Raw genomic sequence first — 57,671 nt, forward strand, 5'->3', positions numbered from 1 at the left:
ACGGGGGTAACCTCTCGTTCCCCCCTTTTCACCCATTCCATAACCTAAAGAGAAACCCATGGTCTAAGTTTGACCATGGGTTTCTCGACAATCTGGGCGCCCAATAGGGCGCTATTATTTTTGTTCCGACCGGAATGGACCTGGGGCGAAAAATTAACCCATAGACGTATTAGCTTGCGGGCGCTACACTAGGGAAGTCGACAGAGAAATAAACATGGTAGGAGCTTGTAAAACGTGACCTTATCAGATCGTATTCCATCCTGGAAAAAACTTAGCCTTTTTGCCGTGACATGGCCCATTTTCATTGATTCCGTACTTCGGATGATGCTGGGTACGGTGGACGTATTTATGTTAAGCCGCATATCCGACAAGGCGACAGGGGCGGTAGGTTTAGCCAATGAAATTATTTATTTCTGTATTCTGATGTTTGGCTTTGTGGGAATTGGCACCAGCGTTGCGGTTTCCCAGTATATCGGCGCCGGGCGGGAGAAAGAGGCGAGCCGCATCTCGGCGCTGGCGATTACGATGAACCTGATTTTCGGGATTCTCGTTAGCATTGTCCTTTTTCTTTGCGGCGAGCCTCTCCTGCGGCTCATGAACCTGGATCCCGAACAAATCGGGATTGCAAGCCATTATTTAAAGATCATCGGCGGTTTTATATGGATTGAAGCACTCTCTTACGCGGTTTCGTCGGTAATCCGTGCGAGCGGACAAACGAAAAGCGTGATGTATGTAACTCTAGGTGTCAATATCATCCACGTAACGGGAAATTATTTGCTTATTTTCGGAAACTGGGGCTTTCCGGAATGGGGCGTTACGGGAGCGGCGATATCCACGGTCGTCAGCCGTTTGCTTGGCATCGTGGTTCTTTTCTTGATTTTATATCGTCGGGTTCCCTCACCGATTCGTGGAAGGGATTTCGTGACATGGAAGGGCTCTTATGCCAAACAGATTATGAGTGTGGGCTTGCCTGCTGCAGGCGAGCATCTCGCTTGGCAGTCGCAGTACCTCATGATCATGAGCTTTGTCAATATGATTAGCATCACGGCGTTAAACACCCATGTATACGTTATGAATGTATCAAACTATTTTATGGCGCTTGCCATGGCGATCGGGGCCGGTACGGAAATCATCGTCGGACAAATGGTCGGTGCGGGGGAAATGAAAGCGGCGTACCAAAGACTCATGAAGAGTGTGAGGATCAGCTTCGTGTTGACGTTAGCCATTGTCGGTACGGCAGTGATATTCCGGCATGAGCTGATCGGCATGTTCACGAAGGACCCTACTATTATTGCACTCGGAGCGAGTATTTTCTTGCTTTCCATTGTGCTTGAGCCCGGTCGGACCTTCAATATCGTCATTATTAATTCGCTGCGCGCCGCCGGGGATGCACGTTTTCCCGTCTTGATGGGCGTACTCTCGATGTGGGGCGTCTCGGTGCCGCTGGCTTATACGCTGGGCGTTCATTTCGGGATGGGGCTGCTTGGCGTATGGATCGCTTTTACGGTGGACGAATGGCTGCGCGGGGTCATTATGCTGCTTCGCTGGAGAAGCCGGGCCTGGGAGAAGAAAGCGCTCGTGAAGCCTGTTTCCATTTCGGAAAACGGCATGGGAGCGCAAGCTTAAACAGGTATATTTCATCAGAATGTTTTCGCAAGAAGCCACTTCTCTCAAGAGGAGTGGCTTCTTGTTATGCCTTCAGTCTGGAGTTCACGACATACCGATGATTTTATGGCGGTTAAATCGTCTATATTAATGAATCGAATATTATCTAAACCCAAGGAGGTACAATTTATGACTGTAAAACTCACCCCTTATATTACTTTGGAGGGAAAAACAAGGGAAGCTATTCAGTTTTATGAACAAGCCATCGGTGCCAAAGTTCTCTCGATCATTACTTACGGAGAAATGCCGGAAATGCCAAATACTTTTAATGACGATCTAAAGAACCTTGTAGCACACGCAAAGTTACAAGTGGGTGAAGCGGAACTCATGTTTTCTGACGCTCCAGGGGGTTCACCTATTGGAAACGGAAAACGGGTAACCATTTGCATTACAACGAACGACGTGGAAAAATCAAAACGAATCTATGAAGCCCTTCGGCAAGACGGTCAAGTCAATTTGCCGTTTATGGAAGAACCCTTTAGCCCTGGATTTGGTGATGTAACTGACAAATTCGGAGTAACCTTTCAAATTTATACGGAAATTCAAAACTAAATTATGGATAAAGAGTTGCCCCAAATGATGGTGCGACTCTTTTTTTGCACAGTTTGGATCTAATCGTCGGAGCGGGAAATTATTACCCTTGAAGAAAAAGAGAGCTTTATCGTCTTTGGTCTTGGTACTGAGCTCAAGAGCGATTACACGGACTATGCTGGCATCAACAAGGAAAAGTCGAATTCGTTACGTTTTGAACTAACAGTCGGATTCCAAAAAAAACTTTAGTTTATCCTATATATCTTTAATAATGCAGATGGTTGGCAAATCCATTAATAAATATAATAGTAGCAAAAATAGTTATAGCCAGGAAAGGGAAGCTTAATATGATTCCGTTAGATGACGTAGACAAATGGTATCCATTAGTTAATGAGCGTGCACAACGTTTTTTGAGCGAGCAAGAACGGGAGCAATATCGCTCCCTCCCGCAAAACGAGGTTGAACACCAGCTTAAACTGTTGCTGGAGTGTCCGATTGCCCACTTTACCGTTGTAAATGAAGTTTACTTCAGAGCGCGCTGGGCGGAGGTTTTTGAAGCGCTGCAGCTGGGAGATGACCTGACATTATTGGAGGTGGCTTCCGGTGATGCAGATATGGTTCCCCAGGTCATGGCACGAACCCATCCGAACAGTACATACATAACGGCCAATATGAATAAAAGCCTCACCGCCAGTTTGCTGCAGAAAACGCTGGGCCTTCCCCTGCATATGAAAATCATAGAGGAAGATGCCGCTTATCTCGAAAAACATCTGCCTTCCGGGTCAGTGGATATTATCGTTTTTCAGCATGCGGTCAATGATATCATCCAGGCGATTCTGTGCGAACAGGCTGGAATCGACACCATCCATACGGATTGGATGGAAACTTTGCCGGCCATGATCAAACTTCTTCAGCAGGAGGTTGCCTCAGGTACACTCGAGGTTCATGCCAGGCAGCCTTTTATCGCCTTGATCCACACTTTATTGAAATCTCTGCGGACTGATGGCGTTATCGCTATGAATCATTATATGTTCCAACTGGATCTTGACTGGGGCTACCCGGCAGATTTGTTTGAGAATATCATCCCTTTGGCCAGACGCTGGCTGAACGGGATTCAGGGTTGCGAAGAGATTTTTATTCCCGGTTTTGACCGGCAATGGTGGATCTTTTTGCAAAAAAGATAAGGATGAGTCCGTTTGACAGTGTTCGAAAAGAAACCTGCGGAAAGCTATCTGGGACCAGAAGAAATCTACTATATTGGTAAAAAGAGAAAATTCCAGTAAACGAGACTAAAGAGGGATGCCAAGGCATCCCTCTTAGGTGTCACTTCCAATTTTGCGCATATTCTAAAATTAGGATTGAACCCTTCAAATTGTCGATTCTAAAGTTAAATGTAATCCAGTTTCATCTTTTAATCATTAATGAATATCCAGCCCAATTTACCCGGAACTATAGACTAGCAACGGTAGTATTTTGCAAATACTTGACTGGAGGGTAAATTTTGGTTATTATAATGTCAGTCACTACTGACAGACATTATGCCTATTCTACAGAAGGGGAGCTGATCATGCATCAAACTAAACAAGTGAGTGCGGAGAAATTGTTACGTGCTGCGATCGATCTGATTTCGGAAAAAGGCTATAACGGCGTCACGACGCAGGAAATCGCCACAGCCGCCGGATTAAGCGAAAAGACACTGTTTCGACATTTCGGGAGCAAACAAAATCTACTCGAATCCGCGCTTGAACGTTTTCAGTATGCCGAAGAGATGCAAATCCTCTTTAGCGAGAAGCTTGTATGGGAGTTAGAAAGTGACCTCCTATCCATAAGTAAAAAATACCATGAGATCATGAATCGTGACCGAAAGCTGATACAGATAGCCATAAAGGATGAAGTCCATATTCCGGGCTTTAAAGAGCGTCGGTTGCAACATCCTCGCCAACTATTGTCGTTTCTGACAGAATACTTTAACAAGATGGATGAAAAAGAAAAAATAGTTTGTTCAAATCCAACCATGCAGGCATTCACATTCATGATGGCGCAATATGGTGCGTTCATTAATGATTTGGATGCCGGAAACAACTATCCTGGTATCCGTCTGGATCAGTTCATACAAGAGAACGTGAATATCTTCGTAAGGTCTCTAACTCTTCCCAAAGTACAATGTGAAAAGGAGCTGCAAAAGAAATGATGAACGAGGAAGTTTCCGCATTTATCGAGAACCTTAGTCAACCATGGCAAATCGAGATCAGCAACCAACTGCGCCAGATGGTACATCAGGTGATTCCGGAAGCCGAAGAACGCATTCAATACAAAAAGCCCCATTTCCTGAAACATGGACATTATGCGGCGGTTATTTCCCCATCGAAAGATGCCATTGCATTCATGATCATGAATGCTTCCGGCCTTACGTTTCCGAAAGGATTTGAGGGGCCGGACGAGAGGAAATGGCTAAAAATCCGCAAAGAGGATACACCGGATTACGATCTCCTGGCCAATCTGCTGGTTCAGGCTTCAAGCACTCTGTAGCATGGATTGATTACGGAAGTATGGCCATCCCCCTCATGCAAGTTGCCAAATCGATGCTGGATATGGGAACCGGCGGTGGTGAGCTGTTGTCGATGTTGAGGCCGTGGCCGAAATCCGTTTGCGCCACCGAAGGCTATCGGCCGAATTTGTCCGTCGCCAAGGAACGATTTGAGCCGCCGGGTGTGACTGTCCTTTTTGTGGAGGATGACGAGCACCTTCCTTTTGAGACCAAATATGAACAAGGCCCTTCCGTTCCTTATTCGGGAAGGGAAGGGCTTGGCCGCATTAATGATTATGAGGGATGTGATTATTGGCAGACTGCCCGGATCCTTCCGGTTCATCTTTCATATCGGCAACTTTTATCACGGGGTATGTTTTAACCGCTCGGTCCAAAGTATGCTTCTCCATCAGTTTCCCATCCAAGATAACCGCGGAGATGCTTGTCGTGTTTCGAATGTCCTCCAGCGGGTTCTTGTCAAGCAGCACGAGATCGGCGATCTTTCCTTTTTCTACGGTGCCCAGTTCCTGCTCTCTCTCCAAAAACCGCGCCGGATTCAGCGTTGCCGTTTGCAGGGCCTGCAGCGGGGTGAGGCCGCTTTTAACTAGCAGTTCGAGTTCATCATGCAAGGATACACCGTATATAAAGTTAGACATTTCGAAACTGGAGTCGGTGCCTGCGAGCATAGGCACACCGGCATCGTTCAACTTTTTGACCATGCCTGGCGTTGTGGAATTGATGGCTGCCATTAACTCCATTTGTTCGGGAAGAGTGGCGCGAATCACTTCGGCCCATTGCTTCTGCACGGCAGTCGGCACGTATTTGGACCGTGGATCGATTTCGGTTTTGGCCGAATTCAAATAGGTAACAATGGTCGGTACGGGCCAGACTCCCTTTTCTTTGAATTTGCGGAACAGCTTGTTGGCCTTTACGGAGTCATAGGATTCGGAGGCCTTGATCTCTGCCAGCGAATAACCTAGCAAATCGCTCATGTCGGCATTCTTGAAAATATCGTCTTCGATGCTCGAAGTGGCAATAAACAAACCGTGCAGATGTTCTATGTTCTTGAATCCCAGTTGAGCGGCTTCGCTGGCCCGTACCTCAACCGGCAAATGACCGCCCACCGGCAAACCGTACTTTTGGGCCTCATCCATGACCGCCAGAAACAGGGGACGCGGCAACCAAGAGTATACCTTGATATGATCCGCTCCTTTTGCCGCATTGATACGGACGGCTTCGCGTGCTTGTTCCTCTGTTTTCAAGTAGAACATGTGGGGGGCCTCGTCTGCCGGACCTCCATCTAGGGTCGAACCTGCATAGACAAGACGTGGGGCCGGCAAACCGGCTTGAATACTTCTTTTCCACAGATCGATGTTTGTAAGCGCTGCCCCCATCTCCCTTACTCCGGTCACTCCGTTCGCCAGAAAGAGCGGGAAAGCATCTTTATAGTTATCTTCCAGATGGATGTGCATGTCCCACAGACCGGGAATGACGTATTGGCCCTTAGCATCCCGTACTTGCGCGTAATCGGGGATGGCCGTTTCTCTGCTGTTTCCAATGTGACTGATCTTATTATCCTTAATGATAATCGTCTGATCGTCGATTAACTTTCCGGAACTTACGTCCACGATCGTCGCATGCTGAAGCACCAGCGTCTGCCTAGTCGCAGGCTCGATGCTGGCATAACCGGTACCTGTACCTCCCGCTAACGCAATCAATAATGCTATGAACCCTAATAGGGACTTCCTGAAACTGCTCACTTTCCTCGTTAAACTCATCTTTGTCCTCCTCGTAGAAATGAATGCTATCAACCGATATAACTTGATTGTAGAGTGTGAATCCTGCTTTTTTATTAATCGTTCCTTACAAAAAGCTTACAGATGAAAAGGGTGGAAGGAAGCCGGGTTGTCACCGTTCGGAATCTATGAGTTAATAGATTCAAAACGTTCGCGGAGGGAATTCATGTCGGGGAATCATGTACTGCTTGTCGAGGATGATCGATCCATCAGTGGAATGGTGGGGCCTTATCTGGAAAAAGAGGGCTATCGCATCTCGTATGCATACGACGGTATGGAGGCAGAGCGCCTGTTCGCGGCGCAGCCTTCCCGGTACGATCTGGTCATTCTGGATCTCATGCTGCCGCGCAGAAGCGGCATGGAGGTGCTGCGGGAGATCCGGAGCGTTAGCTTGGTGCCCGTTCTTATCCTGTCGGCCAAGGACGGTGAGGTGAACAAGGCGCTGGGCCTCGAATTGGGCGCGGACGATTACGTAAGCAAGCCCTTCTCGCTAATCGAACTGACCGCCCGCGTGAGAGCGGCCATTCGCCGCTCCAATTATGCCGTGCCGCTCGGCCAGGCTGTGGATTCGCCGGAACAAGGCGAGGTCATTCGGGTCGGAGGTATCGTCATGAACTTGGAGACGTACGGCGTCGAGCGGGACGGCCAGCCCGTGAAGCTGACGTCCAAAGAGTTCGGCATCCTGAAGCTGCTCGCGGGGCATCCGGGCCGGGTATATACGAAGGCCCAGATCTACGCGTCTGTCTGGAACGATGCCTTTTACGGCGACGATAACATCATTAACGTACATATGCGTCGTTTGCGCGAGAAGCTGGAAGCGGATCCGTCCGACCCTCAATACATCAAGACGCTGTGGGGCCTCGGGTACAAGCTGGAGGCGGATCGGCCATGATCTGGTTCTTCGTGACTTCCACCGCGCTGCTCGGCATTGCCGTGATCGTGCTTTGGGCGCGTCAGCGCAAACGAAGCAGCCAGTTCGCCTATATTCACGGCAAGCTGAACTCTATCTTGGATAAAGGCACGAACGAGCGGCTGATGATATTCGACAGCGATGCTCAGGTAGAGCAACTCTTGATTGCCATGAACCGGTTGCTCGACCAAGCGCATCGGGCAGGAGCGCGCTACGCCAATCAGGAGATCGAGATTCGCCGCATGCTGTCCAACATCTCGCATGACCTGAAGACGCCGCTGACGGTGGTGCTGGGTTACAGCGAGATTCTTCTTCATGACCACCGCGGACTGGCTGAGCGCGAGCGGGAAGCGATGACGGTCAATATCCATGACAAGGCGCAGGAGGTGCTCCATCTCGTACATTCCTTCTTCGACCTGGCCAAGCTGGAGGCAGGCGATACCGAGATGGTGCTGACCCGCGTGAATGCCAGCGAGCTATGCCGCTTGAAGCTGTTGTCCTTTTACGACATGCTTGCGAGCCTGGGAATGGGGTTAGAGGTGTCCATGCCCGACGAAGACCTGTATGTCATGGCCGATGCGGAGGCGTTGGAGCGCGTGCTGGATAACTTAATCACGAATGCGATGAAGTATGGGGCCGATGGCAAACTGCTGGGATTGATGCTGGAGCGGTCGGACGAAGGGAAGGTTGCCATCCAGGTGTGGGACAAAGGCAAAGGCATCCCCGAGAATGAGCACCATCGAGTCTTCGAGCGAATGTATACCCTGGAGGATTCGCGCAATCGCCTCTACCAAGGCAGCGGACTCGGTCTGACCATTACGAAGCGGCTCGTTGAGCGCATGGGAGGCACCATCGGCTTGCACAGCGTGCCCCGCGAGCGGACCGTGTTCACGTTTTTCCTGAAGTCCGCCTAGCAAAGGAGAGCATGGAACGATGACATACATAGCGCGTACGATTGGAGTAACGAAGGCGTACGGGGGCACGGAGGTGGTGTCCGACGTCTGCATGAACATCAGGCAAGGCGAAATCTACGGATTTCTCGGGCACAACGGGGCAGGCAAAACGACGTTGATGAGGATGCTAACCAACCTGGTCAAACCGACCGCGGGCGAGATCGAACTGTTCGGGGAGAAGCTTACGCCCCATTCGTACGAAGTGCTGAAACGCATGGGCAGCGTGATCGAGTATCCGTTTTTCTATGACGGCCTGTCGGCCCGGGAGAATCTGGACCTGCACTGCGAATATATGGGATTCCCGGACAAAAAGGTCATTGGCGCCATGATGGAACAGGTGGGCCTGAAGGATACGGGCAGGAAGCCCGTCCGGGAATTTTCCCTCGGCATGAAGCAGCGGCTTGGCATAGCCCGCGCATTGATCACGACGCCGGAGTTGCTCATTTTGGATGAGCCGATCAACGGTCTGGACCCGGCAGGCATCAAGGAGCTGCGCGATCTTCTCAAGCGCCTTAGCGCCGAATACCGGATCACGCTGCTCGTTTCGAGCCACATTCTCGGCGAGATCGAGCAGATTGCCGATACGGTCGGCGTCATTCGCGGAGGGCGGCTGATCGAGGAAGTGTCGATGGAACGCATACGCGGACAACACAACGAATACATCGAGCTCCGGCCGACCGACGTCCGCAAGGCGGCATACGTCATGGAGCATCTGCTCGGACTAAGCAATTACAAGCTGGTGGGCGAGCATACGTTGAGGGTTTACGATCCGGGCGTGAGTCCTTCGGAGCTGAATGCGAGCCTCGTTCGCTACGACGTCGCGATCGAATCGATCTTCAAACGGGCGCACTCTCTGGAGGATTACTTCATGAACCTGATGAAGGGAGGGGGCGACGTTGCTTAAACTGATCTCGCTGGAACTCCGGAAGTACCGGTTTGCCCGTCATATCGGCTATGCCGCCTTGGCCGACCTGGCGATCCTTCTGTTCCTGACCTTGCTGGGCCTTACCGATTATGGAGCTGAGGATTACGCTTATGCCACTTATCCGGAGTCGTTCATGTTGATCGATACCTTTGTCAGGGCAACCTTCATGATATTCGCCGGAGCGCTGATCTCAAGAATGATTGTCGGGGAATACAGGAACAAAACGGTGAGCGTGCTCTTTACGTATCCGATCAAACGTCGTAAGCTGATCGCTGCCAAATTGGTCATCATCTTCGTTTTTACGTTCGGAATGATCCTGTTCACCGACGTGTTGATGGGTTTCGTTTTGGTCGCCGTGGATCGCTTCTATCCCTTCATTGCGGATTCGTTGACGATGGAACAGGTACGAGTGCTGCTGCTCGAGTACACCGTCAGTTCGCTGTCGGCTGCCGCGATGTCCCTGATTCCTTTGTTATTCGGCATGCGCAAGCATTCGGTAACGGCCACCATGGTCTCCTCCATCCTGCTGGTGCTCATCGTAGACTCCGGCTTTAGCAGACCTTTGGTATCCATTAACTCCATCATCGCGATCCACCTGTCGCTTGGAGCCGCCGGCTTGTGGATTGCCTGGCTATCGATGTTTCGTCTGGAGATGAAGGACGTGAACTAGGGCTGCGCAGAGAGAACCGTAGCTAGTTTTACTTTTGCGAGGAAAGAAGGTGCTCCCGATGGCGAAATGGGATAACATGCTGTCCATGCTTTGGATGCTGCGATCCGGAAGGAAGTTCACCGCCGCGCAGATCGCGGACAGTTTGGAGATCAGCGTCCGCACCGTGTACCGGTATATCGACGCGCTATGCGCCAGCGGCGTGCCGGTCGTCGCGGAATCGGGCCATGACGGCGGCATTCACATTCTGGAAAGCTTCAAGGAGACACCACTGTTCTTCAACTCCGTAGAGCTGAAGGCGCTTGTGGACGCGTTTAAATTTACGCAAGGCGCCGGCTACCCGTATACGGAAGAGCTGGAAAGCGCGTTGAAGAAGGTGGAGAACGGGCTGCACGATGAGCAGCGCCACGATCTGTCCCGTCAGACGAGCGGCCTGGATGTGATTTCTCCGGCGCGTCCGCCTTCCGTCGTTCCGCTGCTCAGGGACCTGGAGCAGGCGGAGAAGGACGGGCGGACGGTCCTCATTGCCTATCGCAAAGAAAATGCGGGGCAGGCCGACGACCGTGAAGTCGATCCGTACGGGTTGGCTTACGACCGGAACGAATGGTACGTAGTCGCGTTCTGCCATCGGTCGCAGGCGGTGCGGACGTTCCGTGTGGACCGTATCGCGCGCTTGGAGCCGACCGAAGCGCGGTTCGAAAAGCCGGAGCGTTTCTCCGCATCCGCGTATTTCCGCGATCAGTCCGAGCGGGAACGGGAGGCGGACGGACCGCTGACGGTCATCCGCATCGAGGGAGAGCAAGACGCCCTGAACGCAGTTTGCGGCCACTGGCATCTGCGCCACTATTTGAAGGAACGGACTGATCGGGAGGCGCGGTTTCTGCTCGACATCCCGACGGTGAACAAGTACCTTCCGACGTATCTGCTGATGTTCGGTACGGCCATTCGTATTCGCGAACCGCTGGAGCTGAAGATTCGGATCCGGGAAATGGCACACGGAATCGCAAAACATTACGAAGACGATCCCGATTGAACTTCGCTGACAACGGTTGTCAGCGAACCCGGTTTACGATAGAGACAAGGCTGCGGTAATGGCTATCAAAGGATGACGATAAAGGAAAGGTGAATTCATCATGCTTCAACACTCGCAATTGTACGAATATCATGTTTGGGCGAACGACCGGCTTTTCGCCCACCTGGAGCAGCTTCCGAAGGATGCGTTTCATGCGGAAGTGACAAGCGTATTCCCGTCCGTGTCGCAAACGTTAGGGCACATGTACTTGTTCGAACAGCTCTATATGTACGTGCTCGCGGAAGCTCCGAACGACGACATTTTTCCGAAGATTCCGGCCTGGACGGAGGAAACGCAGGGCAAAACCTTGGAAGAGATACGGCAGCTGTTCGCCGGCGTCGCTGAACAGTTTCGCGATTTGCTGCGGCGTACGCCCGATCCGGATAAGGCGATGACGATCGAGCATCCGAAGTACGGCCGTCTCGATACGCATTTCTCCGACATCCTGCGGCATGTGGTCAACCACGGGACGTATCACCGGGGCAATGTGACCGCAATGCTGAGGCAGCAAGGGTATGCCGGTGTCCCGACCGATTATATGTTCTATTTATTGGAACGGCAGGAAGGTCAGCGGTAAACGGGGGAAACGAATAGGATTAGGCATTGGAGGGGCGCCCAACGGGGGTGCCTTTTAATTTTGCTCAATAGTTGGTATGCTGCACGATCCTATTAGGCAAGAATAATCTTTCTGGAGGAATTCGTGGTAGGAAGGGGGATTAAAATCCGGTTAGCTATAGCTGATAACTATAACCAGCTATAACTCTTTGGTAGAACGTTATAGTCAATCGGATATGCTATATTAATTTTAAATTATTATACGAGGAGATTAAACTATGAGCATTCAAACCGAACCTAAAAAGCGAACTGTTACTCCATTCCGATATGATATCGTGGGCAGCTTTTTGCGTCCCCGCGCGTTGAAAGACGCCAGATTAAAATTCCAGAACGGCGAAATTACCGCTGAGCAGCTGAGGGAAGTGGAGAATGACGAAATCGTCAAGCTTGTGAAGAAACAAAAAGAGGTTGGCCTTCAAGCTGTAACCGACGGCGAATTCCGCCGCTCCTGGTGGCATCTGGACTTCTTTTGGGGATTTGAAGGTGTGGAACGGACCCTCATTGATCAAGGCTACCGATTTAACGGCGCCCAGTCCAGACCCGAAACGGCCCGCCTGACCGGCAAAATAAGTTGCAGCCGTCATCCTTTTGTTTCGCATTATGAATTTTTAAAAGTAGCTGCAGGCGAGGACGTCGTTGCGCGTCAATCGATTCCTGCGGCGGCGCAGTTCCTGTTCGAGCTCGACCGGGCGGAAAATCAGGATAGCACGAAGGAAATATACCCGAATCGGGAAGAACTTGTCTCGGATATTGCCAAAGCGTACAGAGCCTCGATTCTTGACTTCTATGATGCAGGCTGCCGCAGCATCCAAATTGACGATTGTACGTGGGGAGCGCTTTGCGACGAACAGTTTATGGCCTTCATGAAGCAGGCCGGCGTGAACGTAGCCGAATATGCGCGGGAATTTGCGAAATTGAACGAGGAAGTTGTATCCGGTCTGCCGGACGATCTCGTTGTAACGACCCATGTATGCCGCGGCAATTATGTTTCGACTTATGCCGGGGTAGGCGGAGGTTACGAGCCTATCGCGCAAACGCTCCTGAGCATCGATAACTATTCCGGCTACTATCTGGAGTTTGATACCGAACGGGCCGGCGATTTCAAGCCGCTTCGCTTCCTGAAGGACGATCAGCAGGTCGTGCTTGGCTTGTTTTCATCCAAAATTGGCGTGCTTGAAAGTAAGGAGGATATTCTGAAGCGCATCGAGGAAGCGAAGCAATACGTCGATCTGAATCGGATTTGCCTGAGTCCGCAATGCGGCTTTGCTTCCACGGAAGAGGGCAACCATCTGACAGAGGAGCAGCAATGGCGCAAGCTTGCTTTTATTAAAGAAATTGCCGAAGAGATCTGGAAGTAATCAGTAGGTCGAAGTGCGACACGGGCATCCGTGTAACGAAGAAGCATGCCGCGTAGCTTATCATTTTTTTTCTTTGTATTTAATTCCTCCACCGCTAAATACAGTCGTATTATCTGAATGCTTATTAAGGTCATTGAATCGGTTCATTTTGGCATCAAGACTAACCGCATTTAGTTTACCGATTAACATAGCTATACCAATCAAGAAGGGGATAAACAGCAGCAGGGGAAATTCTTCTATGCTGAAAATTTCAAAGATTATATAAACAATTAATGGATATCCAAGCAATAAAGAAACTAACACTATAAAATATTTTGAAGTAAAGAAAGATTCACTGCTTTTCTTTATTAATTTGTTAATCTTCTTTGTGCCACCTAATTTCTCTAGGGTAATGGCAAAAGCGTCAGAATAGGATATCCCTTGCTTAGTTAGCTCCTTAATCGAAGTCTGAAAATGATGCTCCAAATTCCTTTTTAGTCTAAGTGTTTTGCTATTTAAATTTTCGGGAAAAAGCACCTGAAGCAATCTTTCAAGTTCATTCATTATAGATCCCCTCATTTTCAACAGCGTAATTCCAGTGCATTTCAGTTAAATGTATACAGTAATTATACACAGAAACTCCTTCATTTGGGAGTTTTCCAACATATAAGTTCTAGTCGAATAATGTGGAAAAATGTTGAAATTTTTCTGACTTATACTGTATATTACTAGTGATAATGTGCAGCGCCTGTTGTGGTTGATATTTCCAAATAAAACTAATGTGGTTAGCGGGCCTTTCGAGGTTACACAAACTAGTTTTCCCGGAAATATTACAAACAAAGAGGTGCGATTAATGAAAAGTTATGAATTCCCGCAAAAGGCAAAAGAAGGACTTAACAGAATCACGGGTTTATTTAACGGCAAGTTGCGAAATAAAATTATTGTTTTGTTTCTAGTTGTGGCATTACTCCCGTTAGTTGCGATATCCGGTTACATCTTTAACCAGACTTCATCGGAACTTATCAATAAACAAAGGGAGAGTTACGAAAAGCTGGTTACCAGCACAAGCAACACCGTGGACCAGTATATCGGACAGCGGATGGCGGAAGTACAAATCCTGGCTTCTACATCGGATATAAAGTCGACGGATTTAGCGGCAAAGTCCAGATTTCTTAAAAACTTTACGGAAAGCACCCAGGTTTTTGACGGCAATACGTTTACCTCCACGGACGGCGTTGTTTCTGCGGATACGTATGAGAGCAATATCGGGGTGGATCTGAGCGAACGGGGCTACATTAAGGATGGTTTGCAAGGCAAGTCTTCCTATAGCGAAGTGGTGGTCGCGAAATCGACCGGTAGCCGTTCCATTATTGTAGCGACACCGGTAACGGGAGAAGACGGTAAAGTCATGGGTGTCCTTACCGGGTTGGTCAACTTCGAAGCATTTATGAATAAGTACACGGAAGAGCTGCATATCGATAACGGAGCGGGCTATCCTGTTGTTGTAGACTCGAAAGGCGTGATCCAGCTCCACCCGAGCAAAGAATTAATCGGGAAGGCCGTCAGCGAATCCGGAGTTGCGCCAGGCCTGGCGGATATTTTGCAATCCAGACAGACAAGCTCCGGTTCCGTTACGTATCAAGAGGGGGGGAAGACATTTGTCGTTGTCTACGCCCCGATTCAGCAGTCCGGATACGGACTGTATCTTCATCTCCCGCTGACGGCCATTACGAAGCAGGTGGATTCCGTTAAAACGGATGTTATGATCGTGGTCATATTGGTCATGCTGGTAGTCAGTATCATTGCTTATGTCATAGGCAGACAAATATCCAGACCGATCACGGAAGTTGCTTCCATCGCGGAGCGCATCTCCGCGGGGGATTTGACGGTGTCGCCGTTGAAAATACGTACTCGGGATGAGGCCGGTCAGTTATCCCGTTCCGTTAATGTGATGGTTGAGAATTTGCGCAGCTTCATTTCGAAGGTCCAGGTTACGGCGGATGAGGTTGCTACGTCTGCTGAAGAGCTTTCCACGAACGCCGAACAAACTAGCCAAGCAGCCCAGCAAATCGCCTCGACTATCGAGCAAATGGCTGAAGGCACGGACAAACAGCTTCATGATGTCGAAGCGAGCGTCAATTCTATCACAGAAGTTGCTGAGGGCGTACAGCAAGTTTCCGTTAATGCGCAGCAAGTGACGGATTCTGCAATACACACCTCCCGCACGGCCGGCGAAGGAAATCAGGAAATTCAGACCGTGATTGCGCAGATGCATTCCATTAAAGAGACCGTCACCCGGATGGCGGATATCATATCCAACCTGGGCGCAAGATCAACCGAAATCGATGAAATGACCAAAGTCATTTCCGATATGGCGAATCAGACGAATTTGCTGTCGCTCAACGCAGCCATTGAAGCCGCCCGTGCAGGGGAGCATGGTCGGGGCTTTGCCGTTGTAGCGAGCGAAATCCGTAAATTGGCGGAACATTCGGCTAATTCGGCAGGACAGATCGGGCTGCTCATCTCTACCATTCAAAGCGAGACTCATCATGCCGTCGAAGCGATGGGCAAGGGAACCAAGGAAGTGGACTTGGGTATGGAGGTTGTTCACAGAGCGGGTGAATCGTTTGAGATCATCCAGCAATCCATTAATCATGTAACGGCTCAGATTCAAGAGGTTACCGCGTATTCCCGGCAGATCCAATCCAGCACCGGGCAAGCCGTCGAGATCGTCAGCCAGATTTCCGAAGTGGCACAACATTCTGCGGACGGCACGAAGGATATTTCGGCCGCAGTGCAAGAACAGTTGGCGTCGATTGAGGAAGTCAACCTGTTCTCAGGCTCCTTGGCCAAAATGTCCGAAGACCTGCAAAACATCGTAAAAGAATTCAGACTGTAGAAAAGCAGCCAGTCGCCGATGCATCATCGGCGACTGGTTATTTAGTTTTGTTTGAGTATGATTTTAGCTGTCATTGATTTGCAATAGACCTTTTCAATCATTAGCTTGGCAGGAAACGACTTCCTGATACAAATCTTCTACTTCTTTTAGTAAATCAGGTATCCAATTCTCCGATCCGGGGATGATATCTGTCCCACCATAAGCAAGCCAGTGTAATGTCTTTATCAGCCAACATAGACCGCCTATTCGCAATTGCCAGTTCAGATGGTCAACTGGATAGTCAGTTCCCGCGGCGTATGCCGAAATCATCTCTTCTCTCGTTAGTTTGCTTCGGGCGCACACTTCCTTAATCAAGCAATATAAGTCGCCGAGATGAGGGCTTAAAAAGGCTGAGGACCAGTCAATCGGCATCATGCCGTTTTCTTCTTGAATCACAAGATTCTTGGCGTGATAATCATGATGTACTATCGAGACAGGTACCGTCTGATAGAGTCTTTCCAAATGATGAGGTAATACGGTTTTCACTTTCAATAAAACTTCTGTTTTCGCCGCTAATTGGTTCGAATTCAACAGATCGTCCAGGAACTCCAGGAAGTTTTCCTTTGAAACGGTGTAATGATCGACGATCTTCTTAGGGATCTTGTCCAGGTTGGCTGCTGCTCTCGCTCTTAGTCTGGCTAATTCTCGCGTTGCCTCAAGAAAAAGAGCAGGCTGCGGCCGCTGTTCCAAATCTTTGTTGCCCGCATCTTCCATAATTATTACTCCGCTGTTCTTCAGTTGGGCAAATTCAAAAATCCGTGGGGCTTTGATTTGTAGCGGATGCACTAAATTTCGGTAAATCTCGGCTTCTCCCGCCATCTCACTCCCGCCCCATTTAATTATGCGTGCCTCACCTGTTGCGAACTTTATTCTGTAGACTTCAGAGAGAGCCCATTTCCTTAACAGCGACCATTCGGTAACCTCATTCAACGAGGGGATCGTTGAGCAATAATCGGAAAAACATTCAGGAATCATTACGGCCGTCCCTCCCACACCATAGGCTTACGAAACACATTTTTACATATATGGGGAAAAAGATATAGACTTATAATTCTCCTTTAAGTATGATGTTGAATAGGGTCTTGAAAAATTTCAGGACTCTTTTTTATTTTTATATGGGCCAAGTAAAAGCTATCCCAAAAAGGATTGACGGGAGGAATTCAAATGAGCTATGATTTGATGGCTTTCGAGCCGTCCAAGGCGCCGAGGGAAAGGAAGGCGTTTATGGATTGGTACGATCAGAAAGTGAAATGGTCGGAAGACCATAACTATAATGATCCTTCGGTCTGCTCGGAGGCGCTGCAGCGATTTTATAGTGAGCTGTCTGAGCATTTTCCCAATATGAACGTAGATGATGAAATTTTTGAAGCTATGGAGGAAGCCGGAACCGATAACCGGTTGACCGACTACTCGCTCGGCTCCGCCGTCATCTATGCGGCTTTCGCTTATTCCGTGGCTGAGGAAGCTTATACGACCATGCGGGAATTGGCTTTAAAACATAAGGTTGGATTTTTTGACGTCAGCAGCAACGACGGCGAAATCATCTTTCCCTGAATTGAAATTTATGCTGACCGAAAGGCGGCCTCTTGGATTAAAAATAGATTCTTCGGGCCTTCTCGCCGAAGAATGGGGTCACGTTCTTAAGCCCAGGGGTTAGAGCGAATGTCGGAGAGAAAGTCCTGGGTTTAAATTCGTATAACGCATGATCTAACTGTAAAGGAGTTCCCCATGAATACGCAACAACGCAAGCTGGTTTTTTCCATAACCGTCCTGTATACGATGTTGATTCTGTATTTTATTTTCTTCGCTTTCGGCAGAACAGGTACCGTTGAGCACATGACCGGATACACTTTTATTTTTTTGCCGGACAATTTTTACAAGCTGCCAAGCGTTTCCGATCTTCTGCATCCTACGCTAATGGATTTCGTGGGGTTTGGAAATACCGTAGCTTTCATCCCTTTCGGCATCTTGATTCCGATGCTATATCGGACCCGCTTTATTCGATTTATTTCCTTGTTCTTCCTATCCATTCTCGTGGTTGAAACCATACAGGCCTTAACTTTGCTCGGCAGCTTTGATATGAACGATGCGATTCAGAATTCTTTGGGCGCGGCGGTCGGATTCGGGGCATATAAATTTGGAGTTCGTACAAACAACGTGTGGAGAAATATGATCACTATAGGCGTTTCCATGATCGTCCTTCTGGCGGGGTTATGGGTGGCCTGCGGGCTGGTAGACAAAGCGTTCACCAAACACGAAGGTCCCGTTGTAGCTCTAAATGAACTGAAAGATAGCTCCGGCGATACATCCACTGGAACCGATCTGTACAGTTTTAAAATTGGCGGACAAAACATAGAACCCCAACACAATGTCTTTAGCGCCGGCGGCAAAAAGGTGGAGACGTACACGTATGCGTTAGGCAAAAAGCAGCTTGTTCTTTCCGGGTACTATGGTATTCCCGATGATCCAAGCGGGGATTTTTCCGGGAGCATAAGCATTTCGGTGGATGGTCATGAACTACTTTCCAATTCTGAAGAATATCAACGCCGCGAGCCGGAAAAGTTTGAGATCCCCCTCGAATCGGCAGGCGAGCTGAGTATCACTCTAGAGGGAAATGAGCAGCTTTGGGATATCGGATTCAGGGAGATGAAGTATTTCTGGAACTGAGCCGGGTGCCTGGTCGCCGGAGAAGAGGTTTTTCGGCATAGCGACTTTTATCACTGATTAAATCATCACATCGCAAGTAAGATGTTAAAATATCAGAACGGCAACAGAACTTCATTAACTTCATAATTCGCAAGCTATGATTGCTATGGATCACACTATAGCAGGAGCAGCTTCTGGAGAGACTGCGGGATTTCCGCGGCGCCGAAGGGTTCACAATCTCAGGCAAAAGGACAGAAGAGTACTGAATATTTATTTGTCATGCTGATCGCTATCGCTATTAGCAGGGCAGATACTATTTAATATTCTTTATGAACCGGGAGATTGGATGACATCCGATCTCTTTTTTGTTTGTACCAAAGTAATGTATACATTAAGGGGGAATTAGGTATGGCACAACCGGAATTAAAGAGAGAGCTGGCCAATCGTCATGTTCAACTCATCGCCATCGGAGGCACTATTGGTACGGGATTATTTTTAGGTTCGGGCAAAGCGATCCAGCAGGCCGGTCCGTCCATCATGATTACATATCTGATCGTGGGGATCGCCGTATTCTTTGTGATGAGGGCGCTAGGGGAACTGCTGTTGTCCAAAGCGGGTTATCAATCGTTCACGGACATTGCCGAAGACTATCTCGGACCGCGGGCCGCATTCATTACCGGCTGGACCTATTGGTTTTGCTGGATCATGACGGCGATGGCGGACGTTATCGCGGTGGGCGTATACGTACAATATTGGTTCGATATCCCGCAGTGGGTACCGGCCATCATCTGCCTGATCATTTTATTGGGGCTCAATCTGTTAACCGTAAAAAATTTTGGAGAACTGGAATTTTGGTTTGCGTTAATCAAAGTCATCACGATACTCGCCTTAATCGGCATTGGGATCATTTTGCTGATCATGGGATTCAAGACGGATGCAGGATCGGTCACGGTAACAAACCTCTGGAAACACGGGGGCGTTTTTCCGAACGGTATTACAGGATTCCTATTTTCTTTTCAAATGGTGGTCTTCGCTTATGTCGGCGTGGAATTGGTGGGCGTATCGGCAGCGGAAACCTCCAATCCGGAAAAAAACATCCCATCGGCGATCAATAAAATACCGTTGCGGATTTTGTTTTTCTACGTTGGCGCTCTTTTCGTCTTGCTGTGCATCAACCCATGGACTCAACTCAATGCCTTCGAAAGTCCTTTTGTGAAAACCTTTAGTTTGGTAGGGATTCCGCTTGCCGCAGGCATTATTAACTTCGTCGTATTGACTTCGGCCGCTTCCGCCTGCAACAGCGGGATGTTCTCGACAAGCCGGATTCTTTATAATTTGAGCAAGAACCGGCAGGCCTCGCCTCACTTCGGAAAATTGAATAAAAATCATGTGCCGGGCAACTCGCTATTTATTTCCACGCTGGTCATCTCCGCGGGGGCTCTTTTGAGCAAGCTCATTCCGGAGCAAGCTTTTGGAATCGTGACTACCATAAGCGCCATTTGTTTCATCTGGGTTTGGGGCGTCGTTCTCGTATGCCATATCAAATATAAGAAAACCCGGCCGGATTTGCAGGCTAAGTCGAAATTCAAGGCGCCCTTCACGCCGGCCGTGAATTATGCCGTCTTGACGTTGTTTGCCGGGATTCTCATTATAATGCTAATCGCTACAGAAACGCGTCCGGCTTTATTGTTTACGCCTCTATGGTTTATTCTATTATTCATCTTGTATTCGATCGGAAGCAAAAAGGGAAAGAGCAGTCAGGATCAGAGCATGACCCATTCATGAGGTATGTCTATTGTTGTATGAAAACGGATAGGGAAAGGCACCCGAGAAGGGTGCTTTTCAAGTGACCTCGTTTATTCAAAAGTTACCTCTTCCTGTTGAAGAAAGCCAAAGAGCCCCGGCGAAAAGGGACTTTGGGGTCAAGCGTCGAAGAAAGAGATTATATAAACGAAGGGACGATAATAAATCATGAAAATCATGAACTTGACATCGGTGCCTGCCGAATATCTAAAGTCAGTTAATGAAGAGCTTCAAGGTACGGTTCAAGAGGTCTCCTATGAGGTAAACAACTATATTCATTTGTCGCGACAGCTTGTAACAGATCGGAACATCGATATCAGGTCAGCAGGAAGAGAAACCGTTGCGGGTGATGCCATATTGAAGAAATGCAACATATATTTGCCTGCGGGTTATGACCCGGATGACACTACTGTCAGATATAATACATTGTATTTGCTTCATGGAGTAGGCGGGGACCAAAATGATTGGTTAAGCGGCAACGGTAAGGTTGAAGGACGATTTATTGTTTGCAATATATTCGACAATCTCATCGCAAACGGCGATATCGATCCGCTGATCATCGTGTTTCCTAACGGAAGAAGCGCGCATGACTGGACGGATAGTTCCTTCAATTCCGAGGGAACCAATTTACTGGGATTTTATTACTTCGACTATGAGCTGAGGTATGATCTGGTTCCATTTATAGAGTCTAACTACAAAACCTACGCGGATATAACAGACAGATCACCTGAGGGAATCTTATATAACCGCACGCGCAGAGCTATCGCCGGGCTTTCGATGGGGGGAATGCAAGCCCTGAATCTGATTCTCGGCGGTTACAGATATGATTCGACGCGATTCACTGGAACCAAGAGTTCCTGGGACAACGGGCTGGATAAAACGGTGCTCGCGCCTGGAATGATAGATTTATTTACTTATGTCGGGGCTTTTTCAAACGCTCCCACGTCGAGTGACGGCAAGGTTCTTGGAACAAGTCTCGCATCATGCAATTATGAGCTCCACTTGCTGTATATGACCTGTGGAGATGCCGATGATGTCGCAATTGCCAGCTATGCAAATTCGATAGATGGCCTTTTAGACCAAGCAGGTAATCATCTCCATCATTATTATCAAATTCTGATTAAGGATGGTTTGCATGATTTTAATGTTTGGAATAATGGTGTCTACAATTATAGTCGATTGATATTCAGGAATGGCGATGAGGATCAAATGCCCGATGTTGTTCGGAAGACGCTTTAACCGCACGGAAAAAGCAGTCACGATAGGAGCAATTCCATACACAGTAAGGACGAGGAAAATTAGCACAGGATACTCTTTTCCATTTGGAAAAGGGTATCCTGTTTTTTTCTGGCAGCGGCTAGTATTAGTATTCTTATACCGATATTTTCCTTCTTATGGATCTGTGACAAATTTCTCAAATTGTGATTCAAATCCTGATTGAATTTTTCTTAGTGGGATAGGATGGGGTCAGTTAGTCAAACACAAAGAGCCAATAGGAGGGCGAGTGAAAGAGATGAATAAAATCGATATAGCCAAGGACATATACTGGGTAGGAAAAATAGACGATCGTGAGGTGCCGTTCCACCGTTTGATTCTCGCTAAAGGGACGACGTACAATGCTTATTTGCTCAAAACAGCCAAACCAACCGTGATCGATACGGTAGATATGGAATTTGGCCGGGAGTTTGTTGAGTATTTGAGTGAATTTATTGACCCGAATGACATTCAATATATCGTTATTAATCATACGGAGCCTGACCACTCCGGAGGTCTAGCGGCACTTGCAGGCAGAGCGCCTAATGCAACGATTGTGTGCACGGAATTAGCGGTTAACGAGTTAAAAGAAATGTATAAGCTTCATTCGAGAAACTTCCTGGTTGTAAAGGATGGCGACACGCTGGATATCGGCGGCAAAACCTTGAAATTCAAAGAAACCCCTTACCTGCATACGGAAGAAACGATGATTACGTATTGTATCGAGGATAAAATTTTGTTCCCTTGCGATATTTTCAGTACACATGTTGCGACAACAGGGTCTCTCTTTGCAGATGAAGCCGGTCATGATATTACGGAGGACTTTGTCGGCTACTATAATGCGATCATTCATCCGCATCGCAGATACGTGCGTACATTGATTCAGGCCCTGGAGGATCTGGATGTGCGAATGATCGCCCCTTCACACGGCTATATTTTGCGGACAGACATTCAGAAATATATAGACCTCTATGCCACTTTAAGCGCAAATACCGTTGATAACAAACGAGTAACTATCGTGTATACAACGATTAAGAACAATACGAAAAAAGTAGCGGAGCAGCTGAAGCATTTCTTTGAAGAGAACCAAATTCAGACTACGGTATTTAATTCGGATAAAACAGATAAAGCGGAGATTATCGCAAGTATTCAAGCCGCGGATGCCGTATGGATCGGAAGCTCAACCAAATATGCAGATATAATCGGGAACCTGGAAGAGTTGCTGATGGATCTGAAGGAACTGAATTTGGAGGGCAAGATTGCCGCAGCCTTTGGTTCTTATGGATGGAGCGGGGAAGCTATCGAAGTCATTCAGGACTATCTATTGCAGACGAATATGAATGTACAAACTACTTCCCAAGTCATCAAATCAACGGGGATGACGCATGTCGAGTTCCCGGTCCGCGTCCGGTTTGCCCCTAAAAATGAGCAGTCGAAAAAAATCGAGCACGCCGCGGCCTTTGTCACCGATTTGCTGCAAAGCGCAATCTAAATGGTTAAAACGAGGGAGGGTGAAATCATGACGAAGAACTATTGTATCATTGGAACGGGCGTCGCTGCGGTCAACGCGGCAAAAGCTATTCGGGATCAAGACCCGGAAGGGAATATCCTGATCTTCGGATCCGAAGATTCGCTACCTTATAACCGCATTAAATTGTCCAAGGATTTATACGGCGATTTGCGCAGTGAGAAAGTGTTGATCAAGAAAGAGGCGTGGTACCAGAAGCAACAAATCCGGACGTTCCCGAACACAGCCATCACGCAAATTGATGTGAAAGAACAAGTTTTAGTTACTTCTGCAGGCGAGCGTATCTCCTACGATAAGTTGCTTATATGCACCGGGGCGAAGAACCGGAAGCTGCCGCTTCCCGGTTTCGACAAGCAAGGGGTATATACGATCCGTGAAATGCATGAGGCAGAGGCGTTCAAGACCTATATTGAAGACAAATCAAGCATCGTGAATATCGGCGGAGGCATTCAAGGATTGGAGACCGCATGGTCGATCGTGAAAGCCGGCAAAAAAGTAACCATACTGGAAGCTGCCCCCCGGCTGATGGCCAGACAATTGGATGAACAAGCGAGTTCCATTCTAAAACAGAAGATGGAGGCGGCAGGCGTAGATGTCCTGTTGCGGGCGGCAGTTCAGCAGGTTGTAGGGGAAGAAGCCGTAGCAGGGATCCAAGTCAATGAATCAACGATACCTTGCGACAGTGTCATTTATTCCATCGGAGTTATTCCGAATTTAGACCTTGTTGCGAACACGCCAGTAACCACCAAACAAGGAATTGTCGTCAATGACTATATGGAGACGAATGTTCCTGATGTATATGCGGCAGGAGATGTTACCGAGTGGAATGGTGCGGTTGAAGGCTTATGGGACCGTGCGATGGATCAAGGGAAGGTAGCGGGCAAGAATATGGCCTTCCAAGGGACGGAAGTCTATCGGAAGACGATCCCGTTGACGGTGTTTAACGCATTCGATCTTGCCTTATTCTCTATGGGGGTTGTCGATGAGTCGCAGTGTGATACCACCTTGGTTGAAGAAGACGCTGCTGCCGGTAAATACACGAGATTGTTCTTCGCGAATGGAACCCTTGTCGGCGTTATTTCATTTGAAAGTGTCGTTGCGGCAGCGCCGTATAAATCAGCGATTGAAAATCAAGTATCTTTGGCTGGACTGGACCTGAAGACGTTGTCGATTCAAGACGTAATGACCGTGATCAAAGAGCGGCTTGCAACACCAATTACTGCGTAACGAATATAAAGGAGACGATGAACATGGAACCGATGAAAAAATACATCTGTATCCCTTGTGGATACATTTATGATCCCGCTGTAGGAGATCCGGACGAGGATGTTGAGCCAGGCACTGCATTTGTGGATTTGCCTGAAGATTGGGTCTGCCCTGTATGCGGGGAAGACAAGGATCAATTCGAAGAGGTTCCGGAGCAATAGGATCTATACGATGTGATGAATTACTCTTAGCCATAGACGCCTCCCGCCTATTTGTAGGATACAAATTCCAGGGAGGCGTTTTTGTGCAGTTTGTGCTTATAAACACAAAGTCACCCCCATTCCCATGGTATATTATTCTCGCTGATACTCATTATCATCGGGAGTGACTGGGATCTAAAAGAACGATGTACTATTTCGAATTAGGGTGGTGCCTATATGAAAGAACATTCCTGTAACCATGATCCAAACCGGAGGAAGGCTCCTTGCCCCAAGAAGGTTCCGATTTTTCAAGCTTTGTCTGATGAGGAGATCCTGAAGATTGCGCAAATGACCAGACATATTCAATATAGTAAAGGACAGATGCTGTTAAATGAAGGCGAGAAATCGGACAAATTGTTTATCGTCAACCACGGGCAAGTCAAGGTCTCCAAATTTACGATAGATGGTAAGGAACAAATTCTATATCTGCTGACCAGCGGGGAATTTTTCGGAGAGCTGCATTTATTTAACCCGGATGAAACCCATAATTTCAGTGTTTATGCGATTGAAGATACTGAAATATGCTTGTTAACAAAAGAATCGATGGACCGGATTATGGAGGATAACCCCGAAATTTCAATTAAGCTATTAACGGCGGTGACCCAAAGGCTGGCTCATACAGAGAATTTGGCGCAAAATCTGGCAACGAAGAATTCAGAGGTACGCGTAGCGCATATGATTCTGGAATTTTGTCAGAAATTCGGCAGAGATCGTAAAGAGGGAGTGTTGATCGAATTGCCGATTTCGCGTGAGGAAATGGCTAGTTATGTCGGGGTTACCCGGGAGACGATTAGCCGAAAACTCAGCAAATTCGAAAAATTAGGGTTCATATCCTTATCCGGTAATAAACAACTACTCGTCAAAAAACACAATGCTCTGCGCGAATATATTCAGTGACATAACAAGCATTTACATTGCGATTTATTAGGTTAGGATATCAGAACGGCAATAATCAATTCATGAGGCTTGGAAAGGCATCCTGTGGGGTGCCTTTTGATTTTGTTCTATGGATGATAGGCTGAATCGTATCAAAAGTGGCTCATGAGTGAGCCTTTTTGTTTTTCGATAATAGGGTGTTCGCCAAATGCCGGGCGAACACCAAAGTGTTACGCTATAATACAAGCATCAAGATGTTTGAAGCCAATCTTCATACGAAAAGAAAGGAGCGACCATATGTATCGGGTTGCCATATGTGATGATGATGGGCAGCAGAGGGAACGGGTCAGGCGAATGTTGCTCGCTTTATCGGTTAAAAGCGGGATCGAATTCGCTGTTGCTGAGTTCGAGTCGGGCGAACGATTGATTGAGCATTACGAGAATCAGGGGGATTCCTTTCATATTCTTATCCTTGATATCGAAATGGATGGATTGAACGGTATTCAGACCGCGCGGAGGCTGAGGGAGATGAAACGGCACCAGGAACAGATCGTCTTCCTGACGAGTTATGCCGAATATATGCTAGAAAGCTTTGATGTGGTCACTTTCCAATATCTGATTAAGCCGATCGAACCGGGAATCTTCGAGGCGAAGATGCTGAAATTATGTCTGTATTTTCAAGAGCGAGAGCAGGAAATTCTGATCATTAAATCGGTGTATGAGGAGATCGTGCTGCGGCAGGAAGATATTATCGCCATTGAAGCGGCCAAAAGTTTGACGGTGAAGAGCAAGCTCATTTTCACGACGGTCGATGCCATCCATGAAGGCAAGGGATTGATCTCAAGCTATGCCTCGGCACTGAAAGACAGCCGATTCCTGCAGATTCACCGCTCCATTCTGATTAACCTTATCCATGTTCATAAGTTTGCCGGCGGCAAAGTCGTCATGTCGAACGGAATGGAACTGCCGATTGGACGGTCCAAGATCAAGGAAGTGAAGGATGCTTGTACTAAATTTATGGTTATGAAGGTGGACTGAAGCGATGGATCCCATTTTACTGCTGCTGAATCTGGGCGTCGCGCTCGTCATGGTCGTCCAAGTAAACTTCTTCTTTAATTCCGTCTTCGGCAAAGAGAGAAGTAAACCGACGAAATGGATGTATGTGATCGCCTTCCTTATTATTAACGTGATATATCTATCCGTATATTTTTCATCATCGCTTTGGTCCTCGCTGCTTGCGCTGGTGGTGATCTTCTGTCTATCGATGGGGTACGAGGTGGAATTCCGCCTGAAAATCATATTTTCTGTCCTTTATGCGGTGCTGCTTACGCTCATCAATAACATCTGTCTATTTTTACTTCATCCATCGATTTCCTTGGCAGTGGACAGTTCGAACTTCACGCTCGAATCGGTACAATTGTTATTTTCCTCAAGCCTTCTATTAAGCTGTACCGTTATGTTCGCCGTCATACAGATCATCCGATTCATGGCCAAACGCAGAAGCTATCCGCTGCAATTACGCTATTTCTTGCTGTTTCTCAGCGTACCGATCATTAGCATTTACCAGGTGAATGTGCTGACGATCTACAGCGAGAAAAATATCCATTACTTCCTGTCGGTATCCGGGTTCATCGTGTTGAATGTCCTTGTCGTCTATATACTCGATACGGTGATTGCCAGATTCCAGCTTCTGCATGAGAATGCTCAGCTGCAGCATCAGATGGATTACCAGGATGCCAATTATGAAAAAACGGTGCACAGCTTCAAAAAAATCAAAAGCATCATCCACGATACGAACCAGCAGTTTCTATACGTGGCGGAATGCATCGAAAGAGGCAAGACGACCGAAGCAAGCGAGCATATCCGGGTGACACTGAACAAGATTGAAGGCGCCTATCATCGGGTGAATACCGGCAATCTGGTGATCGATGCACTGGTGACAAACGCACTGAACATCGGGCAGGCAAACGGAATCCGAATGGAGACGGAGCTTCGCCTCTATGATCGGGAGCTGCAGATTGAGCGCTATGATCTGTGTGTGGTGCTCGGCAACATGCTGGATAATGCCATCGAAGCATCGAAAAAAGTAAAAGTAGCCGAGGATCGGAATATCCGGGTTTACATCCGTTCAAGCGAGTCCGCGTTATTCGTCCGAATCCGCAACCACGTGGATCGGGAGGTGACCGATTTGCGCAGTCGGAAAGCGAGCCCGGATTACCACGGCTTTGGACTTACCAACATCAAGCGAATCTGTGAAAAATACGGTGGACATATGACGATAGAAACCGAATCTCAAGCCTTCGACAATATGGTCGTGCTACCGTTTGACACCAAGGATTCCCGGGCGTAATGCGTTTCGGGGATTCTTTTTTTCGTTTCGGGGCATTTTGGAATGTTCTACTCACTCTCCTTGTATGATGAAGTCAGAACAAAATCGAAACAGAAAGAGGGAGAAGCCAAGATGAACAAGTGGAGACGGATGAGCGCGACCGTGATGGCTGTCCTGCTGCTGGCACTGCCGGTGGCGGAAGGAGAGGCATGGGCAAATAGCGACGCAACGACGGGAGATTTAGCCGGGGCGAAGGCGCGCGAGATGGTGGAGACGCTCATCGAGGGCTATGGTGCGACCGGAGTACAGTATGCAATCCGGGACGAAGGTAAGGTTGTGCTGTCGGGCGGTCTTGGAGTGAATGAGGCGGGAAGTAAGGCACCTGTTACGAAGGAGGCCATGTTCGGAATCGGCTCGGTCAGTAAAATGTACGTGACCGCCGCGACGATGATGCTTGCTGATGAGGGCAAGGTGAATATCGATCAGCCGTTAACGGAATATATCCCCGAGTTCAAGATGGATGACGAAAGATATAAGCAGATCACGCCCCGGATGCTGATGAACCATTCGGCGGGACTGTACGGCTCGCATTACAAGAACAGTATGCTGTTTGAGGACAACGATACGGAAAACCATGATAAGCTGCTTGAGAACCTGCAATCTGAAAAGTTGAAGTCGGAACCGGGCGAGTATTCCGTCTACGCCAATGACGGATTTCAACTGTTGGAGATTCTGGTGGAACGGGTGAGCGGGATGAGCTACAGCGAGTTTCTGGCTCAGGATATCAGCAATCCGCTGCAGCTGACCTCAACGAAAACGCCGCGCGACGATTTCAACCGGGATCGGTTGTATCCGGTTCGTTTTCCGGGCATTGCCGGAGAGCTGCCAGTAGAGAACGCGAATGTGATCGGAACCGGCGGCATTTATTCCACCGCGGAAGAACTGACCCTGTTCTCGGAAGTGCTGACGGGAGAACGGCCTGATCTGTTGTCCAAAGCGTCGGCGACAGCCATGCAGAAATCTGAATACCGCAGCGGCGTTTGGGTCAAGGACGAGTCGAACATCTTTGGCTACGGGCTAGGTTGGGATGCGGTCGATCTGGCCCCGTTCGATAACTACGACATAAAAGCGGTAACCAAAGGCGGCGACACGGTCCTGTATCATTCGGCGCTGATCGCCCTGCCTGAACAAGATATCTCTATTGCGCTGCTGTCCTCGGGCGGTTCGTCCATTTTTAATACGGTGGCGGCGAGTAATATTTTACTGGCGTACTTGAAAGAGACCGGGAATATCGCGGATATTCAGCCAGATAAAACCTTTGCGGTCCCTGCCAAAAAAGACATGCCGGACAGCCTGAACGCTTACTCCGGGTTGTATGGAACCGTGGGGTCAACGCTCCAAATTACGATTGGCAACGGAGAAGTGGACCTGCCCGGAATGATGGACGGTTTGATTCCGGAGCAAACCTACGTATATACCGGCGATCGCGAATTTACCGGCAAGGATGGACGCACCGTGATCAGCTTCGACGACCAGAGTAACGGACATACGTACGTCCGCGTTAAGAGTTATCTGGAGCTTCCCGGACTAGGACAGTCGGTGATCGCTTATTATGAATCCCAGAAGCTGGCCAATAACCCGCTGGCCGATTCCGTGGCACAGACCTGGACAGAGCGAAACGGAAAGACCTATTATGCAGTAGACGAGAAGATCAATTCGCTGTTTTATTTCTCACCTCAGATTCTGTCGAAAACGATTGAGTTAAACGGGCAAAACGGCTACGCCAACGGAACGAAAATCAAGGACGGGGACCATGCAGTGAACATTGCAGAAATCCCGGTCATGAACGGCCGCGATGTCTTCGACCTGACCTTCTCCAAAAAGGATGGTGTCGAGTACTTGCAGGCCGACGGTCGGATCTATATCAGCGAAGCGGCTGTGAAGCCGATCTACGAAGGCGTCGCTTCCAACGTCACTATCCCGGTATCGGGTAATGCGCGCTGGTTCAAGGTCGGCGAGGGAGCCGCAGGCAGGACCATGACCGTTGACCTGTCCCGGAATGGCGGTTTCGCCGTGTACGATGCGAACGGTGCGCCGGTGAATATTTCGGTTGCCACGGGCACGAATACGGCAGTGCTGCCGGAGAACGGCTTGATTGTCTTTGGCGGTCGGGGCGGCGACATCATGACGATTACGATGGAGTCGAAATAAGCGGAACACCCTCAGAAATAAAATAGGATAACATTTGAAAGAAACCAAGAAGCTAAGCAGCCTGTTCTCGCTTAGCATCTTGGTTTTTGGCGTCCATGGCTACTTTCTTTATCCAATTGGGCAAGGGAAAGCCACCCGACCTCAAGTGATCTCGTCTTATAGATGGTTATTATCGGGTTAACTTTATTGCCTTGATCCGCGAGCTTACGGTTCACCAAATTAGCACCATTCCAAAAATCCGTCAATACCAAAAAAACATTTTCCCATTTGAAATTAGCAGCTTTTTAATAACATATATCTATCATATAATAGTAGATATCTAAAAATGTTAATAAGTATTTTTAAAATATTAGCGCATAAGGACGGTAAAAATGAACAACAGACAAACCGAAACAGATGTTGTCTTAATTGGTGCTGGCATCATGAGTGCAACTTTGGGTTCGCTTCTGAAAGAATTAGTACCGGACTGGAAGATTACCGTGATCGAGAAACTGGCGAAGGCAGGAGAAGAAAGCTCCAACGAGTGGAATAATGCGGGAACGGGGCATTCTGCACTCTGCGAGCTTAATTACACCGTCGAGAAACCGGATGGATCCATAGATATTAGCAAAGCGATAAAAGTGAATGAAGAGTTTCAGGTTTCAAGGCAATTTTGGTCTTACCTTGTAAATAGCAATCTGATCCGTAACCCGAAGGATTTTATCGTGCCTGTACCTCATATGAGCTTTGTCCAAGGGGAGAAGGATGTCACGTTTTTAAAAAAACGTTATGAAGCGCTGTCCAACAACCCGTTGTTCCAAGGGATGGAGTACTCCGAGGATCCGGCTAAACTTGCGGAATGGATTCCGCTGATGATGAAAGGCCGGGCATCGAATCAACCTATAGCGGCAACGCGAAGCGAAGCGGGTACGGATGTCAACTTTGGCGCATTAACCCGCATTTTGCTTACCCATTTAAAGAGTAAAGACGTCGATATTCATTACAACCATCATGTGGATGATATTATGCGGACTAGCCGCGGCGCATGGGAATTGAAAGTACGGAATGTGGATAACGGCCATGTCGAACGTCTTGCTGCTAAATTCGTTTTTATCGGCGGTGGGGGAGGCAGCCTGCATTTGCTGCAAAAATCCGGTATTCCTGAAGGTAAAGGGATCGGAGGATTTCCGGTTAGCGGATTATTTTTGGTGTGCAAGAAACCGGAAATTGTTGCGCAGCATCATGCCAAAGTATACGGACAAGCTCCAGTTGGGGCTCCCCCCATGTCGGTCCCGCATCTGGATACCAGATTTATCGACAATAATGAATCGTTGTTATTCGGGCCGTTTGCCGGCTTCTCGCCAAAGTTTTTGCAAACCGGGTCCATGTTGGATTTGATTACTTCCGTGAAACCGCATAACCTCGTAACGATGCTGGCGGCCGGCGTAAAGAATGCCTCTTTGACGACTTACCTGATCAAGCAAGTGATATTATCGAAAGAAAAGCGCATGGAAGCTTTACGGGAATTTCTCCCGAACGCGAAAAGCGAGGATTGGGATCTGCTTGTAGCAGGACAACGAGTGCAAATTATAAAAGATACGGCTGCCGGCAAAGGAATGCTTCAATTCGGTACGGAAGTCATTAGTGCCGCCGATGGCTCCATCGCGGCATTGCTCGGCGCATCTCCCGGGGCTTCTACGGCTGTTTCCGTCATGCTGGAGGTTATCCATAAATGCTTCCCGCAACATATCGAAGCGTGGCATTCTAAAATAAGTGAAATGATTCCTTCGTATGGGGTGGCACTATTGGAAAACCCGGAGCTGATCCATGAAATTCATACATCAACAGCGCAGTCGCTTGGTCTAACCCGTGAGTTTGACCTGCAATCCGTCATGTAGACCGTACAAAAATAAATTAAAGTTCAACGGCCATTGTCCTGCATCCTTGAATGAATGTATATGCGTCGAAGGCGTGCCTCTCCTACAAAGCGGACTTAAATAACGGTATAATACTTATATCCAAAACCGTAGTATGGAAAATCAGGCGTATTCCGGGTACGCCCTAACCGCAGGAGGAGAACCGCATGAAGTCGATCACCGTTCAAAGCCTTACGGAAACGTTCAAATTGGAAGTGCTTGCGGGAGCCAGCCGCATGGATCGCGTGATTACCCGTCCGCGGACGCACAGGCCGGGGCTGGAGTTTGTAGGGTATTTTGACTTTTTTCCTATGGAACGGGTGCAAGTGCTCGGCCGCAAGGAAATTAACTATTTATTGACGCTAAGCGTGGAGGAACGCAAGCTGCATATCGGGAACATCGTCAAGTATCATCCGCCATGCTTTATTGTGACATCGGGACAGCAGGAGATCCCGTATCTGAAGCTATTCTGCGATCAGGAGGGCATTCCGCTGTTGTGGACGCCGGAGACGACCACGGAATTTATCGCCAAGCTGGACAGATACCTGGTGAAGGCCATGGCCCCGGAGATTTCGATTCATGGGGTGTGCGTAAACGTATCGGGCATTGGCATTCTGCTCAGGGGCAAATCCGGCATAGGTAAGAGCGAGACGGCCCATACGCTCATCCGAAGAGGTCACCGGTTCGTCGCGGACGATATTGTCGTGCTCAAGAAGTTGGGGCCGGCGACGCTGCTAGGCACGCATAACGAGACCACGAGGGAGTTCCTCGCGCTGCGCAGCATCGGCCTGATCAATGTCGTGCGCCAATACGGGCGCAGGGCCTTTCAGGACGAGACGCGAATCGTGCTCGATATTGAGCTTGCGCCTTGGCAGGAGAATTCCCTGAACAATGAGCTGGAGGTAGTTCCCCAGTTCACGGAATATTTAGGCGTCCAGATCCCGCATATCGAAGTCCAGCTTCAGCCTGGACGCGACGTAGCCGGTTTGATCGAGGCGGCCGCCAACAACTGGTATCTCAAGCAGCTCGGGTACAGCGCGGCGGAAGAGTTCATGCAGCGGATCGAGAACGAGATGCAGTAGGATAATAAAGAAGGAGCAGGCGAGAACGCCTGCTCCTTCTTTATTATCCTTACGAACTGGTTTATTCAATCGCATCCATTGCGGCTTCAACTTGGGCTTCTACGGACGTATCTATGTATTGCATGTTGACAGTGTATCCAGTGTCCGTTCCTTTTAATAAAAGCATGATTTTTGTGCCTCCCACGTTCCACTTGCTTGTTAAATAACCTCCGTCAGCAAGGGGGATTTGCTCGTGTGTGTCCTTATATGCAGCAATAATATCACTTTCCGGTTGACCGTAAACTTCAGCCAGATTATCAAACATGCCTTCATAAACGCCTATTAACCCGGATTCATCAAAACCTGAAATATCGGGGGTAAATGCTATTTTGGCCAGTTTGTTTTTGTAGAAGATATATAATTCTTCAGGGTCATCGAGCGATTCCTGGTACAAAAGGAGATAAATATCGCCCGATCCCCCTTCATCGAGAAGCAGCTTCTCACCGGAAACGGCCTTCATTTGGTCCGGGCTTACTCCCCATACCGGAACAGGGGCGGTTGCCGCCGGCTTTTCACCGATCCAGGCGATGCCCTTAGAGGCATCCGCTCCGACGACTTTACCGGTTAATGGCTTGACGGCCGATAAAGGAATGTACGTGGTTCCGTTCATCGCCTTGGCCGGTGCGGCCAGAAGGGTTGCGGTTCCGTTGATTTTGGCTTTCTTGCTGCCTGTCTGTACGGTGATATACGAACCGGCCGTATTTTTCGCCGTGACCGACTTACTTTTGCTATCGACGGTCGTGGTATAATTTAATTCGGTTAGAACCGCCTTCATCGGAATGAGCGTGGTGCCCTTTTCAACGACGGTTGGTAATTTCGCCGATGAAACCTTGCCGTCTATGTAGAGAGTGTAAGTAGGGGCCGCGGCGGAAGTGGAGGGAGCGTAAGAGAAAAGACCGGCGAAGATGGTCAGGCACCCTATAAGCGTTAAACAAACTGTTTTCTTCATATTGTCTCCTTTTGCCATGATTTTGGTTTCAAAATAATAAGTCTATTTTCTTGAATATAACATAGTTTGCTTTCATAATTGATCCATAATTTTCCTAATGAAAAAATTATTTTGCCTTGTCGGATTGCGGAAAGGGAGTAAGACGGATGACAGTGTTGTACGAGGATGAGACCGGGGATTGGGGCAAGCTGGTTGTTTACGAAACGTCGCATTTTGATGGGGAACCCGGAAGATACCGCGTTCTGGCATTTTCGGACGGATCGGCTCAGGGGGTCATGGACGTAGACTCTCCTGAGCGCATCGTATTCGAATATCCCCGGGCCATTCTTCATCTTATGGAAACGTATCTTCCGGACTACAATGAAGTGTTTGTCATCGGTCTCGGCATCGGAACTATTCCCGCCAGGCTCAAGGACAAAAGGGTAAAAGTGGCGGAGATCGATCCGCGGGTAAAGGAGGTCAGCCGTCGTTACTTCGGATACGCCCTGTCCAATGTGGAGGTTGGGGACGGACGAAGCTTGCTGGAAAGGGAGCGGAATCTTCTCTATGATTTCGTGGTTCTCGATGCTTTTACGGAGAAGGATACCCCGCTTCATCTGCTTTCCGAGCCTTTCTTCACACTATGCAAGGACAAGCTGAACGAGCGGGGCGGCCTCATAATGAACCTGTTCGGCCGCGGGGCATCCGATAACCTGATCTGTGCCGTGCACACCACGCTACGGTCCGTATTTACTTATACCTGTTGCTTCGAATTGCCCCAGACGGGAGCGGCCGATAAAAGAAACATCCTACTCATGGGGGCGCGGCAGCCGATACGGTTCCGGGAAAAGGAGATGGCCGGGTTCGTCGCGTTCAAACCGGAGGAAGGATACATCATCCAGGATCGGAATGAAAATTACCGATTGTAAAAAGAGGGCATGAACGGTATAATTCATCACTTATGAAGGGTACGAGATAAAGGAGCTAAATTATCATGAAGAACTACGGAATTCCGGACAATGCGCTCATTACCGTCGCGGGTACGGTCGGGGTGGGCAAATCGACGCTGACCACTTCGCTCGCCAGGCGGTTGGGGTTCAAGATTTCACTGGAAAAGGTGGACCATAACCCTTATCTGGAGAAGTTTTATGCTGATTTTGAGCGCTGGAGCTTTCATTTGCAAATCTACTTTTTGGCCGAACGATTTAAGGAACAGAAGGGGATTTTTGCAGCGGGCGGAGGGTTTATCCAGGATCGTTCCATTTACGAAGATACCGGGATCTTTGCCAAAATGCATGCCGATCAAGGCACGATGTCGGCAACGGACTACCAAACGTATACCAGTCTGTTTGAGGCGATGGTGATGACGCCTTATTTCCCGCACCCTGATGTGCTGATTTATTTGGAAGGCAGCCTGCCTGCCATCCTGTCCCGCATTCAGGAACGCGGCCGCGAAATGGAAGTCCGAACGGAGCGCTCGTACTGGGAACATATGCATGCCCGTTATGCCGCGTGGATCGACGGTTTTACCGCTTGCCCGGTGCTGCGTCTGAACATCGAGGAATACGACGTGAACGACCCGGCGTCGCTGGATGATATTGTTCGCCGAATCGGCGATACGATTCAACGAACGAAGCTTGCATACCCGGTGTAACTTCAAGGGATGTGTGGGACGGAACTCCCCCGGTACATCTTATAAATAAATGTCCAGCCTGCGGAATGGTGGAAAAAATTCCTTGCCATTCGCAGGCTTTTCTGTTATTTTTGATATTATCAAAGTGTTATTAACAAAATGTTACCAAGTGACGCGGGAATTTATCGCTCCGTTTAGGAGTGGAGAAAGCTGGGGGATGCAAGATGAAGAAGGTTGCGGGTGGCTGGAACCTGTTCGAAATGATCTGGTTGGTGTTGTTTACCTCGATCGCTGTCGGGTTTACGGTGATTTCCAAGGATTCTTTATTCGGGTTTACGGTCTTTATCACCGGGGTGCTGTGCGTGGTACTTGCGGCGAAGGGGAACCTGATGAGCTATGTTTTCGGTATGTACAATACCGTCGGTTACGCTTATTTAGCCTATATTAACGGTTTGTTTGGAGAGGTTATGCTGAATCTGCTTTTCTTTGTTCCAATGAACGTTATCGGCTTCTATATGTGGAAAAATAACCGCCAGGGCGGCAAGCTGGCCATGCGCCAGATGGAGCTTAAAGGTCTGTTCCTCGTCGGCGCGGTCTGCGTATTAGGCTGTCTGCTGCTGGGTTTTGGGCTTTCGTTCATCCCCGGACAAAACTCGCCTTACATCGATGCCATTACGACGGTGCTGTCGGTCGTGGCCACCTTTTTAATGGTTAGAAGATTTAAGGAACAATGGCTGGTCTATATCGTGTTGAATCTCTTCACGGTGCTGCTGTGGGCGATTCGGATGCTGGAGGGCAGCGGCGAAGGCTTGCTGATGATCGTGATGTGGAGCGCGTATCTGGTTAACGCGGTTTACGGCTACTATATCTGGAACAAAGGGGCCAAGGAGGTGGCGGCATGAAAAGTCTTGGATTGACGCTGGGGAAGTTTGCCCCGCTGCATAAAGGGCATCAGTTTATGATCGAAACGGCGCTGCAAGAGGTCGACGAATTGATCGTGGTGATTTATGAGACGACGGTCACGCCGATCCCGCTCCATATTCGGGCGAACTGGATTCGTAAGCTCTACCCGGCGGTCCGGGTGATTGAAGCCTGGGACGGTCCGGACGGGTATTCGAACGACCGGGAGCATGAGATTCGGGAAGAACAGTATATATTGGGTCTGCTGAATGGCGAGCAAGTAACGCATTTTTACTCCAGTGAGTTTTACGGCGGACATATGAGTCTAGCCTTGGGTGCGGTAGACCGGCGGGTCGATGAAGCCCGCGAAGATGTTCCGATCTCGGCGACGATGGTCCGTTCCGATCCATATAAGTACAGGGAGTTCGTAAGCGAACTCGTGTACCGGGATTTGATCACGAAGGTGGTATTCGTAGGCGCGATGTCGACGGGCAAGTCGACCCTTACCGAAGCGCTGGCGCAGCGGTATCGCACGACCTTTGCTAGCGAATATGGACGCGATTATTGGACCGAGCATCAGGTGGACCGCAGAATTGGTCTGGAAGCGTTCGATGAAATCGCGGTGGGTCATATCGAGCGCGAAGAGCAGGCTTTGCTGGAGGCGAACCGGGTTCTGTTCGTCGATACCAACGCGATTACCACGTATATGTTCGCCCTGGATTACCACGGCCGGGCGCCCGAGCTCTTAACCCGGATCGCCCTGGAGAATGCGCAGCGGTACGATCTGTTCTTCCTGTGCGACGACGATATTCCTTACGACGATACGTGGGATCGCAGCGGAGATCAGAAGCGGCATATTTTTCATAAGCAAATCATCGCGGACTTGAAGGAACGGCGTATTCCCTACATTACGCTGCGGGGCAGCCTGGAGGAACGCATGCGCAAGGTAGACGAGGTGCTGGCGAAGTTCGAGCCCTACGGGAACTATTTCGGCGAGCTGAACGGTTAGATCAGATGGACTAAAGAATAAAATGCAGGCAGGAGGCGAACCCGTTGGATTTGCTGGATCGCGACGGACTTACGGAACGCGAATTTTTGGAGCGCTACCGGGCAGGAGATTACGAGCGGCCTTCGGTAGCGGCCGATATGGTCATCTTCACCGTGACGGATGAGGAGGCGGACAGTTACCGCAAACTGGCGGAAAAAGAGCTGCGCATCCTGCTCATTCGCCGGGGAGGGCATCCCTACCTGGGCAAATGGGCGCTGCCGGGCGGCTTTGTCCGGCCGAATGAAACGGCGGAGCAGGCCGCGGCGAGGGAACTGCGCGAGGAAACCGGCGTAGACGATGTTTATTTGGAGCAGCTATACACCTTTAGCGATATCGGGCGGGACCCTCGAACCTGGGTGATGAGCTGCAGTTATATGGCTCTGATCAACAGCGATAAATTGGAGCTTAAAGCGGGGGACGATGCGGCCGAAGCGGCCTGGTTCAAGTTATCTTACCGGCTGTTGCGGGAACGGAAGGAACTGGCCGAGGACGGATACGTCAAGACGCTGGAATACGAGCTTAAGCTAAGCAGCGAAGGAGAAGAGCTGAAGGCTGTCGTGGCGAGGACGATGACGGCGAAGTCCACATCGACCGGCACGGATTATGCAATCGTATTGAATGACGGATTGGCCTTTGACCATGCGAAGATCATAGCGTGTGCTATCGAGCGGCTGCGGGGAAAAGTGAATTATACCGACATTGCGCTGCATTTGATGCCGAAACTCTTTACCTTGACGGAATTGCAGCAGGTTTACGAGGTCATTTCGGGCAAAGAGCTGCTGAAGGCGGCCTTCCGGCGCAAAGTGGCCGATCTCGTGGCGGAGACCGATCATTACACCGAAAACGCGGGGCACCGCCCATCCCGCTTGTATCGGAGAAATTTGGAGGACTAACGATGATTTACAATCTCGAAGAGTTAAGAAAAGCATATAACGCGGGAAACACCTTCAAGTTCGTGTTCTTTTGGGGCCATACGCCTCCGAAAGACGGGAGCGTCGATAAAAGCTGCTTTAGCCAGTGGTGGATGTGCCCGTTCAAGGTAGAGGGGACGGAGTACTCCTGCGCCGAGCAGTTTATGATGGCCGAGAAGGCAAGGCTGTTCGGCGATGACGAAATGCTGGAGTCGATCTTGAAGGCCAAGCATCCGAAGGAGATGAAAGCTTACGGGCGCGCGGTCCAAAACTTCGACAAGGAGATTTGGGATAAGGAATGCTACGGCATCGTCAAAAGAGCCAGCTTGGCCAAATTTTCGCAGAATCCGATGCTTGGCGAATACCTCAAGTCGACGAAAAACCGCATCCTCGTCGAAGCCAGCCCGCGGGACCGCATTTGGGGGATCGGCATGGGCCAGTCCAATCCTGACGAGTCGACACTTTCTTGGCGAAAGACTGGAGGATATGATTCCAATCTTCTTTTCCAGCCGCTATCGCTTCCTGTAGCTTATTCAATGTTTCCGGTTGGGGCAGCCCATGAATATTGCCCTCGACCAAGGCCGGTTTATCGGCACGCTGTTTCAAATGTTCGTATAAGTTTAAGCCGTATTGCGTCGAATCGTTAATTTTCATGAATCCTGCACCTTTCCTAATTAGAGTGATTCGGATAACTTCTTCTAATTTTAGTATTGGAATATTATTTCATATCTTTTATATTTATGGATGGAAAAGCAGCGGGACTGCTTAAGGTATTCATCAGGTTCTATTTATTGTTAAAATAGAGTTTCCATTACATCCAATAACAGGAATTCGGAGGCATGTCATACATGGAGAGAATACAGGCACTTGACGATTTGTACGAGGATGGCAGCACGGACGTAATTGAACTTGCCTCCGGTCAATGCACGGTTGTGCAGTGCAACCATAATATTGGACGTTCGTTTATCCGGTCGCTGCTGGGGGAGGGAACAACCTCCGGTTACGGGGTTACCTATCGGGGGGAGTTGTTGTCGCTCTGCAACCCCGAAACTGCTAAACAGGTTGGTTTCTGCTCTTTGGGTGAGGGCATGTATGAACGCCTGAAGGTGAGAGATTATTTGTTATTTTGGGCTGAAATTTATGAAGTTAGACCTGAGATAGGGGAACTGTTAAGCGGGATCGGATTGGAAGGCAAAGCGAATGAACGGATTTCCAGACTCAGCTATTCCGAAAAGCGGTTGCTTGGCTTTGCGAGAAGCATCCTACATGATCCGGAGCTTGTCATTTGGGAAGAACCCGAGCAGAATCTGGACCTTGAGAGTTGCATGATTGCAAGAAGGATGATATCCGGGCTAATTCGCAGAGACAAGGCGGTGTTGATCACCTGCTCGGCGCTCGAGCAAGCGCTGTCGATTTCGAATGTCATTTACCGGCTGAACGGCAGCAGGTTTGAGCCGATAGCATTACAGGAACCGGCCGAATTGCTCGAGCCTGAGTCCGATGTCGGTGAAGAAGTGCCTACGGAGGCAGGCATTGAACTGCCGGAGTCTACGGCAAGGCTATCCAGGCTTATGGTGAAAACGGAAGACAAATACGTGTTCATTGATCCGCAGACTATCAATTACATAGAAAGCAACGAAGGCATAACGACCTTGTTTACGAAAGAAGGCCGCTTCGCCTGTGCTTGGACGCTGGTGGAATTGGAGGACAAGTTGAAGCCGTTCCGGTTCTATCGCTGTCACCGTTCCTATATCGTCAATCTGAATCAAATAGCCGAGCTGATCGTATGGAGCCGCAACAGCTATAGTCTGGTTTTGAGCGACGGTCAAAAGTCCAGGATCCCGTTGTCCAAGGGAAAATTCGAGGAACTCAAGACGATCGTCGCTCTGTAAGTCCGCTCCGTTTATCCCTGAAACGGCTGCTTTCAACCTGCAAATGACTCCTTCCACGGTGATTATGCTGCTATTCGGCGATGAATGTTTAATCTGAAATAGAGCTAACCGGCTACTCCACTCGAGGAAGGTGAAGTCATTGCAATCCATCATTGAGGTCGAGAACCTCGAAAAGCTGTACAAAAAGAAACCAGCTTTGAGGAAAATCAGCTTTCAAGTTCAGCAAGGTGAAATATTCGGATTTCTGGGTCCGAGCGGGTCGGGGAAAACGACGACGGTGAAAATTCTGACCTCGCAGCTGATTCATACTTCAGGTAAGGTAAAGGTCCTCGGGGGTGATCCGAGCCGCAGCCGACACCCCGGGTTTCTGGGCAGAGTCGGAGTGCTTACGGATAACAGCGGGATGTACGAGCGGCTTAGCGTGCACGATAACCTCGCGTTGTTCTGCCGATTGTACGGCGTGCCGGAGCGAAGAATAGAAGCTGTTCTTGAAACGGTCAACCTGATCGATGACAAGCATACGCTGGTCGGAAAGCTTTCCAAAGGTATGAAGCAGCGGATTACGCTGGCCCGGACCATTCTGCATGAACCGGACATTCTTTTTCTGGATGAACCGACGTCCGCTCTGGATCCGGTGAACGGCGGCCGTATCCGGGAGGCGCTCCGCGAGATGAACAGCCGGGGGACCACGATCTTTTTGACAACGCATAATATGCAGGAGGCGGAGGAGCTTTGCGATCGCGTCGCTTTTCTGAATAATGGGGAGATCTCTGCCCTGGATACTCCGCAAGCATTGCGCTTGCGGCATGGCGACCGGACCATTACGGTTACTACGCAGCAGGGAAAACGGGTTGTGGATCAGAATGAAGCGGGGGCGGACGAGGTGCGGGATTTAATAAGAAGCGGAAATTTGCTGGCTATTCATTCCAACGAGCCTACGCTTGGCGATATTTTCGTGAAGCTGACGGGGAGGGGACTGGAATGACGTTCTCGATGCGCCGCTTTAGGGCCATGGTGACAAAAGAGTGGAAGGACGCGATCCGAAATCCGCAGATTTTACTGAATGCAGGGATGCCGATTCTGCTTGCCGTATTATTAAACCAGAAGGAATTGGAGCCGGGTGACCTTACGTTTCTAGCCATTCCTATCCTTGTAGCCATATCCATTACGGGAGCCTTCGTTCAGGCAACCCTGATTGCCGAAGAAAAGGAGAAGAATACGCTGCGTGCGCTCATGCTGTCGCCGGCTTCCAGACTGGAGGTCCTTGCCGGGAAAAGCGCGACGACCACCCTGTTTGCAATGATCGTGATAGCGGCATGTATCATAATATCGGGTGTCCCTGATGTAAATATAGCTTATTTGACGATCCTGTCGATCTTGCTGCTTCTTATTTTTATGGCTCTCGGAACAGTAATTGGCCTCATCGCCCGGACCGCCTCGGAATCATCCATTGTAGGTCTGCCTATTTTGCTGTTTTTTATTTTCGGACCCATCTTTGTTCCCGATCTGGATGTGCCCGCTCTGATGAATATCATCAATTGGCTGCCGTCGCACCAATTCGTGGTGGCCGTAACGGAGCTTGTTCAAGACGGGGGGCTTAAGCAAATTCAGGGAAGTCTGTTTAATCTGATTATTTGGACGCTTATGTCGGGCATGCTGTGCTTCCTGATTTACGGCAAACAACGATTTGACAAGTAGGGAGGCGGGTCTATGCAAATAGAAAACGATGGAGGGGTAAGCGTGAATAACAAATTACTGAAGAACCTTGTTTTTGGAGTCGTCCTGCTTATTGCGGTGTTGATCGTGAAGAAGCTGTGGCTGCCTGACGGGATCCTGGGAATTTTTAAATAGCGGAGCCCAATAAATCAAATCATGCTTTTGAGGAGCTGCTTGGTGGCTGAGTGGAAGCGATGAGCCCGATATTTTGGAGTTGAGAAACACAACAAAAAGCGCCCGATGGGCGCTTTTTTTAGTGGTTTTCATGCTCCTGCTCGATCTGCATTCAACCATCTCCATGCTGTTTTTTTCGAGCCAGACGATTTGTTCCAATAACCCCTGCTATAATCAGTACCGAGCCGATCCAATGATACACCGTAACTTCTTCCCCAAGAAATAACGCTCCGGCTACCATGGAGACGATGGTAGAAAGATTGGAAAATACGCTCATTTTCGCAGCTTCCATTTTAGACAGGATGTAGTTCGACAACAACGCTGTGACCAGCGAGGATACTACGCCCAAGAAAAGTATGGATACGATAAAGGTACCGCTGGAGAGCGGTGCCAACAAGCGGGGGAACGTCCCGGCGGCCGCATGATTGATAAGCGAAATGGTCAGAAAAACGATGAATCCGATACCCAACATCATAAAAGTGAGTTCAGCCGGGCTGAACTGCTTCGAAAGCGAGCGGGCTAAAACGGTATATCCGGCAAAAGCGACGCATGTCAATAATAACAACGAGATCCCCGTCAGGTTCGACAAATCAATTCGGCTGCCTTTCATAACGAAGATGAACACAACGCCGAACACCGACAGAAAGATCGACAGCTTCTGTAAGATGGTGGTCTTTTCTTTTAAAAATAAAGAGGCGACGATCATCGTTACGACCGGGGTGAACGCGTACAAAATGCCTCCCTCCGCTGAGGTGGCGTGCTGCAGCCCGAACGCTTGAAGCGAGAAGAACCCAAGCGGGTACATGGTTGCCAGGAGCAACACTTTGTATAGCGGCTTGCCGCGGTAATCAAGCTTGACCCATCCCAACACCACTGGGACGGAAATAACCAAAAACGATGATGCAAAACGGAATGCCAGGGTGTCGAGTGGTCCGGCGTAATCGAGAGCAATTTTCGCAAACAAAAATGACAATCCGATAATTACCGCGTTAATCACGGCGAATAAATAAGGAAGCGTATTTTTTTTGGAATTCATGGTTGGTCACATCATCCTCTCCAATAAACGGTAGCGTGTTCGCGAACATCTAATCGTTGATTTGAAGATATGACAAAATGGCGAATCGAACAACGTCATTTTGCTTGAACTGTATCGATACAGTGGTTGGGGAATAGTATAATGAAGTAGAAATAAACCAGAGATTATGCATACGGACAAGGGGAACAACGTGAAAAAGTATATTTCGATTCTTTCCGATATGGAGAATAAGATCCGGGAGGGACTATACCTTCCGGGTCAAAAGCTGCCCTCCGTTCGCATGGCTGCGGAAGCCTACGGATGCAGCATCAGCACAGTCACGCGGGCATATGCGGAATTGGAGAAGCGCCACGTCATTTATTCGGTCCCGCAAAGCGGCTTTTACGTTGTTGTGAAGCCGGGAGATTGGCGCGACAACAGAGATAGCGGAATAATCAACTTCGCTACGGTATTGCCGGATTTGGACGCGTTTCCGTATTTGGATTTTCAACATTGTTTAAACAAAGCGATTGATATCTACAAGTACGACTTGTTTACCTATGGCGAACCACAAGGACTGGAGTCCTTACGCCACACGCTAGTTTCCCATTTGGCGAATGACCAGGTGTTTCCCAAAGCGGAGCGGATTATCGTTACCTCGGGGGCGCAGCAGGCGCTGGAAATTTTAGCGAAAATGCCGTTTCCAAACGGTAAATCAGCGGTTTTGGTTGAACAGCCGAGTTACGATCGATATTTGCGATTTCTGGAAACGGAGAACATCCCGGTTTACGGCATCGCTCGTACGGCGGCAGGCATGGACCTACGGGAATTGGAGCAGAGGTTTAGAAGCGGAGAAATCAAATTTTTCTACACGATGTCAAGATACCATAATCCGCTGGGTACCAGCTATAGCATGGAGGAGAGGAGAGCTATAGCCAGATTGGCCGAAAAATACGACGTATACATCCTGGAGGACGATTACATGGCTGACTTGGGCGCAGAGCGGCAATTCGATCCCATTTACGCTTACGATGGGGGTTCGCACGTCATTTATTTGAAGAGTTTCTCCAAAATCATCTTTCCGGGCCTAAGGTTGGGTGCCATTGTTTTGCCGGAACGGTTGCTAAAGACGTTTCACGCTTACAAAATATACCCCGACACTTCGCTCTTGTCCCAAGCGGCGCTCGAAGTGTATATCAAGAATGGCATGTACGAGCGGCACAAGCATAGGATAAGCAGTTTGTACGCTTCGCGAATGCAGGCCTTGAGAGAGTCGGTGGAACGGTACAATGAACCGGGGCTGATGGAAGTGCCCGACATCAGTTCAGGCATTTATACGCATTTCAAGCTGAAGTCGACCGTTAATTTAGAACGTCTTTTACAGCGTCTTGCCGAGAGGAATATAAGTGCCGTGCCCGGCAAAGGGTTCTATTTATCGAATTATCTGGAGCGGGAGAAGTTCCTGCGGATCAGCATTTCCCAGACCCAACCTGAGCGAATCGATGAGGGGGTTAAGGCCATCGTCGAGGAAGTAAGACGGGAAATCCGATGATTCACAAATATGTCTCTGATTACGATTTAATCAGAAGGCCGTTAATTTCCAGGATCTGCATCCCTAAATGTCTATGAAAAAGCCTCTAATTTGTCGGGTAGCCGAAGGAGTCGATCTTAGGTAGAATGACGCGTAAGGGACTGACACTAAGGAGGTTCAATATGTCTACAACTAACAACTATCCATTCCAGGACACTTCCCTTCCGTTGGAAGAACGGGTGAACGACCTGGTTTCCCGCTTCACGCTGGAGGAAAAAGTAGGACTCATGATTCAATATCAAAGGGCCGTCGAACGGCTTGGCGTGAAAGCGTATAAACACGGCACGGAAGCCGCGCATGGCATGGCCTGGCTCGGCGAAGCCACGGGATATCCGCAGCCGATCGGCTTTGGATGCACTTGGGATACCGAGCTGATGCAGCGCATCGGCAGCGCGATCGGCGACGAAGCCCGAGGATTTTATAAACGGAATCCCGAGATTAACGGGCTGACGCTTTGGGCACCGACCGTGGATATGGAACGCGATCCGCGCTGGGGCCGGACCGAGGAAGCCTACGGCGAAGATCCGGTGTTGGCCGGCAAGCTAGCGGCGGCGCTTGTTCAGGGGATCCAGGGAGACCATCCGAAGTATTTGAAAGCGGTTGCTACATTAAAGCATTTCATTGGCAACAACAACGAGGTAGGTCGCGGTGACCAATCGGTCAGCATCGACCCGCGCAATATGCGCGAATACTATTTGAAGGCTTTCGAAATTCCGTTCAAGGAAGGCGGCGCCCAGTCCATGATGACGGCATACAATGCCGTCAATGGCGTGCCTGCCAACCTGTTGCCGGAAGTGGGCGAGATCGTCAAAAAGGAATGGGGTATGGACGGCTTTGTCGTCAGCGATGCCTTTGACGTGTCGGGAACGGTGCGGGACCACGGCTACCTGGAGACGCATAAGGAGTCGGTGGCCCGTTCCGTGAAGGAAGGCGGCATCGACAGCATTACCGATGACGGCGAGCTGATCAAGCAGGCGCTGCGCGAAGCGCTGGAGGAAGGATTGCTTGCGGAGAGCGACCTGGATATCGCGCTGCGCAACACGTTCCGCGTGCGCTTCCGCCTCGGCGAGTTCGATCCGGAGGAAGACAATCCGTATGCGGCCATTGACGAGTCGGCGATCATGCGGCCGGAGCATGCGAAGCTGGCGCGCGAAGCGGCGGGCAAAGCGGTCGTGCTCTTGAAGAACGAAGGCGGTATGCTGCCGCTGCAAGCGGACAAGCTGAAGAAAGTCGCCGTGATCGGACCGCTTGGCGGCACCGTGTACCGCGATTGGTATAGCGGTTCTATGCCTTATACCGTCACGCCGCTGCAAGGCATTCAGGAAAAGCTGGAGGCGCATGGCGGCAAAACGGCATTCTCGGGCGGCACGGACCGCGTCAAACTGAAGGCGAAGCGGGGTGGGCGTTACGTACGGGTGCAGGACGGCGAGCAGGCAGCGCTGGCTGCTAATGGCGCGGCGGCGGAACAGGGTACCGTATTTGAAGTAACCGATTGGGGCTGGGACAGCCATACAATCATCGCGGAACATAACGGCCGTTATTTGACGACGGACGACCGGATCGTGAAGGCTTCGGCTGACCAAATCTGGGAGTGGTTCACGAAGGAAGTGTTCCTTGTCCGCCCTTCGGAAGAAGGAACCGGTAACGTAACCTTCTCGACCTGGAACGATACGCCGGTTACGGTGAAGAGCGACAGCGGCGAACTACTCGTCGGAAGCGGCAGCGCGGAAGAAACCGCCAACGAGATCAACGTGGCGGGCGCAGCGTCCGTGGCAGGCGGGGAAGAGGAGCGGATTATCGCCGATCTCTTCGAGATGGAGACGGTAACGGACAAATTCCAAGACGCGAAGGAAGTTGCGGCTGATGCGGATCTGGCCGTCGTATTCGTCGGCAACCATCCGCTGATCAATGGCAAAGAGACGATCGACCGTCCGGATATCACGCTGCCGGCATCGCAGGAGCAGTTGATTAAAGAGGTCCTGTCCGTGAACCCGAACACGATTGTGGTCGTGGTGGGCAGCTATCCGTATGCGCTCAACTGGGAAGATGAAAACGTACCGGCCATCGTATACACCACGCATGCCGGCCAAGAGCTCGGCCATGCCGTAGCCGACGTGCTCTTTGGCGACGTGAACCCGGCAGGACGCCTGAACATGACCTGGTACAAATCGGTCGATCAACTGCCGGAATTCATGGACTACGATGTCATCAAGGGAGGCAGAACCTATCGTTATTTCGAGGGTGAGGCGCTTTATCCATTCGGGCACGGGCTGTCCTACAGCACGTTCCGTTTTGATGGGCTGAATCTCGGACAACAGCAGGTTTCCGCGGAGAGTGACCGTGAGATCGGTCTAACGGTGCGAGTGACCAATACCGGGGACCGTCCGGGCGAAGAAGTGGTGCAGCTGTACGGGCATGCGGAGCAGTCGCGCGTGAAACGTCCGCTGAAACAGTTGCTTGCCTTCCGCCGGGTGCTGTTGCAGCCGGGCGAGTCGGCTGACGTGAGCTTCACGCTGCCGCTGTCCGAGCTGGCGATGTGGGACGTCACCCGTGAGCGCTTCTGCATCGAAAACGGCACGTACACCTTTATGGCCGGCGCTTCTTCGGCGAATCTCCCGCTGAGCGCGGCGCTTCAGGTGCAAGGCGAGACCATTCCGCCGCGCGATCTGAAGCAGCCCGTGAAGGCGATCAACTATAACGCCTATGAAGGCGTACTGATCGGCGAATGCCGGGAAGGCGGCAGCGCCGCCGAGGTGAAGGAGCAATCCGGCTGGATTGCTTTCGAAGACGCCGAGTTCGGCGAAGGCGCGAGCACGGTGAAGCTTCGCGCAGCCAGCCGGACGGCTGGTTCCGTCGAGGTCCGGCTGCAGAGCCCGGACGGTCCGCTGGCGGGCCGGGCCCTGCTGGAAGCAGGCGGAGCGCAGGAATGGCGCGATTACGCGGTTGAGCTGAGCGGCGTAAGCCGGCGTCAGGACGTGTACATTGTCCTGAACGGCAAAGCTTCGCTGAGTGCGGTTCAATTTGTGTAAACGAAGCTTCCTTTTGCAGAGGGCAGTAACGCTTAGCCTATAAAGAAAAGAAGACCGGGTTCCATTTTGGGACCCGGTCTCTTTATTTATGCGGAAATTTCGCGTAAAACCTCTTTCATTTGCTCCAAATGGCACTTCTCATGAACCCCGACGAATTCAACCCACTGTTTAAGGTCCATTAGGCCGAAAACAGGATGGGGGAACGACAGTTGTTGTAGATGGTCCTCCTCTAAGCCGTCAGTAACTTGTAGGAGCGATTGGAGCGATTGATCGAGTTTTGCCTTCAACTCTTGCATTGTCATGAAAGACTCGGAAGGAACAAGGTGCGGAGGCGCATCTATCTTACGGGCTCGGTCAAGCGTGAGGCGAAACGACTTCTCATTCGTAGGGTTCGGTTCCGTTTTTGCTCACACATCGGACATGAATTTCACAATCGTCCGTTCCATCAAATAAAGGTGTTCCAGCACCTGTGCAATAGTCTATTTGCCTTCTTCAGCCCGCTGATTAATTTGCTCATCCGATAATCCTTGCATGGTTTCTCAAATCTCAGTTCGAACTTGCTTGGTTTCATTGAGTGCTTTCATTTTTCTGTTACTCCTTTGTGTATTGTCTCAGGTGGCATTTATCTTCATCCTTCACTTCGGATGCCTTTATTTTAGCAATAAGGGTGCCCAACCGCCAAGATTGAATAACGATAAATATTCAGGGCGAATATAGTAATACCCTAACAACGGAGGTGCTAATCTTATGTATGTTCATTGTCCCTCGTGTAATAAGGAAGTAAAAGTAAAGAAGAATGGTCATGGCAGATGTAAATGCGGCGCCCATATAAAAATTGTAAATAGATCTTAACGTGTCTTTATCTAATTATAAAAAAACATAAATTTATTAACTTGGGGATAGACGATATACGGTTTTTGTGTAAAAATTATCTCTAATAATAAATAGGGTGTGAGATTATGAGATATATGCATAAAATCTTTCACGAAAAGAGACAGAGCGAGGTTCAAGAGATACATCGGCAAAGATTCAATTTTGATTCGACAATACATCTAGGTTTATACATCAAGCCAATGGACCAATCTAGCGTCTATGAACTATATTATGTCCCTACAAACGAAATGGTGAGGATGGCTAGTGACATTCATATCATATCGAACCAATTTCAGGAGGCCTTTAATGATCTTCCTCCAGTCGCGCAGAATCAGTTCATTAACGAATGCTTAGTGGAAGAATTATATAATACGAACGAAATAGAGGGGATAAGGAGTACTAGAGAGGAGATTGCCAGAAGTACTAAGGAAGTGATGTTGAATAAAAAGTCGAAACAAAGATTTGAGAGCATGATTAAATCCTATATTAGACTTCTTGATAATGATTTGGAGTTTCCGAAAATACCAAAGGATCTCAGACAAATATATGATGATATAACCAAAGGTGAGATAGAACAGCAAGAATTGCCGGATGGAGATATTTTCAGAAGAGAAGCTACTTATATTTTGAAAAAATCAGGTTCAGGAAAAATCGTACATCAAGGAATCATGCCTGAAAAAGAAATTATCTATGCTACAGGGCAGTTGTTAAAGTTTATGAATGATAACGAGGAGATTCCCGATATCATAAAAATTGCTATCGGTCATTATTATTTTGGATATATCCATCCCTTTTATGACGGTAACGGAAGAACCTCCAGGTTCATTAGCAGTATGTATCTTTCAAGTATTTTAGGGAATATTTCAACTCTTTCTCTATCGAGAGGTTGTAATAAGTATAAGAATAAATATCTGGAAGCCTTCGAAGTTACCAACAGTATAAAAAGTAGAGGAGAGTTGAATAGTTTTATTGAAACTTTCATGAGAATAATATTGGAAACATTACAACAAATGAATGCAGAATTAAAAGAAAAAAGTGAGTTGCTTAATATGGCAGTTCACAAGTTGAATTCAGAACCACAACTAGAGCACAAAGACGGAAACTATTGGGGCATTATGTATGTGCTTGCTCAAAATCACTTTTTTGATTCCCGAAATGGTCTTACGATAAAAGACTTAGCTGGAATTTCGAATAAGTCGCAGGCAACAATTAGAAAATTAATACGTGAATTGTTGGAGATGTCATTGATCGAGCAAAAAGGTGAACGGCCAGCCTATTTTTTTATAAGACAGCAATATTTTGAAGAATAACTTGAGTCCGGATAAGTTCAACATGCCTTTCAATTTTCTAACGATAAGCTTCTAACTATTAAAATTTTTGCTCTGATTTTTTATAAAATCGGTAGGTAGCAATGATAAGTAGTGGTGCAAATTTTAAATAGAAGGATGTTAAAAATGAGCACATGGAAAATAAAATGGAAACGGATGTTATTCTAATTGGTGCCGGTATTATGAGCGCGACTTTGGGGACGATTCTGAAGGAATTAGCGCCGGATTGGAAAATCACCGTGTTTGAGAAGCTCGACAAAGCAGGCGAGGAGAGCTCGAACGAATAGAATAATGCGGGAACCGGACATGCCGCGCTAGGGAACGACGAGAGGCTCACAGCGCGGCTCCAAATGATGCTCCAAGCGAGGCTGAGGGCGAGAACCTAAGCGAAACGGTCCAGAAGATAACCGTGCCGAAGGATACCGAGATTTTGCTCGCGGAACCCAAGGAGTACCCAACGGAAATGATCGACGCGGTGAAGGCCTATATGAAAACTCAGAAGGCCATTAAAAAGGCCTATATAAGATTGATGACCAAGGGAAAGCTATCTCCTGATCGTAGACTTTGAGGTGAGTACAGAAGAAATATTCAAGGGGATTGCCGCCGCGGCCTCCCCGTATTTGAAGGGAATCCCGCTTGATTTGGTCGAACTGGACGATTGGGCCATCAACGAGGTGAAAGGCCTCACACCATTTTATAAGAAGAAACAATTTGGCCTGCTGTAGAGAGCGAAATACTACGAGGCAAGGCATTCTATAATAAGATGAACTAAAGAATATGATGCAGGCAAGGGAGTGAAATGATTCCGAAGAAACGGAGTGGTCGCCTCTGGAACCAACAACGATCGTAGGAACATTTTACGTACTTGCCCTAACATCACACCAATAGTTCATCTTCCTGCAATAAGTGGTCCTACTACCACATCGACATTTCTCACATACTTTCTTTTGAAAAGTTGAACAATTTAATTATCCTCTCATATTTTAAAAATGCAAAAAAAAGCCGATCCCTGCACAGAATAATCCATGAAGAAATCGGCTTTTAAAATGATATCAAAATTTCTAAAGGCGAATGTGAGTGCATAAAAACACTACTTTTATCAGAGCTTTTCTGTTCTCTTCAATCTTTATCTTCTGTAATGGAAGTAACGAAAATTTTCAACCCTACGTTAATATACTCTTAGTTAAATATTTGTAGTAAGTTTAACCCAGAGTGCGTAAGAATTCTTAGTCATTAAAAAGGGACTTCACCCCAACTTGGTGAAATTTTTCAGTGACCAAACCCAAAAAAGCTAAGAGTGGAGGAAGTTACCTTGTATATTCATAAGAGTGTCTAATTTCCTTTGAAGATCTACTAAAGAAGTATTCATTCTAAAGAGTGACTACCTATAATCTTATTATCTTGGACCTTCGTCTTATACCAAGTAATTAAGAAATCGTTCTCCCCGGAAACTGACGGCCACTAGAGAAAAGGCATTGCGTTAAGCAGCTCCTTTTAAGTTTTCTTGAGATACATTACACGAAAACTTGCCTTAGAAATAAATTCATTCTCCATAATAAGATATGGACCCTCATCCAGTACTTAAAACTATTCACTGCCTACTTAATTTTATGGTTATATGAGTCACAACTGCTAAAAACCACTACTTACAAATTGAATTACACCTACTAAAAATAATAAAAGCCAGATGAAAAAAACACTAATTAGTATTTTTTTCATTATCCTCCATCTTTTATCATAAAACTCCATTCGTTTCTCTAAATGGTTTAATCGTAATTCAATTTCATTAGAGTTTCCTTTATATTCATCATTATTACCGTTCATATACATCCCCCTTTTACATTATATCAAGCTATTGCCTATAAAACAGGCGATAGCTTGATAAATTAATTACTTATCTAAAAGTCATATAATACTCTTCCTTTTTTGTTGCAATCGTACCGATACCCTCAAATATAATTGAAAGGCTTCTGGTTCCTCTAATCCATGCCCATCCTGAACTTCCCCCTGGGTCGATCCCAGAAGTTGTTCTAGCAGTGCTATGTTCCCAAGAGTTACCTGGGTGGAACCCTAATAATGAACTATCGGTATCAGTAACTTTTATCAAAGCATAATTACCAGATTTATCGTGTCTTTCATATTGCACAATGCCTGTAATCCAAGAAAGGTTTTGCTCCGCCCCCTGCCAATCCGTCTCCCCAAATTGTTTTTTCAGTATAATCATTGACGATAGCGGTAGGCGAAAAAGAACGTTGATTATCGTTTGCTTGTTGTTTTTCAAAATCAGAATAATATTGCAAAAGGGCGGCATATTCATCAAAACTTTTAACAATAATCGCCCCATTCTCAAATTGCATTTTGCTAATCTTCTCTGATTTCACATTCTCAAATCCCGTAGCTTCTTGAACTTCTTCTTTTGATTGATATTTCCCCGCTACGGATGCAAAATACTCTTCTGGTACAATATCCCGAACAGAAACTGTTTCTACCCTAGCGGCATCAATTCCAACGTTGCTTACATCACTAGCAGTAGCAACACCTAAAGACGAAAACAACAATACAATGGATAATAAAAAGACGGAACTTTTTTGAACATGACATCATCACCTTCCTGTATCTTTTGCACTTAAGTACAGGAAAAATACTAACATGCAAATATGGTTTGGACTACCTTTTTATCCTAAATTACCCAAATAAGATGTAATAATTCAATATTTCTATCGCAGAGACTATGGAAGAGTTACGCCTATTTTAGAACAGTGAACAGGAGATTCAGTCATGAATTATAAGAATATAAAGGTTGCTGGAAGCGGCGTATTGGGAAGCCAAGTGGCTTATCAAACCGCTTATAAAGGTTTCCATGTATAGGTTTACGATATCAATGACCAGGCCCTGGACCGTGCGAAAGAAAGAATTTTGGACTTGAAGCCACATTATCGGCAGGACTTGAGCGCGACCCAACAAGAAGTGGACGAGGCATATAACCGTATTTCATTTAGCAGTGACCTGTCCAAGGCAGTTGCCGAGGCGGACCTCGTCATTGAGGCGGTACCCGAAGTGGTGCAGATTAAGACCGACTTTTATACGAATTTGGGAAAAGTAGCTCCCGGTACCTCTCTAATTCAAAAAGCTCCCGCTATGTTGGTTCCATAGCGGGAGCTTTTCACTGTAGATATTCAATGGCGTTACGCCAATCTCGTCTTGAAATCCTCATAGCCGAATTCGCGAACGACGCGGCAATTGCCGTCTTTCTCCTGTACGGCGATGGCCGGCAGCGGCATGCCGTTGAAGGTGTTGGTTTTGACCATGGAGTAGATCGCCATGTCCCCGAACACCAATCTGTCGCCGGGTTTTAAGGGTTGATCGAAGGAGTAGTCCCCGATCACGTCCCCCGTAAGGCAGGTCGGACCGCCAAGCCGATAGGTGTATGGCTTCTCGCCGGCTTCGCCCGAGCCGAACAGCGGCGGACGATACGGCATTTCCAGAACATCCGGCATATGGCATGTAGCCGACGTGTCCACGATGGCGATCTCGATGCCGTTCTTATGGATATCCAGTACGGAGGTGACCATATAACCCGCATTAAGCGCGATGGCTTCGCCGGGTTCAAGGTAGACCTCCAGGCCGTATTTGTCCTGCATGCGCTTGATGCAAGCTTCGAGTCTCGGGATATCATAGTCTTCTCTTGTGATATGGTGTCCGCCGCCAAAATTAATCCATTCCATTTGCGGCAGCCAGGCCCCGAACTTTTCCTCCACCGCATTCAGCGTGGTCTCCAGATCGTCCGAGTTTTGCTGGCAAAGGGTATGGAAGTGCAGCCCCGAGACGCCTTCAAGCAGCTCCGGTCGGAAATCATCCCGCTTTACGCCGAATCTCGATCCCGGCGAACAGGGATCATAGATTTCGTGTCCCACTTGCGTGGAGCATTCCGGGTTGATTCGCAGGCCTACTTTTCTGCCGGCCGCAAGAGCTTTGGATTTATACTTCTCCAACTGGGAGAAGGAGTTGAAGATGATATGATCGCAAATGGATATAATTTCGTCGATCTCATCTTCCCGATAGGCAGGGGCAAAGACATGGTTTTCTTTGCCCATTTCCTCGTGGCCCAGCCGTGCTTCGAACAAACCGCTCGCGGTCGTGCCGCTCAAGTATTTTCCGATGAGGGGATACATAGCGGTCATGGAAAAAGCTTTTTGCGCCAGCACAATCTTGGCTCCCGTACGCTGCATGACGCCGCTTAGGATGTTCAGGTTTTTTTCGATGAGCGCTTCATCGACTACAAAGCAGGGCGTCGGCAATTCCTGAAATCGCATCTTAGCGAACGAGCTCCGGCTTTCTAGCTTCCTCAGGCAATGCGTCGACCAGTACAGGATTAAAGTCTTCTACCCACGGAAGCCCCCATTTGTTCAGCTCTTCCATGAATGGATCCGGATCGAACTCTTCGATGTTGAATACGCCCGGTTTATTCCATTTGCCGGTCATGACCATAGCCGCACCGATCATGGCAGGAACGCCTGTCGTATAGGAGATGGCTTGGGAGCCCACTTCTTTATAGCATTCTTGGTGGTCGCAAACATTGTAGACATAGTAAGTCTTGTCTTGGCCGTCTTTTTTCCCTTTGAAGATGCAGCCGATGTTCGTCTTGCCCACCGTACGAGGTCCAAGGGAGGCCGGATCCGGGAGTACGGCTTTCAGGAATTGAAGCGGAATGATTTGCTTTCCTTCGTATTCGATCGGTTCGATGGAAGTCATGCCTACGTTCTCCAGCGCCTTCAGGTGCATGAGGTAGCTTTGACCAAAGGTCATGAAGAAGCGGATGCGCTTCAGTCCAGGCATGTTTTGCGCAAGGGATTCGAGCTCTTCATGGTAAAGCAGGTACATATCCTTTTGACCGACTTCAGCGAAGTTATATTCGCGTTTGATCTCCATCGGCTTCGTTTCGATCCATTCTCCGTTTTCCCAGTAGCGCCCGTTGGCGGACACTTCGCGGATGTTGATCTCAGGGTTGAAGTTGGTCGCGAAAGGATAGCCGTGATCGCCGCCGTTACAATCCAGAATGTCGATATATTCGATTTCGTCAAAATAGTGCTTCAGCGCGTAAGCGGAGAATACGCCGGTTACCCCCGGGTCGAATCCGCTGCCTAAAAGTGCCGTGATTCCGGCCTTTTCAAAGCGCTCGCGGTATTCCCACTGCCATTTGTATTCAAATTTCGCCGTATCTTCCGGCTCATAGTTTGCGGTATCCATATAGTGCGTTTTTGTCGCAAGACAAGCATCCATGATCGTCAAATCCTGGTAAGGCAGAGCGAGGTTCATGACGATATCCGGTTTGACTTCGTTAATCAGCGCGATCAGTTCATCGACATTGTTGGCATCCACCTGTGCGGTCGTAATTTTGGTTTTGCCGCCGTCCAATTTCGCTTTGAGTTCGTCGCATTTAGATTTGGTCCGGCTTGCGATGCAGATTTCTTCAAAAACTTCGCTGTTTTGAACGCATTTATGAATTGCTACAGATGCTACGCCGCCGGCGCCGATGACAAGTGCTTTTCCCATTGTTCTATCCCCTAACCCAATTAAATTTTTTTCACTGCAAAAACGGCAACAAAAAAAGCAAGCGAAACACGCATCCATGCGCATCACACTTGCTTTGATATAGTCGGATATTAAGACAGTCCCAATAAGGCATGGCTGGAGGACAAACTTCTTGTACGTCGTCAGTCAGCCATAAAACTTAAAGTTTCATGGAAAGGCCCTTAATATTCAGATATATCATGTTAGGATCAGAGTCTATATAGCAAATAATCACTTTTACCACTCTTATTGACCGTTTCACAAGTTGATGTGCATTTGCACTGGTTGTAAAGTAACCAACTTATAAAATTTGAGCTTTTAACTCAATCAATAAGGCAACGAAAGTTGCCAATCGGCATTTGACCCGGCTGTCCGTATGGCCTTAACTTCTTTAGGGAAGTGGTCAAAAATTATCTGCTTGGAAAGATCCTAAATAGATTGAATATTAGCTTTCCAAATTTAATGCTACTTCATAATAGCAGGATAGGGATTATTGAGCAAGAGAAATTTTTAAACTAACGTATATTTTTTTCGCGGGCGTTGAAAAGTCGTAAATCGAATGAGATAGCAACATTACAAATTTCACCTTGTGCTATAACTGTATTCAAATTCAGCATAAGGAGATGAAACGATGAGCAGATTGGCAGGTAAAATCGCTATGGTTACCGGAGCAAGCCGGGGAATCGGCCGCAGCATCGCATTACGTCTGGCGGGAGAGGGCGCTTTTGTCGTCGTGCACTATGGAAAAAGAAAAAGTGAAGCGGAGGACGTTGTTCACCGGATCGAGCAGAGCGGAGGGAAAGCTTGCGCGATCGGCGCCGATCTGGGGACGCTCAGGGGTATTCATGAATTATTTTCGGCACTGGACTATGTCCTTAAGGATTTTAAGGGAAACCAACGATTCGACATTCTTGTCAACAATGCCGGAATCGGCCAAATCATCGGCCTGGAGGAGATGACGGAAGAATCCTTCGACGAAGTGATGAAGATAAACGTAAAGGGGCCGGTGTTTATTACCCAACAGGCTTTGTCGCGCCTGAATGACGGAGGGCGAATTATCAATATTTCCTCTTTCGTGACGCGGGCGGCTTCTCCAAGCGTGTTCGCTTACAGCATGTCGAAAGGGGCTATCGATACGTTTACGCTGCTGCTGGCCAAACAACTGGGAAGCCGCCATATTACGGTCAATGCCATCCAGCCCGGGATCATTAACACGGAAATGAATGCCGGGACGCTGCGAGATCCTCAGGGACAACAGTATGCGGCCGGTCTTTCCGCCTTCAATCGATGGGGAGAACCCGAAGATGTCGCCGACATTGCGGCCTTTCTTGCCTCGCCGGACAGCCGCTGGGTAACCGGCCAATGCATAGATGCCAGCGGCGGATCTCACCTGTAAGCAAAATTATTGGACCGGACCGCAAGAAGAAATCCCGTGTTCAAGTTGAATCCTTTTTCTGGATATGGAATGATTGAAGTGACTGTTAAGGAAGAGACTTCGTAAACGGGAGGGGACGTTTTCATGTATCTTGTATCTCGGCCAAAGCCGCTGTCCGAAAGCCAAAGCCAGGAGCTTGCAAACGAAGGCGCAATTTCCTTTCCGCCGGGCTACCTCGTATTTTTGCGGCGGTTCGGGGAAGGGACTTATCGAGGGTGGATGAATGTCCATTTTCCGGATTCCGAGGTGCTCAAGCCGTTCGCCGGATACGGTTTATGGGAGCATGACGCAGACAGCCCGATCACGGAGGAGCAAATCGGAGAATGCGTCGCCATCGGCACGACGACAGACGGCGACTTTTTGGCGGTGCATCCCGGGACGTTTGCGCTGCTTTGGCTGCCCCGGCATGATGATCGTATACAGGCGATATCGCTGCAAGCGAACGGGCGGGAAGAGGATGAATCGTACGCCAAGATCATGGACGAAATCTATCTTCGGACGTATGGCAGCAGCCAAGAGGGTGCCGTTTATTATGAGCCGTCGTCAGATTCCCGCGGTCATC

The 57,671-nt window shown here is 48.6% G+C and carries 49 protein-coding genes, 7 pseudogenes and 1 riboswitch (1 of these 57 running past the window's edge); of the genes and pseudogenes, 46 read left to right on the forward strand and 10 right to left on the reverse strand.

Features of this window, described 5'->3' with window-relative positions; all coding sequences use genetic code 11:
- Window positions 1-234 precede the first annotated feature (234 nt).
- From DFP94_RS17440 to DFP94_RS26105, 7 genes and pseudogenes are all read left to right on the forward strand, one after another.
- Window positions 235-1,626, forward strand: a complete 1,392-nt coding sequence (locus DFP94_RS17440) for an MATE family efflux transporter (RefSeq protein ID WP_114497758.1) — start codon at window positions 235-237, stop codon at window positions 1,624-1,626.
- 168 nt (window positions 1,627-1,794) lie between these two features.
- The gene (locus DFP94_RS17445; protein ID WP_114497759.1) at window positions 1,795-2,217 is read left to right on the forward strand and encodes a VOC family protein; all 423 of its coding nucleotides are present in this window, start codon (window positions 1,795-1,797) and stop codon (window positions 2,215-2,217) included.
- A gap of 78 nt (window positions 2,218-2,295) precedes the next feature.
- Window positions 2,296-2,400, forward strand: a pseudogene (locus tag DFP94_RS26100) (transcriptional regulator); the annotation flags it as partial.
- A gap of 143 nt (window positions 2,401-2,543) precedes the next feature.
- Window positions 2,544-3,380 (forward strand): hypothetical protein, encoded by an 837-nt coding sequence (locus DFP94_RS17455; protein ID WP_114497760.1) that lies wholly within the window; start codon window positions 2,544-2,546, stop codon window positions 3,378-3,380.
- 383 nt (window positions 3,381-3,763) lie between these two features.
- Window positions 3,764-4,387 carry a TetR/AcrR family transcriptional regulator gene (locus DFP94_RS17460; protein WP_114497913.1) on the forward strand — a complete coding sequence of 208 codons (624 nt, stop codon included), beginning with the start codon at window positions 3,764-3,766 and terminating at the stop codon, window positions 4,385-4,387.
- Entirely contained in the window at window positions 4,387-4,725 is a 339-nt protein-coding gene (locus tag DFP94_RS17465) for a DUF1801 domain-containing protein (RefSeq protein ID WP_114497914.1), read from the forward strand. Before DFP94_RS17460 ends, DFP94_RS17465 begins: the two co-directional genes overlap by 1 nt.
- A pseudogene (locus DFP94_RS26105) lies at window positions 4,722-4,952 on the forward strand (class I SAM-dependent methyltransferase); the annotation flags it as partial. The gene DFP94_RS17465 and the pseudogene DFP94_RS26105, both read left to right, overlap by 4 nt.
- Window positions 4,953-5,010: 58 nt before the next feature.
- Here the strand turns inward: DFP94_RS26105 and DFP94_RS17475 are convergent.
- Window positions 5,011-6,501: an amidohydrolase family protein gene (locus DFP94_RS17475; protein ID WP_114497761.1), complete on the reverse strand. Its 1,491-nt coding sequence runs from the start codon at window positions 6,499-6,501 to the stop codon at window positions 5,011-5,013.
- Between the two features lie 184 nt (window positions 6,502-6,685).
- Between DFP94_RS17475 and DFP94_RS17480 the strand changes: the two genes are divergently transcribed.
- From DFP94_RS17480 to DFP94_RS17510, 7 genes are all read left to right on the forward strand, one after another.
- Window positions 6,686-7,411, forward strand: coding sequence for a response regulator transcription factor (locus DFP94_RS17480; RefSeq protein WP_114497762.1), 726 nt, complete (start codon window positions 6,686-6,688; stop codon window positions 7,409-7,411).
- Complete coding sequence (locus DFP94_RS17485) at window positions 7,408-8,343, forward strand: sensor histidine kinase (RefSeq protein ID WP_114497763.1); 936 nt, start codon at window positions 7,408-7,410, stop codon at window positions 8,341-8,343. Before DFP94_RS17480 ends, DFP94_RS17485 begins: the two co-directional genes overlap by 4 nt.
- 19 nt (window positions 8,344-8,362) lie before the next feature.
- Complete coding sequence (locus tag DFP94_RS17490; RefSeq protein WP_114497764.1) at window positions 8,363-9,286, forward strand: ABC transporter ATP-binding protein; 924 nt, start codon at window positions 8,363-8,365, stop codon at window positions 9,284-9,286.
- Complete coding sequence (locus DFP94_RS17495; protein ID WP_114497765.1) at window positions 9,279-9,977, forward strand: ABC transporter permease; 699 nt, start codon at window positions 9,279-9,281, stop codon at window positions 9,975-9,977. Before DFP94_RS17490 ends, DFP94_RS17495 begins: the two co-directional genes overlap by 8 nt.
- 58 nt (window positions 9,978-10,035) lie before the next feature.
- Window positions 10,036-11,007: a helix-turn-helix transcriptional regulator gene (locus DFP94_RS17500; RefSeq protein ID WP_114497766.1), complete on the forward strand. Its 972-nt coding sequence runs from the start codon at window positions 10,036-10,038 to the stop codon at window positions 11,005-11,007.
- A gap of 100 nt (window positions 11,008-11,107) precedes the next feature.
- Window positions 11,108-11,623 carry a DinB family protein gene (locus DFP94_RS17505; RefSeq protein ID WP_114497767.1) on the forward strand — a complete coding sequence of 172 codons (516 nt, stop codon included), beginning with the start codon at window positions 11,108-11,110 and terminating at the stop codon, window positions 11,621-11,623.
- A gap of 256 nt (window positions 11,624-11,879) precedes the next feature.
- On the forward strand, window positions 11,880-13,019 hold the full coding sequence (locus tag DFP94_RS17510; protein WP_114497768.1) for a 5-methyltetrahydropteroyltriglutamate--homocysteine S-methyltransferase: 1,140 nt from the start codon (window positions 11,880-11,882) through the stop codon (window positions 13,017-13,019).
- A gap of 60 nt (window positions 13,020-13,079) precedes the next feature.
- On the opposite strand, the gene DFP94_RS17515 is transcribed toward DFP94_RS17510, so the two are convergent.
- Window positions 13,080-13,562, reverse strand: a complete 483-nt coding sequence (locus DFP94_RS17515; protein WP_114497769.1) for a hypothetical protein — start codon at window positions 13,560-13,562, stop codon at window positions 13,080-13,082.
- A 289-nt stretch (window positions 13,563-13,851) separates the two neighbouring features.
- Here DFP94_RS17515 and DFP94_RS17520 point away from each other — a divergent pair, with 289 nt between their 5' ends.
- Window positions 13,852-15,897 carry a methyl-accepting chemotaxis protein gene (locus DFP94_RS17520; protein ID WP_114497770.1) on the forward strand — a complete coding sequence of 682 codons (2,046 nt, stop codon included), beginning with the start codon at window positions 13,852-13,854 and terminating at the stop codon, window positions 15,895-15,897.
- A 93-nt stretch (window positions 15,898-15,990) separates the two neighbouring features.
- Here DFP94_RS17520 and DFP94_RS17525 read toward each other — a convergent pair whose 3' ends face one another.
- Window positions 15,991-16,911, reverse strand: coding sequence for a phosphotransferase family protein (locus DFP94_RS17525; RefSeq protein ID WP_114497771.1), 921 nt, complete (start codon window positions 16,909-16,911; stop codon window positions 15,991-15,993).
- Between the two features lie 189 nt (window positions 16,912-17,100).
- Here DFP94_RS17525 and DFP94_RS17530 point away from each other — a divergent pair, with 189 nt between their 5' ends.
- The 13 genes from DFP94_RS17530 to hprK all read left to right on the forward strand — a co-directional run bounded on the left by DFP94_RS17530 (window position 17,101) and on the right by hprK (window position 33,026).
- Window positions 17,101-17,490 (forward strand): hypothetical protein, encoded by a 390-nt coding sequence (locus DFP94_RS17530; RefSeq protein WP_114497772.1) that lies wholly within the window; start codon window positions 17,101-17,103, stop codon window positions 17,488-17,490.
- A 174-nt stretch (window positions 17,491-17,664) separates the two neighbouring features.
- Entirely contained in the window at window positions 17,665-18,603 is a 939-nt protein-coding gene (locus DFP94_RS17535; protein ID WP_114497773.1) for a VanZ family protein, read from the forward strand.
- Window positions 18,604-18,766: 163 nt separating this feature from the next.
- Window positions 18,767-18,847: riboswitch (glycine riboswitch) on the forward strand.
- Between the two features lie 143 nt (window positions 18,848-18,990).
- Window positions 18,991-20,367, forward strand: coding sequence for an amino acid permease (locus DFP94_RS17540; RefSeq protein ID WP_114497774.1), 1,377 nt, complete (start codon window positions 18,991-18,993; stop codon window positions 20,365-20,367).
- Window positions 20,368-20,553: 186 nt separating this feature from the next.
- The gene (locus DFP94_RS17545) at window positions 20,554-21,624 is read left to right on the forward strand and encodes an alpha/beta hydrolase (RefSeq protein WP_114497775.1); all 1,071 of its coding nucleotides are present in this window, start codon (window positions 20,554-20,556) and stop codon (window positions 21,622-21,624) included.
- Between the two features lie 274 nt (window positions 21,625-21,898).
- The gene (locus tag DFP94_RS17550; protein ID WP_114497776.1) at window positions 21,899-23,131 is read left to right on the forward strand and encodes an FprA family A-type flavoprotein; all 1,233 of its coding nucleotides are present in this window, start codon (window positions 21,899-21,901) and stop codon (window positions 23,129-23,131) included.
- 27 nt (window positions 23,132-23,158) lie between these two features.
- Complete coding sequence (locus DFP94_RS17555) at window positions 23,159-24,394, forward strand: NAD(P)/FAD-dependent oxidoreductase (protein ID WP_114497777.1); 1,236 nt, start codon at window positions 23,159-23,161, stop codon at window positions 24,392-24,394.
- Between the two features lie 32 nt (window positions 24,395-24,426).
- Entirely contained in the window at window positions 24,427-24,594 is a 168-nt protein-coding gene (rd, locus tag DFP94_RS17560) for a rubredoxin (protein ID WP_114497915.1), read from the forward strand.
- A gap of 216 nt (window positions 24,595-24,810) precedes the next feature.
- The gene (locus DFP94_RS17565) at window positions 24,811-25,530 is read left to right on the forward strand and encodes a Crp/Fnr family transcriptional regulator (RefSeq protein ID WP_114497778.1); all 720 of its coding nucleotides are present in this window, start codon (window positions 24,811-24,813) and stop codon (window positions 25,528-25,530) included.
- A gap of 276 nt (window positions 25,531-25,806) precedes the next feature.
- Window positions 25,807-26,547, forward strand: coding sequence for a LytR/AlgR family response regulator transcription factor (locus tag DFP94_RS17570; protein ID WP_114497779.1), 741 nt, complete (start codon window positions 25,807-25,809; stop codon window positions 26,545-26,547).
- A 4-nt stretch (window positions 26,548-26,551) separates the two neighbouring features.
- Window positions 26,552-27,859, forward strand: coding sequence for a sensor histidine kinase (locus DFP94_RS17575; protein ID WP_114497780.1), 1,308 nt, complete (start codon window positions 26,552-26,554; stop codon window positions 27,857-27,859).
- A gap of 111 nt (window positions 27,860-27,970) precedes the next feature.
- On the forward strand, window positions 27,971-30,049 hold the full coding sequence (locus DFP94_RS17580; RefSeq protein WP_114497781.1) for a serine hydrolase domain-containing protein: 2,079 nt from the start codon (window positions 27,971-27,973) through the stop codon (window positions 30,047-30,049).
- A 371-nt stretch (window positions 30,050-30,420) separates the two neighbouring features.
- Entirely contained in the window at window positions 30,421-31,926 is a 1,506-nt protein-coding gene (locus DFP94_RS17585; RefSeq protein WP_114497782.1) for a malate:quinone oxidoreductase, read from the forward strand.
- A 185-nt stretch (window positions 31,927-32,111) separates the two neighbouring features.
- A complete protein-coding gene (hprK, locus tag DFP94_RS17590; protein ID WP_114497783.1) occupies window positions 32,112-33,026 on the forward strand; it encodes an HPr(Ser) kinase/phosphatase in 915 nt (304 codons plus the stop codon).
- 61 nt (window positions 33,027-33,087) lie between these two features.
- Here the strand turns inward: hprK and DFP94_RS17595 are convergent, their stop codons facing one another.
- The gene (locus DFP94_RS17595; protein ID WP_181873195.1) at window positions 33,088-34,014 is read right to left on the reverse strand and encodes a copper amine oxidase N-terminal domain-containing protein; all 927 of its coding nucleotides are present in this window, start codon (window positions 34,012-34,014) and stop codon (window positions 33,088-33,090) included.
- Window positions 34,015-34,160: 146 nt separating this feature from the next.
- Between DFP94_RS17595 and DFP94_RS17600 the strand changes: the two genes are divergently transcribed.
- The 10 genes and pseudogenes from DFP94_RS17600 (at window position 34,161) to DFP94_RS25575 (ending at window position 42,228) form a co-directional block, all read left to right on the forward strand.
- Window positions 34,161-34,922 (forward strand): spermidine synthase, encoded by a 762-nt coding sequence (locus DFP94_RS17600; protein ID WP_114497785.1) that lies wholly within the window; start codon window positions 34,161-34,163, stop codon window positions 34,920-34,922.
- Between the two features lie 65 nt (window positions 34,923-34,987).
- Window positions 34,988-35,647 (forward strand): deoxynucleoside kinase, encoded by a 660-nt coding sequence (locus DFP94_RS17605; protein WP_114497786.1) that lies wholly within the window; start codon window positions 34,988-34,990, stop codon window positions 35,645-35,647.
- 203 nt (window positions 35,648-35,850) lie between these two features.
- Entirely contained in the window at window positions 35,851-36,528 is a 678-nt protein-coding gene (gene pnuC / locus DFP94_RS17610; RefSeq protein ID WP_114497787.1) for a nicotinamide riboside transporter PnuC, read from the forward strand.
- A complete protein-coding gene (locus DFP94_RS17615; protein WP_114497788.1) occupies window positions 36,525-37,535 on the forward strand; it encodes an AAA family ATPase in 1,011 nt (336 codons plus the stop codon). The genes pnuC and DFP94_RS17615 overlap by 4 nt, the downstream gene beginning before the upstream one ends.
- 44 nt (window positions 37,536-37,579) lie before the next feature.
- On the forward strand, window positions 37,580-38,467 hold the full coding sequence (locus DFP94_RS17620; protein WP_114497789.1) for an NUDIX hydrolase: 888 nt from the start codon (window positions 37,580-37,582) through the stop codon (window positions 38,465-38,467).
- Window positions 38,468-38,469: 2 nt separating this feature from the next.
- Window positions 38,470-38,958, forward strand: a pseudogene (locus tag DFP94_RS17625) (NADAR family protein); the annotation flags it as partial.
- 375 nt (window positions 38,959-39,333) lie between these two features.
- Window positions 39,334-40,377 carry a LytTR family transcriptional regulator DNA-binding domain-containing protein gene (locus tag DFP94_RS17630; protein ID WP_181873196.1) on the forward strand — a complete coding sequence of 348 codons (1,044 nt, stop codon included), beginning with the start codon at window positions 39,334-39,336 and terminating at the stop codon, window positions 40,375-40,377.
- 139 nt (window positions 40,378-40,516) lie between these two features.
- Window positions 40,517-41,362 (forward strand): ABC transporter ATP-binding protein, encoded by an 846-nt coding sequence (locus DFP94_RS17635; protein ID WP_114497791.1) that lies wholly within the window; start codon window positions 40,517-40,519, stop codon window positions 41,360-41,362.
- Window positions 41,359-42,075 (forward strand): ABC transporter permease, encoded by a 717-nt coding sequence (locus tag DFP94_RS17640; protein ID WP_114497792.1) that lies wholly within the window; start codon window positions 41,359-41,361, stop codon window positions 42,073-42,075. Before DFP94_RS17635 ends, DFP94_RS17640 begins: the two co-directional genes overlap by 4 nt.
- A 12-nt stretch (window positions 42,076-42,087) precedes the next feature.
- Window positions 42,088-42,228 carry a hypothetical protein gene (locus tag DFP94_RS25575; protein WP_181873197.1) on the forward strand — a complete coding sequence of 47 codons (141 nt, stop codon included), beginning with the start codon at window positions 42,088-42,090 and terminating at the stop codon, window positions 42,226-42,228.
- Window positions 42,229-42,379: 151 nt separating this feature from the next.
- Here the strand turns inward: DFP94_RS25575 and DFP94_RS17645 are convergent, their stop codons facing one another.
- Complete coding sequence (locus DFP94_RS17645; protein ID WP_114497793.1) at window positions 42,380-43,303, reverse strand: DMT family transporter; 924 nt, start codon at window positions 43,301-43,303, stop codon at window positions 42,380-42,382.
- A 190-nt stretch (window positions 43,304-43,493) separates the two neighbouring features.
- On the opposite strand from DFP94_RS17645, the gene DFP94_RS17650 reads away from it, so the two are divergent.
- Entirely contained in the window at window positions 43,494-44,834 is a 1,341-nt protein-coding gene (locus DFP94_RS17650) for an aminotransferase-like domain-containing protein (RefSeq protein WP_114497916.1), read from the forward strand.
- A gap of 161 nt (window positions 44,835-44,995) precedes the next feature.
- Window positions 44,996-47,902: a glycoside hydrolase family 3 protein gene (locus DFP94_RS17655; RefSeq protein WP_114497794.1), complete on the forward strand. Its 2,907-nt coding sequence runs from the start codon at window positions 44,996-44,998 to the stop codon at window positions 47,900-47,902.
- 86 nt (window positions 47,903-47,988) lie between these two features.
- Here the strand turns inward: DFP94_RS17655 and DFP94_RS26110 are convergent.
- Window positions 47,989-48,252 (reverse strand): annotated as a pseudogene (locus tag DFP94_RS26110) (DinB family protein); the annotation flags it as partial.
- A 609-nt stretch (window positions 48,253-48,861) separates the two neighbouring features.
- Here DFP94_RS26110 and DFP94_RS17665 point away from each other — a divergent pair.
- The 3 genes and pseudogenes from DFP94_RS17665 to DFP94_RS26115 all read left to right on the forward strand — a co-directional run bounded on the left by DFP94_RS17665 (window position 48,862) and on the right by DFP94_RS26115 (window position 50,828).
- Window positions 48,862-50,085 (forward strand): Fic family protein, encoded by a 1,224-nt coding sequence (locus DFP94_RS17665; protein WP_114497795.1) that lies wholly within the window; start codon window positions 48,862-48,864, stop codon window positions 50,083-50,085.
- A gap of 152 nt (window positions 50,086-50,237) precedes the next feature.
- Window positions 50,238-50,387 (forward strand): annotated as a pseudogene (locus DFP94_RS17670) (malate:quinone oxidoreductase); the annotation flags it as partial.
- Between the two features lie 179 nt (window positions 50,388-50,566).
- A pseudogene (locus tag DFP94_RS26115) lies at window positions 50,567-50,828 on the forward strand (enhanced serine sensitivity protein SseB C-terminal domain-containing protein).
- A gap of 907 nt (window positions 50,829-51,735) precedes the next feature.
- Here DFP94_RS26115 and DFP94_RS17685 read toward each other — a convergent pair.
- Together DFP94_RS17685 and DFP94_RS25295 are read right to left on the reverse strand one after the other, a co-directional pair.
- A complete protein-coding gene (locus DFP94_RS17685) occupies window positions 51,736-51,927 on the reverse strand; it encodes a hypothetical protein (protein ID WP_114497798.1) in 192 nt (63 codons plus the stop codon).
- 311 nt (window positions 51,928-52,238) lie between these two features.
- Window positions 52,239-52,661 carry a hypothetical protein gene (locus tag DFP94_RS25295; RefSeq protein ID WP_147273864.1) on the reverse strand — a complete coding sequence of 141 codons (423 nt, stop codon included), beginning with the start codon at window positions 52,659-52,661 and terminating at the stop codon, window positions 52,239-52,241.
- A 220-nt stretch (window positions 52,662-52,881) separates the two neighbouring features.
- Between DFP94_RS25295 and DFP94_RS17695 the strand changes: the two are divergent.
- Window positions 52,882-53,253: pseudogene (locus DFP94_RS17695) on the forward strand (3-hydroxyacyl-CoA dehydrogenase NAD-binding domain-containing protein); the annotation flags it as partial.
- 35 nt (window positions 53,254-53,288) lie between these two features.
- Here DFP94_RS17695 and nspC read toward each other — a convergent pair.
- Both nspC and DFP94_RS17705 read right to left on the reverse strand, forming a co-directional pair.
- Window positions 53,289-54,416 carry a carboxynorspermidine decarboxylase gene (nspC, locus tag DFP94_RS17700; protein ID WP_114497800.1) on the reverse strand — a complete coding sequence of 376 codons (1,128 nt, stop codon included), beginning with the start codon at window positions 54,414-54,416 and terminating at the stop codon, window positions 53,289-53,291.
- 1 nt (window position 54,417) lies between these two features.
- A complete protein-coding gene (locus DFP94_RS17705; protein WP_114497801.1) occupies window positions 54,418-55,656 on the reverse strand; it encodes a saccharopine dehydrogenase family protein in 1,239 nt (412 codons plus the stop codon).
- 649 nt (window positions 55,657-56,305) lie between these two features.
- Between DFP94_RS17705 and DFP94_RS17710 the strand changes: the two genes are divergently transcribed.
- Together DFP94_RS17710 and DFP94_RS17715 are read left to right on the forward strand one after the other, a co-directional pair.
- Window positions 56,306-57,070, forward strand: coding sequence for an SDR family oxidoreductase (locus DFP94_RS17710; RefSeq protein WP_114497802.1), 765 nt, complete (start codon window positions 56,306-56,308; stop codon window positions 57,068-57,070).
- 123 nt (window positions 57,071-57,193) lie between these two features.
- A protein-coding gene (locus tag DFP94_RS17715; protein WP_114497803.1) for a hypothetical protein crosses the window boundary here: on the forward strand, window positions 57,194-57,671 show its 5' portion. The gene runs 263 nt beyond the window's last position; 478 of the gene's 741 nt are visible here — the first part of the coding sequence; it begins with the start codon at window positions 57,194-57,196; its stop codon lies beyond the right edge, outside the window.

The sequence above is a fragment of the Fontibacillus phaseoli genome, assembly GCF_003337355.1.
Lineage (GTDB): Bacteria > Bacillota > Bacilli > Paenibacillales > Paenibacillaceae > Fontibacillus > Fontibacillus phaseoli.

What these genes read in the sequence shown, in the direction of transcription:
- DFP94_RS17710 (WP_114497802.1), top strand. Translation starts at nt 56,306, where the DNA reads ATGAGCAGATTGGCAGGTAAAATCGCTATGGTTACCGGAGCAAGCCGG.
- DFP94_RS17575 (WP_114497780.1), top strand. Translation starts at nt 26,552, where the DNA reads ATGGATCCCATTTTACTGCTGCTGAATCTGGGCGTCGCGCTCGTCATG.
- DFP94_RS17485 (WP_114497763.1), top strand. Translation starts at nt 7,408, where the DNA reads ATGATCTGGTTCTTCGTGACTTCCACCGCGCTGCTCGGCATTGCCGTG.
- DFP94_RS17445 (WP_114497759.1), top strand. Translation starts at nt 1,795, where the DNA reads ATGACTGTAAAACTCACCCCTTATATTACTTTGGAGGGAAAAACAAGG.
- DFP94_RS17685 (WP_114497798.1), bottom strand. Translation starts at nt 51,927, where the DNA reads ATGAACGGTAATAATGATGAATATAAAGGAAACTCTAATGAAATTGAA.
- nspC (WP_114497800.1), bottom strand. Translation starts at nt 54,416, where the DNA reads ATGCGATTTCAGGAATTGCCGACGCCCTGCTTTGTAGTCGATGAAGCG.
- DFP94_RS25575 (WP_181873197.1), top strand. Translation starts at nt 42,088, where the DNA reads ATGCAAATAGAAAACGATGGAGGGGTAAGCGTGAATAACAAATTACTG.
- DFP94_RS17595 (WP_181873195.1), bottom strand. Translation starts at nt 34,014, where the DNA reads ATGAAGAAAACAGTTTGTTTAACGCTTATAGGGTGCCTGACCATCTTC.
- DFP94_RS17490 (WP_114497764.1), top strand. Translation starts at nt 8,363, where the DNA reads ATGACATACATAGCGCGTACGATTGGAGTAACGAAGGCGTACGGGGGC.
- DFP94_RS17550 (WP_114497776.1), top strand. Translation starts at nt 21,899, where the DNA reads ATGAATAAAATCGATATAGCCAAGGACATATACTGGGTAGGAAAAATA.
- DFP94_RS17565 (WP_114497778.1), top strand. Translation starts at nt 24,811, where the DNA reads ATGAAAGAACATTCCTGTAACCATGATCCAAACCGGAGGAAGGCTCCT.
- DFP94_RS17540 (WP_114497774.1), top strand. Translation starts at nt 18,991, where the DNA reads ATGGCACAACCGGAATTAAAGAGAGAGCTGGCCAATCGTCATGTTCAA.
- DFP94_RS17705 (WP_114497801.1), bottom strand. Translation starts at nt 55,656, where the DNA reads ATGGGAAAAGCACTTGTCATCGGCGCCGGCGGCGTAGCATCTGTAGCA.
- DFP94_RS17600 (WP_114497785.1), top strand. Translation starts at nt 34,161, where the DNA reads ATGACAGTGTTGTACGAGGATGAGACCGGGGATTGGGGCAAGCTGGTT.
- DFP94_RS17480 (WP_114497762.1), top strand. Translation starts at nt 6,686, where the DNA reads ATGTCGGGGAATCATGTACTGCTTGTCGAGGATGATCGATCCATCAGT.
- DFP94_RS17545 (WP_114497775.1), top strand. Translation starts at nt 20,554, where the DNA reads ATGAAAATCATGAACTTGACATCGGTGCCTGCCGAATATCTAAAGTCA.
- DFP94_RS17455 (WP_114497760.1), top strand. Translation starts at nt 2,544, where the DNA reads ATGATTCCGTTAGATGACGTAGACAAATGGTATCCATTAGTTAATGAG.
- pnuC (WP_114497787.1), top strand. Translation starts at nt 35,851, where the DNA reads ATGAAGAAGGTTGCGGGTGGCTGGAACCTGTTCGAAATGATCTGGTTG.
- DFP94_RS17580 (WP_114497781.1), top strand. Translation starts at nt 27,971, where the DNA reads ATGAACAAGTGGAGACGGATGAGCGCGACCGTGATGGCTGTCCTGCTG.
- DFP94_RS17515 (WP_114497769.1), bottom strand. Translation starts at nt 13,562, where the DNA reads ATGAATGAACTTGAAAGATTGCTTCAGGTGCTTTTTCCCGAAAATTTA.
- DFP94_RS17465 (WP_114497914.1), top strand. Translation starts at nt 4,387, where the DNA reads ATGAACGAGGAAGTTTCCGCATTTATCGAGAACCTTAGTCAACCATGG.
- DFP94_RS17665 (WP_114497795.1), top strand. Translation starts at nt 48,862, where the DNA reads ATGAGATATATGCATAAAATCTTTCACGAAAAGAGACAGAGCGAGGTT.
- DFP94_RS17645 (WP_114497793.1), bottom strand. Translation starts at nt 43,303, where the DNA reads ATGAATTCCAAAAAAAATACGCTTCCTTATTTATTCGCCGTGATTAAC.
- DFP94_RS17510 (WP_114497768.1), top strand. Translation starts at nt 11,880, where the DNA reads ATGAGCATTCAAACCGAACCTAAAAAGCGAACTGTTACTCCATTCCGA.
- DFP94_RS17555 (WP_114497777.1), top strand. Translation starts at nt 23,159, where the DNA reads ATGACGAAGAACTATTGTATCATTGGAACGGGCGTCGCTGCGGTCAAC.
- DFP94_RS17505 (WP_114497767.1), top strand. Translation starts at nt 11,108, where the DNA reads ATGCTTCAACACTCGCAATTGTACGAATATCATGTTTGGGCGAACGAC.
- DFP94_RS17460 (WP_114497913.1), top strand. Translation starts at nt 3,764, where the DNA reads ATGCATCAAACTAAACAAGTGAGTGCGGAGAAATTGTTACGTGCTGCG.
- DFP94_RS17615 (WP_114497788.1), top strand. Translation starts at nt 36,525, where the DNA reads ATGAAAAGTCTTGGATTGACGCTGGGGAAGTTTGCCCCGCTGCATAAA.
- DFP94_RS17475 (WP_114497761.1), bottom strand. Translation starts at nt 6,501, where the DNA reads ATGAGTTTAACGAGGAAAGTGAGCAGTTTCAGGAAGTCCCTATTAGGG.
- rd (WP_114497915.1), top strand. Translation starts at nt 24,427, where the DNA reads ATGAAAAAATACATCTGTATCCCTTGTGGATACATTTATGATCCCGCT.
- DFP94_RS17605 (WP_114497786.1), top strand. Translation starts at nt 34,988, where the DNA reads ATGAAGAACTACGGAATTCCGGACAATGCGCTCATTACCGTCGCGGGT.
- DFP94_RS17520 (WP_114497770.1), top strand. Translation starts at nt 13,852, where the DNA reads ATGAAAAGTTATGAATTCCCGCAAAAGGCAAAAGAAGGACTTAACAGA.
- DFP94_RS17500 (WP_114497766.1), top strand. Translation starts at nt 10,036, where the DNA reads ATGGCGAAATGGGATAACATGCTGTCCATGCTTTGGATGCTGCGATCC.
- DFP94_RS17640 (WP_114497792.1), top strand. Translation starts at nt 41,359, where the DNA reads ATGACGTTCTCGATGCGCCGCTTTAGGGCCATGGTGACAAAAGAGTGG.
- DFP94_RS17535 (WP_114497773.1), top strand. Translation starts at nt 17,665, where the DNA reads ATGAATACGCAACAACGCAAGCTGGTTTTTTCCATAACCGTCCTGTAT.
- hprK (WP_114497783.1), top strand. Translation starts at nt 32,112, where the DNA reads ATGAAGTCGATCACCGTTCAAAGCCTTACGGAAACGTTCAAATTGGAA.
- DFP94_RS17570 (WP_114497779.1), top strand. Translation starts at nt 25,807, where the DNA reads ATGTATCGGGTTGCCATATGTGATGATGATGGGCAGCAGAGGGAACGG.
- DFP94_RS17525 (WP_114497771.1), bottom strand. Translation starts at nt 16,911, where the DNA reads ATGATTCCTGAATGTTTTTCCGATTATTGCTCAACGATCCCCTCGTTG.
- DFP94_RS17530 (WP_114497772.1), top strand. Translation starts at nt 17,101, where the DNA reads ATGAGCTATGATTTGATGGCTTTCGAGCCGTCCAAGGCGCCGAGGGAA.
- DFP94_RS17630 (WP_181873196.1), top strand. Translation starts at nt 39,334, where the DNA reads ATGGAGAGAATACAGGCACTTGACGATTTGTACGAGGATGGCAGCACG.
- DFP94_RS17655 (WP_114497794.1), top strand. Translation starts at nt 44,996, where the DNA reads ATGTCTACAACTAACAACTATCCATTCCAGGACACTTCCCTTCCGTTG.
- DFP94_RS17585 (WP_114497782.1), top strand. Translation starts at nt 30,421, where the DNA reads ATGAACAACAGACAAACCGAAACAGATGTTGTCTTAATTGGTGCTGGC.